This window comes from Hymenobacter siberiensis (genome assembly GCF_018967865.2).
GTDB classification, from domain to species: Bacteria; Bacteroidota; Bacteroidia; order Cytophagales; family Hymenobacteraceae; genus Hymenobacter; species Hymenobacter siberiensis.
The window spans coordinates 631,164-686,894 of sequence record NZ_JAHLZY020000001.1 but is presented as its reverse complement, the minus strand read 5'-3'; the positions used below and the strand labels follow the sequence as shown (position 1 = coordinate 686,894).

The 55,731-nt window shown below is 58.6% G+C and carries 58 protein-coding genes and 2 tRNA genes (2 of these 60 running past the window's edge); 29 read left to right on the top strand and 31 right to left on the bottom strand.

Features of this window, described 5'->3' with window-relative positions; translation table 11 throughout:
* Positions 1-885, bottom strand: partial view of a GTPase Era gene (era, locus tag KQ659_RS02930; protein WP_216678870.1) — the 5' portion only. Its footprint begins 12 nt before the window's first position; only the first 885 of its 897 coding nucleotides appear in the window; the start codon lies at positions 883-885; its stop codon lies beyond the left edge, outside the window.
* A 227-nt stretch (positions 886-1,112) separates the two neighbouring features.
* Between era and hemH the strand changes: the two genes are divergently transcribed.
* Positions 1,113-2,156, top strand: a complete 1,044-nt coding sequence (hemH, locus tag KQ659_RS02925) for a ferrochelatase (RefSeq protein ID WP_168671210.1) — start codon at positions 1,113-1,115, stop codon at positions 2,154-2,156.
* A gap of 134 nt (positions 2,157-2,290) precedes the next feature.
* Positions 2,291-3,484, top strand: a complete 1,194-nt coding sequence (locus tag KQ659_RS02920; RefSeq protein WP_216678871.1) for a T9SS type A sorting domain-containing protein — start codon at positions 2,291-2,293, stop codon at positions 3,482-3,484.
* A gap of 18 nt (positions 3,485-3,502) precedes the next feature.
* Here KQ659_RS02920 and KQ659_RS02915 read toward each other — a convergent pair whose 3' ends face one another.
* Together KQ659_RS02915 and KQ659_RS02910 are read right to left on the bottom strand one after the other, a co-directional pair.
* Positions 3,503-3,955 (bottom strand): PRC-barrel domain-containing protein, encoded by a 453-nt coding sequence (locus KQ659_RS02915; RefSeq protein WP_216678872.1) that lies wholly within the window; start codon positions 3,953-3,955, stop codon positions 3,503-3,505.
* Between the two features lie 83 nt (positions 3,956-4,038).
* Positions 4,039-4,704: a hypothetical protein gene (locus tag KQ659_RS02910; protein WP_216690316.1), complete on the bottom strand. Its 666-nt coding sequence runs from the start codon at positions 4,702-4,704 to the stop codon at positions 4,039-4,041.
* Positions 4,705-4,820: 116 nt separating this feature from the next.
* Between KQ659_RS02910 and KQ659_RS02905 the strand changes: the two genes are divergently transcribed.
* The 6 genes from KQ659_RS02905 to KQ659_RS02880 all read left to right on the top strand — a co-directional run bounded on the left by KQ659_RS02905 (position 4,821) and on the right by KQ659_RS02880 (position 8,261).
* Positions 4,821-5,342, top strand: a complete 522-nt coding sequence (locus KQ659_RS02905) for a DUF2157 domain-containing protein (protein WP_216690317.1) — start codon at positions 4,821-4,823, stop codon at positions 5,340-5,342.
* On the top strand, positions 5,300-5,797 hold the full coding sequence (locus KQ659_RS02900; protein WP_216685381.1) for a hypothetical protein: 498 nt from the start codon (positions 5,300-5,302) through the stop codon (positions 5,795-5,797). Before KQ659_RS02905 ends, KQ659_RS02900 begins: the two co-directional genes overlap by 43 nt.
* 56 nt (positions 5,798-5,853) lie before the next feature.
* Positions 5,854-6,003, top strand: a complete 150-nt coding sequence (locus KQ659_RS02895; protein WP_216678876.1) for a hypothetical protein — start codon at positions 5,854-5,856, stop codon at positions 6,001-6,003.
* A 198-nt stretch (positions 6,004-6,201) separates the two neighbouring features.
* The gene (locus KQ659_RS02890) at positions 6,202-6,450 is read left to right on the top strand and encodes a hypothetical protein (RefSeq protein WP_216690318.1); all 249 of its coding nucleotides are present in this window, start codon (positions 6,202-6,204) and stop codon (positions 6,448-6,450) included.
* The gene (locus tag KQ659_RS02885; RefSeq protein ID WP_216690319.1) at positions 6,423-7,769 is read left to right on the top strand and encodes an IS4 family transposase; all 1,347 of its coding nucleotides are present in this window, start codon (positions 6,423-6,425) and stop codon (positions 7,767-7,769) included. The genes KQ659_RS02890 and KQ659_RS02885 overlap by 28 nt, the downstream gene beginning before the upstream one ends.
* 84 nt (positions 7,770-7,853) lie before the next feature.
* On the top strand, positions 7,854-8,261 hold the full coding sequence (locus KQ659_RS02880) for a hypothetical protein (RefSeq protein WP_216690320.1): 408 nt from the start codon (positions 7,854-7,856) through the stop codon (positions 8,259-8,261).
* Here KQ659_RS02880 and KQ659_RS02875 read toward each other — a convergent pair.
* Both KQ659_RS02875 and glmM read right to left on the bottom strand, forming a co-directional pair.
* Positions 8,258-9,433 (bottom strand): cysteine desulfurase family protein, encoded by a 1,176-nt coding sequence (locus tag KQ659_RS02875; RefSeq protein ID WP_216690321.1) that lies wholly within the window; start codon positions 9,431-9,433, stop codon positions 8,258-8,260. The two genes, KQ659_RS02880 and KQ659_RS02875, sit on opposite strands and share 4 nt — an antisense overlap.
* Positions 9,434-9,574: 141 nt before the next feature.
* Positions 9,575-10,972 carry a phosphoglucosamine mutase gene (gene glmM / locus KQ659_RS02870; protein ID WP_216690322.1) on the bottom strand — a complete coding sequence of 466 codons (1,398 nt, stop codon included), beginning with the start codon at positions 10,970-10,972 and terminating at the stop codon, positions 9,575-9,577.
* Between the two features lie 75 nt (positions 10,973-11,047).
* Here glmM and mazG point away from each other — a divergent pair, with 75 nt between their 5' ends.
* The 8 genes from mazG (at position 11,048) to KQ659_RS02830 (ending at position 18,484) form a co-directional block, all read left to right on the top strand.
* Positions 11,048-11,905: a nucleoside triphosphate pyrophosphohydrolase gene (gene mazG / locus KQ659_RS02865; protein WP_216690323.1), complete on the top strand. Its 858-nt coding sequence runs from the start codon at positions 11,048-11,050 to the stop codon at positions 11,903-11,905.
* A gap of 270 nt (positions 11,906-12,175) precedes the next feature.
* Positions 12,176-13,057, top strand: a complete 882-nt coding sequence (locus tag KQ659_RS02860) for a MotA/TolQ/ExbB proton channel family protein (RefSeq protein WP_394369597.1) — start codon at positions 12,176-12,178, stop codon at positions 13,055-13,057.
* An 88-nt stretch (positions 13,058-13,145) separates the two neighbouring features.
* Positions 13,146-13,778: an ExbD/TolR family protein gene (locus KQ659_RS02855; RefSeq protein ID WP_168671220.1), complete on the top strand. Its 633-nt coding sequence runs from the start codon at positions 13,146-13,148 to the stop codon at positions 13,776-13,778.
* Between the two features lie 52 nt (positions 13,779-13,830).
* On the top strand, positions 13,831-14,367 hold the full coding sequence (locus KQ659_RS02850) for an ExbD/TolR family protein (protein ID WP_168671221.1): 537 nt from the start codon (positions 13,831-13,833) through the stop codon (positions 14,365-14,367).
* Complete coding sequence (locus KQ659_RS02845) at positions 14,364-15,191, top strand: energy transducer TonB (RefSeq protein WP_226929807.1); 828 nt, start codon at positions 14,364-14,366, stop codon at positions 15,189-15,191. Before KQ659_RS02850 ends, KQ659_RS02845 begins: the two co-directional genes overlap by 4 nt.
* Before the next feature lie 358 nt (positions 15,192-15,549).
* On the top strand, positions 15,550-15,822 hold the full coding sequence (locus KQ659_RS02840; RefSeq protein WP_216678882.1) for a hypothetical protein: 273 nt from the start codon (positions 15,550-15,552) through the stop codon (positions 15,820-15,822).
* Positions 15,749-16,807: a PstS family phosphate ABC transporter substrate-binding protein gene (locus KQ659_RS02835; protein ID WP_408610741.1), complete on the top strand. Its 1,059-nt coding sequence runs from the start codon at positions 15,749-15,751 to the stop codon at positions 16,805-16,807. The genes KQ659_RS02840 and KQ659_RS02835 overlap by 74 nt, the downstream gene beginning before the upstream one ends.
* Before the next feature lie 54 nt (positions 16,808-16,861).
* Positions 16,862-18,484, top strand: a complete 1,623-nt coding sequence (locus KQ659_RS02830; RefSeq protein ID WP_216690324.1) for a tetratricopeptide repeat protein — start codon at positions 16,862-16,864, stop codon at positions 18,482-18,484.
* A 78-nt stretch (positions 18,485-18,562) separates the two neighbouring features.
* On the opposite strand, the gene KQ659_RS02825 is transcribed toward KQ659_RS02830, so the two are convergent.
* From KQ659_RS02825 to KQ659_RS02755, 15 genes are all read right to left on the bottom strand, one after another.
* The gene (locus KQ659_RS02825) at positions 18,563-19,618 is read right to left on the bottom strand and encodes an RluA family pseudouridine synthase (protein WP_216685385.1); all 1,056 of its coding nucleotides are present in this window, start codon (positions 19,616-19,618) and stop codon (positions 18,563-18,565) included.
* A 73-nt stretch (positions 19,619-19,691) separates the two neighbouring features.
* Positions 19,692-20,330, bottom strand: coding sequence for an OmpH family outer membrane protein (locus tag KQ659_RS02820; protein WP_216678886.1), 639 nt, complete (start codon positions 20,328-20,330; stop codon positions 19,692-19,694).
* Positions 20,331-20,371: 41 nt separating this feature from the next.
* Entirely contained in the window at positions 20,372-21,049 is a 678-nt protein-coding gene (locus KQ659_RS02815; protein ID WP_216678887.1) for an OmpH family outer membrane protein, read from the bottom strand.
* Between the two features lie 38 nt (positions 21,050-21,087).
* Positions 21,088-23,610, bottom strand: a complete 2,523-nt coding sequence (gene bamA, locus KQ659_RS02810; RefSeq protein ID WP_226929806.1) for an outer membrane protein assembly factor BamA — start codon at positions 23,608-23,610, stop codon at positions 21,088-21,090.
* 18 nt (positions 23,611-23,628) lie between these two features.
* The gene (locus tag KQ659_RS02805) at positions 23,629-24,375 is read right to left on the bottom strand and encodes an isoprenyl transferase (protein ID WP_216678889.1); all 747 of its coding nucleotides are present in this window, start codon (positions 24,373-24,375) and stop codon (positions 23,629-23,631) included.
* A gap of 132 nt (positions 24,376-24,507) precedes the next feature.
* Entirely contained in the window at positions 24,508-25,263 is a 756-nt protein-coding gene (porG, locus tag KQ659_RS02800) for a type IX secretion system protein PorG (RefSeq protein ID WP_216678890.1), read from the bottom strand.
* Positions 25,264-25,311: 48 nt separating this feature from the next.
* Entirely contained in the window at positions 25,312-26,190 is an 879-nt protein-coding gene (locus tag KQ659_RS02795) for a DUF6089 family protein (RefSeq protein ID WP_216678891.1), read from the bottom strand.
* 138 nt (positions 26,191-26,328) lie between these two features.
* Positions 26,329-27,222 carry an NAD kinase gene (locus tag KQ659_RS02790; protein ID WP_216678892.1) on the bottom strand — a complete coding sequence of 298 codons (894 nt, stop codon included), beginning with the start codon at positions 27,220-27,222 and terminating at the stop codon, positions 26,329-26,331.
* Between the two features lie 233 nt (positions 27,223-27,455).
* The gene (locus tag KQ659_RS02785; protein ID WP_216685390.1) at positions 27,456-28,880 is read right to left on the bottom strand and encodes a BamA/TamA family outer membrane protein; all 1,425 of its coding nucleotides are present in this window, start codon (positions 28,878-28,880) and stop codon (positions 27,456-27,458) included.
* A gap of 36 nt (positions 28,881-28,916) precedes the next feature.
* The gene (locus KQ659_RS02780; protein WP_216678894.1) at positions 28,917-29,594 is read right to left on the bottom strand and encodes a CBS domain-containing protein; all 678 of its coding nucleotides are present in this window, start codon (positions 29,592-29,594) and stop codon (positions 28,917-28,919) included.
* 147 nt (positions 29,595-29,741) lie between these two features.
* Positions 29,742-30,524: an alpha/beta fold hydrolase gene (locus KQ659_RS02775; RefSeq protein ID WP_216690771.1), complete on the bottom strand. Its 783-nt coding sequence runs from the start codon at positions 30,522-30,524 to the stop codon at positions 29,742-29,744.
* A 26-nt stretch (positions 30,525-30,550) separates the two neighbouring features.
* Positions 30,551-31,132, bottom strand: a complete 582-nt coding sequence (locus tag KQ659_RS02770; RefSeq protein ID WP_216678895.1) for an anthranilate synthase component II — start codon at positions 31,130-31,132, stop codon at positions 30,551-30,553.
* Positions 31,133-31,212: 80 nt separating this feature from the next.
* A complete protein-coding gene (locus KQ659_RS02765) occupies positions 31,213-31,743 on the bottom strand; it encodes a CvpA family protein (RefSeq protein ID WP_216678896.1) in 531 nt (176 codons plus the stop codon).
* A gap of 123 nt (positions 31,744-31,866) precedes the next feature.
* Complete coding sequence (locus tag KQ659_RS02760) at positions 31,867-32,328, bottom strand: GatB/YqeY domain-containing protein (protein WP_216678897.1); 462 nt, start codon at positions 32,326-32,328, stop codon at positions 31,867-31,869.
* 38 nt (positions 32,329-32,366) lie between these two features.
* The gene (locus KQ659_RS02755) at positions 32,367-33,356 is read right to left on the bottom strand and encodes a hypothetical protein (protein ID WP_226929805.1); all 990 of its coding nucleotides are present in this window, start codon (positions 33,354-33,356) and stop codon (positions 32,367-32,369) included.
* A 285-nt stretch (positions 33,357-33,641) separates the two neighbouring features.
* Here KQ659_RS02755 and KQ659_RS02750 point away from each other — a divergent pair, with 285 nt between their 5' ends.
* The 3 genes from KQ659_RS02750 to KQ659_RS02740 all read left to right on the top strand — a co-directional run bounded on the left by KQ659_RS02750 (position 33,642) and on the right by KQ659_RS02740 (position 37,539).
* Positions 33,642-34,358 (top strand): pyridoxine 5'-phosphate synthase, encoded by a 717-nt coding sequence (locus KQ659_RS02750; RefSeq protein ID WP_216690326.1) that lies wholly within the window; start codon positions 33,642-33,644, stop codon positions 34,356-34,358.
* Between the two features lie 82 nt (positions 34,359-34,440).
* A complete protein-coding gene (mnmH, locus tag KQ659_RS02745) occupies positions 34,441-35,463 on the top strand; it encodes a tRNA 2-selenouridine(34) synthase MnmH (protein WP_216690327.1) in 1,023 nt (340 codons plus the stop codon).
* A gap of 177 nt (positions 35,464-35,640) precedes the next feature.
* Positions 35,641-37,539, top strand: a complete 1,899-nt coding sequence (locus KQ659_RS02740; RefSeq protein ID WP_216690328.1) for a T9SS type A sorting domain-containing protein — start codon at positions 35,641-35,643, stop codon at positions 37,537-37,539.
* Between the two features lie 73 nt (positions 37,540-37,612).
* On the opposite strand, the gene KQ659_RS02735 is transcribed toward KQ659_RS02740, so the two are convergent.
* The gene (locus KQ659_RS02735) at positions 37,613-38,608 is read right to left on the bottom strand and encodes an AAA family ATPase (RefSeq protein WP_168671242.1); all 996 of its coding nucleotides are present in this window, start codon (positions 38,606-38,608) and stop codon (positions 37,613-37,615) included.
* Between the two features lie 135 nt (positions 38,609-38,743).
* Between KQ659_RS02735 and KQ659_RS02730 the strand changes: the two genes are divergently transcribed.
* A complete protein-coding gene (locus tag KQ659_RS02730; protein WP_216685393.1) occupies positions 38,744-39,142 on the top strand; it encodes a hypothetical protein in 399 nt (132 codons plus the stop codon).
* Positions 39,096-39,353: a hypothetical protein gene (locus tag KQ659_RS02725; protein WP_226929804.1), complete on the top strand. Its 258-nt coding sequence runs from the start codon at positions 39,096-39,098 to the stop codon at positions 39,351-39,353. Before KQ659_RS02730 ends, KQ659_RS02725 begins: the two co-directional genes overlap by 47 nt.
* A gap of 26 nt (positions 39,354-39,379) precedes the next feature.
* On the opposite strand, the gene KQ659_RS02720 is transcribed toward KQ659_RS02725, so the two are convergent.
* The 4 genes from KQ659_RS02720 to mutS all read right to left on the bottom strand — a co-directional run bounded on the left by KQ659_RS02720 (position 39,380) and on the right by mutS (position 42,924).
* Positions 39,380-39,462: transfer RNA gene (locus tag KQ659_RS02720), tRNA-Leu, on the bottom strand.
* 4 nt (positions 39,463-39,466) lie between these two features.
* A complete protein-coding gene (locus tag KQ659_RS02715; protein ID WP_216690329.1) occupies positions 39,467-39,961 on the bottom strand; it encodes an HNH endonuclease in 495 nt (164 codons plus the stop codon).
* 62 nt (positions 39,962-40,023) lie between these two features.
* Positions 40,024-40,099: transfer RNA gene (locus KQ659_RS02710), tRNA-Gly, on the bottom strand.
* A 131-nt stretch (positions 40,100-40,230) separates the two neighbouring features.
* Positions 40,231-42,924, bottom strand: a complete 2,694-nt coding sequence (mutS, locus tag KQ659_RS02705) for a DNA mismatch repair protein MutS (protein ID WP_216690772.1) — start codon at positions 42,922-42,924, stop codon at positions 40,231-40,233.
* A gap of 260 nt (positions 42,925-43,184) precedes the next feature.
* On the opposite strand from mutS, the gene KQ659_RS02700 reads away from it, so the two are divergent.
* Positions 43,185-43,718: an RNA methyltransferase gene (locus tag KQ659_RS02700; protein WP_216678904.1), complete on the top strand. Its 534-nt coding sequence runs from the start codon at positions 43,185-43,187 to the stop codon at positions 43,716-43,718.
* A 54-nt stretch (positions 43,719-43,772) separates the two neighbouring features.
* Positions 43,773-44,174: a hypothetical protein gene (locus tag KQ659_RS02695; RefSeq protein ID WP_216678905.1), complete on the top strand. Its 402-nt coding sequence runs from the start codon at positions 43,773-43,775 to the stop codon at positions 44,172-44,174.
* Between the two features lie 305 nt (positions 44,175-44,479).
* Here the strand turns inward: KQ659_RS02695 and KQ659_RS02690 are convergent, their stop codons facing one another.
* Entirely contained in the window at positions 44,480-45,247 is a 768-nt protein-coding gene (locus KQ659_RS02690) for a TerC family protein (protein ID WP_216678906.1), read from the bottom strand.
* Positions 45,248-45,380: 133 nt separating this feature from the next.
* Positions 45,381-45,872 (bottom strand): YajQ family cyclic di-GMP-binding protein, encoded by a 492-nt coding sequence (locus KQ659_RS02685; protein ID WP_168671249.1) that lies wholly within the window; start codon positions 45,870-45,872, stop codon positions 45,381-45,383.
* A 104-nt stretch (positions 45,873-45,976) separates the two neighbouring features.
* On the opposite strand from KQ659_RS02685, the gene KQ659_RS02680 reads away from it, so the two are divergent.
* The gene (locus tag KQ659_RS02680; RefSeq protein WP_216678907.1) at positions 45,977-46,435 is read left to right on the top strand and encodes a GNAT family N-acetyltransferase; all 459 of its coding nucleotides are present in this window, start codon (positions 45,977-45,979) and stop codon (positions 46,433-46,435) included.
* A 72-nt stretch (positions 46,436-46,507) separates the two neighbouring features.
* On the opposite strand, the gene KQ659_RS02675 is transcribed toward KQ659_RS02680, so the two are convergent.
* Positions 46,508-46,816: a DUF962 domain-containing protein gene (locus KQ659_RS02675; protein WP_216685395.1), complete on the bottom strand. Its 309-nt coding sequence runs from the start codon at positions 46,814-46,816 to the stop codon at positions 46,508-46,510.
* A gap of 110 nt (positions 46,817-46,926) precedes the next feature.
* Between KQ659_RS02675 and KQ659_RS02670 the strand changes: the two genes are divergently transcribed.
* A complete protein-coding gene (locus KQ659_RS02670) occupies positions 46,927-47,406 on the top strand; it encodes a PaaI family thioesterase (protein WP_216678909.1) in 480 nt (159 codons plus the stop codon).
* A 102-nt stretch (positions 47,407-47,508) separates the two neighbouring features.
* On the opposite strand, the gene KQ659_RS02665 is transcribed toward KQ659_RS02670, so the two are convergent.
* Both KQ659_RS02665 and KQ659_RS02660 read right to left on the bottom strand, forming a co-directional pair.
* Positions 47,509-48,516, bottom strand: a complete 1,008-nt coding sequence (locus KQ659_RS02665; RefSeq protein WP_216678910.1) for an NYN domain-containing protein — start codon at positions 48,514-48,516, stop codon at positions 47,509-47,511.
* A 383-nt stretch (positions 48,517-48,899) separates the two neighbouring features.
* Positions 48,900-49,640 (bottom strand): metal-dependent hydrolase, encoded by a 741-nt coding sequence (locus KQ659_RS02660; protein WP_216678911.1) that lies wholly within the window; start codon positions 49,638-49,640, stop codon positions 48,900-48,902.
* A gap of 193 nt (positions 49,641-49,833) precedes the next feature.
* Here KQ659_RS02660 and mfd point away from each other — a divergent pair, with 193 nt between their 5' ends.
* From mfd to KQ659_RS02645, 3 genes are all read left to right on the top strand, one after another.
* The gene (mfd, locus tag KQ659_RS02655) at positions 49,834-53,253 is read left to right on the top strand and encodes a transcription-repair coupling factor (RefSeq protein WP_216678912.1); all 3,420 of its coding nucleotides are present in this window, start codon (positions 49,834-49,836) and stop codon (positions 53,251-53,253) included.
* 100 nt (positions 53,254-53,353) lie between these two features.
* Complete coding sequence (locus KQ659_RS02650; protein WP_216690330.1) at positions 53,354-54,037, top strand: DUF6624 domain-containing protein; 684 nt, start codon at positions 53,354-53,356, stop codon at positions 54,035-54,037.
* 9 nt (positions 54,038-54,046) lie between these two features.
* Positions 54,047-54,496, top strand: coding sequence for a GNAT family N-acetyltransferase (locus KQ659_RS02645; RefSeq protein ID WP_216678914.1), 450 nt, complete (start codon positions 54,047-54,049; stop codon positions 54,494-54,496).
* 187 nt (positions 54,497-54,683) lie between these two features.
* Here KQ659_RS02645 and KQ659_RS02640 read toward each other — a convergent pair whose 3' ends face one another.
* Entirely contained in the window at positions 54,684-55,388 is a 705-nt protein-coding gene (locus KQ659_RS02640; protein WP_216678915.1) for a DsbA family oxidoreductase, read from the bottom strand.
* A gap of 183 nt (positions 55,389-55,571) precedes the next feature.
* Between KQ659_RS02640 and KQ659_RS02635 the strand changes: the two genes are divergently transcribed.
* Positions 55,572-55,731, top strand: the 5' portion of a protein-coding gene (locus KQ659_RS02635; protein ID WP_216678916.1) for an aldo/keto reductase. 839 nt of this gene lie beyond the right edge of the window; only the first 160 of its 999 coding nucleotides appear in the window; it begins with the start codon at positions 55,572-55,574; the stop codon falls past the right edge of the window.

Sequence of the window (55,731 nt, the reverse complement as noted above, 5' to 3'; positions counted from 1 at the left end):
AAACCGGCTCAGCGCTTTCGCGTCGGTGCGCCAGTTCTCGTTCACTTTTACATACATTTCCAGGAAGACTTTCTTTTGGAAGAACTTCTCCATTTCCTCGCGGGCCCAAGTGCCTACTTTCTTCAGCGCCACGCCGCCCTGGCCGATGACGATGCCTTTCTGGGAGTTGCGCTCGACGTAGATAATGCCGCGAATGCGGATGATATCTTCCTCTTCCTTAAACTCTTCGATAACAACCTCGCAGCTGTACGGAATCTCCTTTTTATAAAGCTTGAAGATTTTTTCGCGCACCATTTCGGCGGCAAAAAAACGCTCCGGCTTGTCGGTTAGCTCATCCTTGGGGTAATAGGGCGGGTGCACGGGCAGGCGCTCCATCACCAGCTGCAACACACCGTCGGTGCCGAAATGGTTGAGGGCCGAAATGGGCAGCACTTCAGCGGCGTTGGGCAGTTGCTCTTTCCAGTAGGCCAGCTTGGACTCCACTTCCTCCTGGTTGGCCTGGTCAATTTTGTTGACAAGCAGGATGATGGGCGTGTCCGTCATTTTGCGCAGGCGCTCCACTACGGGCTCTTCGTCGTGCTTCTCGTAGATGTCGGTTACGAAGAGCACCACGTCGGCATCTTCGAGCGACGAGTACACGAACGACATCATGGCGTTGTGCAGCTCGTATTTGGGCTGAATAATGCCGGGCGTGTCGGAATAAATCAGCTGAAAATCATCGCCGTTGAGGATACCCAGAATGCGGTGGCGCGTGGTCTGGGCCTTGCTCGTGACGATGCTGAGCCGCTCGCCCACCAGCGCATTCATGAGCGTGGACTTGCCCACATTGGGTTTGCCAATGATGCTCACAAAGCCGGCGCGATGGGGTTTAGTTTCGGGGTTCACGATGGATGGGTTTGATAATCAGGGCCGCAAAGGTACGGCTTGCGGGGCGGAAAAGCTAGAAAAGGGCTGAAATCGGGCTTATGCTGCTGTGACCAAAACCATGTTTGGAGTGAGCCGGTTGCTGAACGAATGAATGTAGTGCGGACTTTTAGTCCGCGAGTTGAGCAGTTCACTCGCGGACTAAAAGTCCGCGCTACATCCACGGTACAACCCCGAACTTTGCCCCAATGAATTCCACTACTTCCCCCAACGCCCGCATCGGCGTGCTGCTCGTCAACCTCGGCACGCCCGACTCGCCCAACACGCCCGACGTGCGCCGCTACCTCAACGAATTTCTGACCGATGGCCGCGTGGTTGACATGCCGGCGGCCATTCGCTACCCGCTGTTTCAGGGGCTGGTGGTGCCGTTGCGGGCCCCCAAATCGGCCAAGATTTACAAGGAGCTGTGGACGGAGCGCGGCTCGCCCCTGCTCTTCCACGGGCTTGATTTGCAGGAGAAAGTGCAGGCTGCCCTGGGCGAGCACTACGTGGTAGCCTTCGGCATGCGCTACCAAAAGCCCAGCGTGGAGAAGGCGCTGGAAGAGCTGCGTGCGGCCAACGTGGAGCGCATCATCGTGCTGCCGCTGTTTCCGCAGTATGCGTCGGCCAGCACGGGCTCGGTGCAGGAGAAGGTGATGGACATTGTGAAAGACTGGTGGGTGGTGCCCAGCATCAGCTTTATCAGCCAGTTTGCTACCGACCCGGGCTTTATTGCCACCATCGTGGCGCGGGGCCGGGCTGAGATGGACAAGCAGCACTACGACCACGTGGTGTTCAGCTACCACGGCATTCCGGAACGCCACGTAAAAAAGGGCGACCCCACCAACTACTGCCGCTTCGGCAGCTGCTGCGATACCCTCACGCCCGCTAACCAATATTGCTACCGCGCTCAGTGCTTTGCCACGTCGCGCCTAGTGGCGGCCGGCCTGGGCCTCGCGCCCGAGCAATACACGGTAGCCTTCCAGAGCCGCCTACAAAGCCGCCTGCGCGACCCCTGGCTGCAGCCCTACACCGATGAGGCGCTGAAGCCGATGCCCGCCAAAGGCATCAAGCATGTGCTGGCTTTCAGCCCCGCCTTCGTGGCCGACTGCCTCGAAACGACCATCGAGGTGGGCGAGGAGTTCAAGGAGCTGTTCGAGGAAGCCGGCGGCGTGCACTGGCAGCTGGTGCCCTCGCTGAACTCGGAGCCGCAGTGGGTGGAGGCCGTGGCCGATATGCTTCGGCGCAATTAGAACCAGCGTTTGAAACCGCGAATAGCCCGTGATGCTGCGTGCAGCATCACGGGCTATTCGCGGTTTCGGCGCCAGCCAAATTAAGCGCAGCTATAGTAGCTTTAAGATTTATTAATCAGCAAATTCCCACGTAAATGCGCTTTCGCTACACACTAGCACTTGCTTTCGGCCTGTTGGCCGACACCCGGGCCCAAGCTCAACAAGCCGTCAAAATCTTATTCGACGCCACCAAGGCCGAAACGGCCGGCAATGCCGACTGGGTGATTGACGCCGACGTGTCGGGTAGTCCGCAGCGCCTGCCCACGCCGCTGCAAAGCACCGTTACGGCCAGCACGCCCGAAGGCTACTGGACCGGCGCACTCTCCTCCTGGGGCATTGCGCTGGTGAAACGCGGCTATCAGGTTGAGACGCTGCCGGGCAGCGGCCGCATCACCTACAACGATGCCACCAATGCCCAGGACCTGCATTACTACGCCGCCTACATCGTGGACGAGCCGAATATTCGCTATACCACGGCCGAAAAAACGGCCATCCTGAACTATGTGCGCAGCGGCGGCGGCCTGTTCATGATTTCGGACCACACCATTTCGGACCGCAACGGCGACGGCTGGGACTCGCCCGCCATCTGGAACGACCTCATGGCCTCGGCCAGTCCCGTCAATCCCTTCGGCATCACCTTCGACCTCAATAACCTCTCCTTCACGACCGGCGTGGGCGCGGCCGTAGCTCCCGCCGACTCGCTGCTGCACGGCCCCGCCGGCAACCCGGTGGCCATGGAATACCACAACGGGGCCAGCATCACCCTCGCTCCCACCGCCAATGCCAGCGTGCGCGGCGTGTTGTTTCGGCCCAGCGTGGCTACTACCGGTACCACGGGGGCCATTGTGGCGCGGGCCCGCTACGGCCAGGGCCGGGTAGCTGCTCTGGGCGATTCTTCGCCGCCCGACGATGGCACCGGTGCGCCCGGCAATAACCTGTACGACGGCTGGGCAGCCGAAGCCAACGGCGACCATGCCCGCCTGCTGCTCAATGCCACCATCTGGCTGGCTACGCCCACCCGCACCGCTATGGCCACCCGCCACGCCACGGAAGCCGACTTCAGTATTTACCCCAATCCCAGTGCCGATGCTTTTTTCATCAGCGGCAACGTGCTGCCGGTTGAAATCCGCTGCCACGACATGCTGGGCAAGGCAGTTGCTATTACCAGTGCGGCGGCTGGCGTGGGCGCCGTGCGCGTCGATGCTGCCGGGCTGGCGCCGGGCCTCTACGTGCTGCGCCTGCGCCTACCCGATGGACAGGTGCTCACCCGCCAGATTGCCCGGCAATAAAGCCCGTCCGGCTCCGGATCAGGAAGCCCGGCGGCGGTTATAGAAGCTGCCCGTATCGAACGAGTCCTGCTCGTAGAAGCGCGGGTTGGCAGGGGCAGCCTCTTTTCCCAGCGCCCGCAACATGGCCTCTTCGTACTCGCGGGTAATCTGCACCTCGATGTAAGGCGGGTAGTTCAGGACCGACGCTTCATTGAGCGCGGGCACGAACACGTTGTCGCCATCCTCATCCAGCGAAGCGGCCCCAATGGGCAGCAAAATGTGGTTTTCGTGTTCGTTGGTTTGGAAGCGACCATCCAGCGCTACGTCCAGGTAGCGCACTTTCATAGCTTCGGGCTCCACAATCAATTCGAACACCGTGCCCAGGGCCTGGCCATCGCTACCCCGCACGGTCCAGCCGCGCACGTCGGGGTTGTCGTCGGCCACTTCAAAATCGGTGAGGTCGCGCAAGCGGCGCAGAACGGGAGTTTCCATAGCAAATACGTTTCTGGTTTGTTGTTGCTGGCTTCTGGTTCAAATCGTTAGCCGCACAAAGTCAGCAACGAGAAACCAGAAACCTAACGCTGGGCTGGCTCGCTAAGTACGCGCACGGCGGCGGCGGCCTGGGTTAGGAACTGTTGGTTCTGCTGCTGCTCGGGGGCCGTAGCGCTACGGCCAGATAGCTGCCCTGCGAGGCTCACCAACGTATTGGCCTCATTTTCAAGCTCGGGATAGGCCTTTTGCTGCATGGCCCGGATGAGACCGGCCGCCGCCACGAAACCGGGGCGCAGGCTGGTATTGGGCTCGCCGAGGCGGGCGGTGGCACTGGTCAGGTTGTCGCGCTGCTCGGTGGTGGCAGGGGTGCGCAGGTCGTCGCGGTCGGTGAGGGAAACCAGCACGCCGGTCAGTTTTTGCAGGCCGTTGCGAGCGTAATCGGGCGCGGCCGGGTCGGAGGCGGCCTGTGTAGCCAGGGAGGCGGCCGTTTCGAAACTACCGGCGGCAGTCGCGGCATCCTGGGTAGTATCGCCCTGCGGAATGCCATCAACGGTCTCCCGGCGCGCAGCCTGGTCTACGGCCGCAGCGGCCCCCAGCGTATCCGAGGCGGCAACGGGCGGCGCGGGCTCATCGGCCGGGTCGGAACGCAGGAAGAAATAAGCAGCTACCGCCACTAATACGGCCGCCAGCAGCACCAGCAGCCACGGGCTGGGCGCCGATTTTTTACGTTGAATATTGATGTCAGCCATATCGGGAGTTGGGAGAATGGCTTGAATTTACGAGGTGCGGCGAAAAGTAGCCGATTTGTGCGGCCGGTGGCGTACTTGCGGATACGCCCGCCACCCAGGGTCGGCGCCCCCACCCAATGCCTTCACCACCACCATCCACCCTTTACCTGGCTGACTTACAGTCGCGGGGGCTGCTGCCACCGACCCAGACCACCCGCATTATCGCCAGCGAGCGCACCCAGCCATTTTCCCTGCACTACGAGTTGCGGGCGCTGCTTTACCTGGGCATTACGCTGCTGGCCGGCGGCCTGGACGTGCTGGTGTACCAGCATATCAACACCATTGGGCACGGCATTATCATCGCCCTCATTGCCGCCCTCATGGCCGCGTGCTTCACCTACACGGCGCCGCTCCCTTCACCTGGGGGGGTGGCTCCTAAAACCTCAGTGGGGGCCGACTACCTCCTGCTGCTCGGCTGCCTGCTGCTGGTGGTGCTGGAGGGTTACGTACAGTACCAATACCAGTTTTTCGGCAACCGCTACGGGCTGGCCACGGCGCTGCCGGCGCTGGTTTTCGTGCCGCTAGCCTATTGGTTCGACCACCGGGGAGGTGCTCCATGGGCCTTACCGCGCTGGCGTCGTGGGTGGGCCTCACGGTAGCGCCGCTGGCCGTGCTCACCGAAAACGAGTTCTGGAGCGACCATATTCGCGGGGCCGCCGTCGGCCTGGGCGGGCTGCTGATGCTGACGGGTTTTTACTCGGAGTACCGGGGGCGCAAGGCGCATTTCGCATTCACGTACCTGTTGCTGGGCAGCAACCTGGCGCTGGCCGCGCTGGCGACTTCACTGGTACGGGCGGCTTTTCACGAGCAGCCTTTGGTGGGCCAGGGCACGGTGGCACTCATGCTGGGGCTGTGCGCGGGTCTGTACTCATACGCCCGGCGCACGCAGTCGTATTGGTTTCTGGTGCTGGCGGCGGGCTACGCTTATTTCGGCGCCTGCTACCTACTGGTGCAGCTGGTGCTGCTGTTTCCCGATGACACCATCGTACTGATGGCCCCTTCCTGCTATTACCGCTGTCAGCCCTGCTGGTCGTGTTGTTCTTCCTCAATGTGAGGAAAATCCTGCACGGCCCGGCGGCGCCTGTTGCTCCCCTCCCCCCTACCTCAGCCATGAACAGGCAAGCCTACAACCCCAACTGGGCATTTCATACTGCCCTGCGCGCCCGGGCGGCACGCTGGCAGCGCCAGCAGCTGCTTGGTGAGGACCAGCTAAAGGCCATTGAAGCGGCATATCCGCTGGAGTACTACCGCCCGGCGTAGCCCCTGCGGGTGGGCCTGTTCCTGTTTGCATTGCTGGGAATAAGCATGGCATCCGGCTTCATTTTTTTGATTGGCCATAAGCTGCCAATCGCGAGCGGTATCATTAGCTGTGCGGCATGCTTTGGCATGCTGGAACTACTGATAAAAGACCGCCGCCTCTACCACTGCGGAGCCGATAACACCTTGCTATAGGTAGGCTTGGCTGCGGCGGGCAGCCTGATTCCCTACATTTTCAGCACCTATTTGTGGAGCGGTTACTACGCATCGTTTCGCGTCACCTATGGCCATTTGCTGGTTCCGCTCACCCTGATACTGGCGCTACTGGCAGCGGCGGTCCTGCGCTATGCCGATGCGCTGGTCACGGCAGCCGCTTTTGCTGCCCTGCTGCTCTTGGTGAGTGTTACGGCCCTGCAAAGTCCGTGGGGCAGGCCCTGCTGCCTTTCCTGATAATGGCCACGGCGGCCGGCGGGCTATTCCTCTACCGCATGCTGGCCCGGCGCGTGGCCGGCACGCCCCTGGCCGACTACTACGCCAGCTGCCTGCTCATGCTGAAGGTAATGACCCTGGCCGTACTCTACCCTACTATTTTTCAGGTACAAAAACGGGGCAGCCCGACCTTTGGGGTTCCAACCACCAAAAACCCGTTCTGCCCCGTGAAGCAACACTTCGCCGCTAAAATTACGACGCTTTTGCAACAGGCCCCGTTTGTGGGCCACTTATCTCGCCAAAAGTTTGTGGGCCAGTTCATTATTGACCTGATAAAGAGCCGCAACGTGCAATTTGGCGAAGTGGCCCAGCACCTCAACGACGCCGCTAAGCCCGCCTCGAACGAAACGCGCATTCAGGACTTTTTCCGCGAAGTCGACCTCAATTACATGCTGGTGGCCAGGCTTTTGCTTAGTTTATTGCCTGCGCAGGGCAAGCTGCGTTTGTGCCTGGACCGCACGGAGTGGGACTTCGGCCAGTGCCAGGTCAACGTGCTGCTCGTCACCGTCGGCACGGGCGAGGTCCACGTGCCGCTCTACTGGCAGCTGCTCGACAACCGCAGCGGCAACTCCAACGCCGCCGACCGCATCGCGGTGCTCGAAAAGTGCGTGGCTTTGCTGGGGAAAGACCGCATCGGCCTGGTCGTAGGCGACCGGGAATTTGTCGGCCATGCGTGGTTCAAGTGGCTCAAAGACAACGGACTGAATTTTGTCATGCGCGTGCCCAAGCACCACTGCCTGACCCACGCCGACGGCCGCCGGCAGGCCGTGGCCGACCTGGGCCTGGTGCCGGGGCAGGTGCGCCGCTTCGCCCACGTGCAGGTCGACGGGGTCTGGGGACAGGCCTGGGTCAAGGCCGTGGCGGCGGGCGAGTTCGTCTACCTGTTTGCCACGGCCGGTCTGAACCACCTCGCGCAACTCTACGCCAAGCGGTGGACGATTGAGCAGTGCTTCCAAAACCTGAAAGGCCGGGGTTTCAACCTGGAAGCCACCCACTTGCGCTGCTTGCAAAAGCTGCGCAAACTCGTGGCCCTCGTCAGCCTGGCCTACGCCTTCTGCCTGGGCGGGGGCGCAGCCGCCCACGGCGGCCGCCACCCCATTGCCCGCAAGAAGCACGGCTACCGGGCCGCGAGCCTGGCTCGTCACGGCCTCAACCTCCTCCGCCAACTCACCCGTCCGCTAACCTGGCCCGATGACCCGTTGGCCCGCCTGGTTGAAACGCTGCTAAACTGCACTACGAGACAACTTGCTCGAAATCAAATACTAAAAATAGTAGGGTAGAGTACCCTGGCCGTATTCTACCTCGGCGGCAACTACCTGATAGTGTGCGAAGGGAATACCGAGCTTCACAGCCTCAATGTATCTGTGCAAATACCGTTTGCGCCGCTCTTCTATCTATTCACGGCGGGCATTCCACTTCTGTATATCACGCTGGGCCTGCGCCGGGCCGACCGCCCCCTGCTCCTACTGAGCTTGTTGGCACTGGCATTCTCCATGTTCACTCTGCGGCACTACCGCTCGCTGCTACCGCCCGAAATAGCCGCCGTAGCGGCTGGCGCTCTGCTTACGGTGCTGCTGGCCGGCGCATTGCTCCGCGCCCTACGCCCCGCCCGCTTCGGCCTCACCTCGCTGCCCGACGATGAGCCACGCCACTTCAACCTCAAAAACCTGATTCAGGCCCAAACTGCCCACGCACTCGATGCGCCCGCCTTGGGTGGCTTCGAGTTCGGCGGTGGGCAATCGGGTGGCGGAGGGGCCACCGGGCAGTTTTAATCCTGCACTGCTACCGACCGGTATAGCTTGGCCAGCACGGCCACGGCGTAGTCCACTTCTGCTTCGGTGTTCATCTTGCTCATCGAAAAGCGGACGGTGGCACGGCCGGGGTCGCAGCCCAGGGCTTCGAGCACATGCGAGCCCGCCTGGGCCCCACTGGTGCAGGCCGAGCCCCCCGAAGCCGCCACCTTGCTGATATCGAGGTTGAACAACAGCATTTCGCTGATGGCCGACGGTGGCAGGCTCACGCTCAGCACCGTGTAAAGGCTCTTATCGGCGTGCTCCGACAGGCCGTTGAACTGCACATCCTCCACCTCGGCGCGGAGCTTTTCGATGAAGCGGGTCTTCAACGCCTGCACCTGCGCGTGGTGGGCGGCCAGGTCGCGCACCGCGATTTCCAGCGCCTTGACCAGGCCCACAATGCCGTATACGTTCTCCGTGCCCGAGCGCACATTGCGCTCCTGCGAGCCGCCGTGAATGAGCGGACTCACCCGCAAGCCACTGCGGGTGTAGATAAACCCCACCCCCTTCGGCCCATGAAATTTATGGGCCGAACCCACCAGAAAATGGTTTTTCAGCTGCTGCACGTCGTGCCGGTAATGCCCCATCGTCTGCACCGTATCGGTGTGAAACACGGCATCGTAGCGGGCACAGATATCACCAATGGCGGCAATGTCATTCAGGTTGCCAATTTCATTATTGGCGTGCATCAGGCTCACAAACGTGCGCGACTGCGTGGCCAGCAGCTCCTCCAGGTGACCCAAATCCAGGGTTCCCTGCGCGTCGTGTTTCACGTAGTGCAGCTCAATCTCGCCGCTTTTGGCCAGTACCTGCAACGGGTGCAGCACGGCATGGTGCTCCATCGGCGAGGTAATGGCGTGCTTTAGCCCCAGTGTGCGCACACTGCCAAAGGCGGCATAATTGTCGGCCTCGGTGCCACCGCTCGTGAAAATGATTTCGGCCGGAGCGGCATTCAGCAGGTGCGCCACCGTTTTGCGGGCGTTCTCGATGGCGGCGCGCACCTGCCGGCCCGGGCCGTGCAGGCTGCTCGGGTTGCCGTAGTGCTGGCTCAGAAAGGGCAGCATGGCCTCCAGCACCTCGGGGTCGAGGGGCGTGGTAGCGGCGTTGTCGAAATAAACGAAAGCGGGCGCGTTGGGGGAAATTGTGCTCATAGGAATCGTTTCAGCAGAAAAAGGCAGAAGCCGGGTGTGGGTGCACCCGGCTTCTTTCAAGCTATACACAAATACAAATTTGGGCTTTCGAATTGAAACTACCCCACAGCAGCCGCGCTAAATGCGCAACACCCCGACTAACTACGCCTTTGCGGCGATAATTTCCTTGATATCACCAATGATTTTCTGGGCCAGATAATCAGCCGTAGAGTTCGAATCCGACTCGGCATAGATGCGGATAACGGGTTCGGTATTAGACTTGCGCAGGTGCACCCACTCCTTATCGAACTCAATTTTCACGCCGTCAATCGTATTCACGGGCTGCTTGGCGTAGCGCTGCTCCATCTTGGCCAGCACGTCGTCGGTGTTGATGTCCGACGTCAGTTCAATCTTGTTTTTCGAGATGAAATAGCTCGGGTACGAGTTGCGCAGGCGGCTCACCGTGAGGCCGGTTTTGGCCAGGTGCGTCAGAAACAGCGCAATGCCAACCAGGGCGTCGCGGCCATAGTGCAGTTCGGGGTAAATGATGCCCCCGTTGCCTTCGCCACCGATTACGGCGTTGGTTTCCTTCATTTTCGTCACCACATTCACCTCGCCCACGGCGGCGGCCGAATAGTTGCCACCGGCCTTCTCGGTCACGTCGCGCAGGGCGCGGGTGCTGCTCAAGTTGCTCACGGTATTGCCGCCGCCCAAGCTTTGCAGCACGTAGTCGGCCACGGCCACCAGCGTGTATTCTTCGCCGAACATCTCGCCGTTTTCGCTCACCAGCGCCAGGCGGTCCACGTCGGGGTCTACCACGATGCCGAGGTCGAAGCCGCCTTTTTCCAGCACCTTGGCAATGTCGCGCAGGTGCTCGGGCAGCGGCTCGGGGTTGTGGGCAAAGTCGCCGGTGGGCTCGCAATGCAATTTTTCGATGGTCGTCACGCCCAGCGCTTCCAGCAGCTGCGGCACGGCAAAGCCCCCCGACGAGTTCACGGCATCCACCACCACCCGGAAGTTGCGGGCCTTAATGGCTTCCACGTCCACCAGCGGCAGCGCCAGAATAGCTTCAATGTGCTTTTCCAAGAAAGTGGTATCCGTGGTGTACTGGCCCAGCTTGGTCACGGGCGCAAAGTCAAAGTCCTCGTTTTCGGCCGAGGCCAGCACCTGCTGCCCATCGGCTTCCGAGATAAATTCGCCGATGGCGTTCAGCAGCTTCAGTGCGTTCCACTGCTTGGGGTTGTGCGAAGCCGTGAGGATAATGCCGCCGGCCGCCTTCATGGCGGGCACCGCCATTTCCACGGTGGGCGTGGTGCTCAGGCCGAGGTCGCACACATCGAGGCCGAGGCCCTGCAGCGTAGCGGCCACCAGGCGGCTCACCATATCGCCCGAAATCCGAGCATCGCGGCCGACAATAATCAGCTTGCTATCAGTATTTTGGGTTTTAACCCAGGTACCATACGCGGCGGCATACTTCACCACGTCGAGCGGCGTGAGGCCCTGGCCCACCGGCCCGCCAATAGTGCCACGGATACCGGAAATAGATTTGATTAAAGTCACGGAGGTAGTTAATTTGAAAGACCAAAATTAGGCATTAGCAACCGGTTGGCGGCACGGACTTTTATCTTTGGAACAATGGAAAACCCCACAAATTCGCCTAATGTTCTGCTTACCAGTGCTCGCCGGCCCGCGCAGCTCGAAGCATTCGGCCGCCTGCTCGACGTACTCGACCGCCTCCGCACTGAATGTCCCTGGGATAAAAAACAAACCCTGCAGACCCTGCGGCACCTCACCATCGAGGAAACCTACGAAATCAGCGATGCCATTCTGCGCGACGACCTGCCCGACCTGAAAAAGGAACTGGGCGATGTCATGCTTCACCTGATTTTTTACGCCCGCATCGCCGCCGAAAAAGATGCCTTCGACATTGCCGACGTGCTCAATGCCCAGTGCGAGAAGCTCATTTACCGCCACCCGCACATCTACGGCGATGTGCAGGCCCACGACGAGGAGACGGTAAAGCGCAATTGGGAGCAGCTCAAGCTCAAAGAAAAAGGCAATACCAACGGGGTGCTCGGCGGGGTACCCACTTCCCTGCCTGCGCTGGTAAAGGCCATGCGTATTCAGGAAAAAGCCCGGGGCGCGGGCTTCGACTGGGAGCAGCCCGAGCAGGTATGGGACAAAGTGCAGGAAGAATTAAACGAGTTTGGTACCGAGTACAGCCACGGCAATCCCGACCGGATGGACGCTGAAAAAGCGGCCGATGAATTTGGCGATTTACTCTTTTCGCTGGTCAATTTTGCCCGCTTCGCCGGCATCAATCCCGAAGAAGCACTGGAGCGCACCAACCGCAAGTTTATCAGCCGCTTTCAGTATCTGGAAACGGCCGCTGCCGCCAATAATCAGCACCTCGCCGACCTCTCGCTGGCCCAGATGGATGTGTACTGGGAAGAAGCCAAACGACGCCCTGCTCAACCCAAAGGCACGGTTTAGCATTGGGGAGGCTTCATCCAACTTTCATGGTAATTCTAGTGGGCGCTGGCAACTTTTCTTTGGTCAGGCCGCGCTTTTTGGTTAGGTTTGCTCAACTAAGTGGGCTCGGTGGGTAATTTAGACTTTGATAAGTGCTATTCGACTTCTCTCGGAACGGGATTATCGATTGTCTTTTTTGCTAACGCCTGCACTCCTAACCAACTTTTTGCATTTTCTTTACCCACTCAATTCAAATACTTCACACAACAACCCCCAAACAATCCGGAACAAATGGAACAGAAAAATGCCATGAATACGAGCCCCCGGCCCGCCGCAACGGCCGCCAAAGCCGAAGCCCAAAGCAGCGGTGGTGCCTCGCTGTTCTCCGTCCTGGTTATCATCCTTGCTTACGTTGTCAGCCTCCTCATTTATAAGTTCGTGCTAGGCGACTCAAGCCACTTTCAAGGCGGCAACAATGAGAATAACCCCAACCCCGGCGACTACCTCGGGGTAGTTTTTAAGGGTGGTTTTGTAGTGCCGATTCTGATGTCGATGCTGCTCATGGTTATCACCTTCTCGATTGAGCGGATGCTGACCATCAGCAAGGCCAAAGGCTCCAAGAGCATCGAGAGTTTTGTGCGCACCGTGCGTCAGAAGCTGAACAGCAATGACATCAACGGCGCCCTCGCTGCCTGCGACCAGCAGAAAGGCTCGGTAGCTAACGTGGTGAAAGCCGGCCTGATGAAATACAACGAGATGGGCCGTGACCGCTCGATGGCCACTGACCAGCAAATCCTCGCCATCCAGAAGGAAATCGAAGAAAGCACCGCCCTGGAGCTGCCCATGCTGGAGAAAAACCTGGTTATCATCTCGACGCTGGCTTCTATTGCCACGCTGACGGGTCTGCTGGGCACGGTATTCGGTATGATTCGTGCCTTCGCCGCTCTGGCGCAGGCCGGTACTCCCGATGCAGTAGCTCTGGCAAACGGTATCTCGGAAGCCCTGATTAACACGGCACTGGGTATCGGTACTTCGGCCCTGGCCATCGTAGCCTACAACTACTTCACCAGCAAGATTGACGAGCTGACTTACAGCATTGACGAGGCCGGTTTCAGCATCATCCAAACCTTTGCCGCTCAACACGGCAATAAGCAGAACGCCCAAACGGTTTAATTCCGTTTGTTAGCAAACTGCTGATGCACTAAAACGCGGGGCGGTTCGTTCTCCGGAATGAATCGCCCCCTTTTACCCCCACCTCGCAATGCCCAAAGTAAAACCGCACCGTACCTCACCGTCGCTCGATATGACGCCGATGGTGGACCTGGCTTTCTTGCTGGTGACATTCTTCATGCTCACCACCAAGTTTGCCCCCGAAGAGACTGTGGTAGTGGACACGCCCTCGTCGACTTCGGAGCTTAAATTGCCCGAGAACAACGTAATCACGCTCACCATCGACAACAAGAAGCGCGTCTTCTTTGGTGTCGATGCGCCGCAAACCAAGATTCAGGCCTTGCAGAAAGTAGGCGCCAAATACGGCGTAAACTTCACCGCAGCCCAAGCCAAGGAGTTCAGCAACCTACCCAACTTTGGCTTGCCTATCAGCCAGTTGGGTTCTTACCTGAACATGGAAAAGGAAGACCGCAAGCAGGTAAATGCCCAGCAGCCCGGTGTTCCGCTCGACTCGCTCAATAACCAGTTGATTGACTGGGTACTTGCAGCTCGTACAGCTAACCAGGCCATCTTCCACAAGCCTACTTACATCGCTATCAAAGGCGATGGCAATGCTGACATACCTACGGTAGAGCAGGTTATCAAAGTGTTGCAGGAAAGAGACATCAACCGCTTCAATCTCATCACGGATATGGAAAACAAGCCAGTAGCCGCCGCCAAATAATTTTGGTTGTTGCTACTGCTTCATTCCCAATCCTTTCACTTAACTAAATTCCATGGCAGAAATTCAAGGCAAAGCCGACTCCGGTGGAAAAGGTGGGAAGAAGCGGGCCAAGAAAATGTCGACCAAAATCGACATGACCCCAATGGTGGACTTGGCCTTCCTCCTGCTCACCTTCTTCATGCTGACCACCACCTTCGCCAAGCCCAACGTGATGCAGCTCACGATGCCGGTGAAGAAGACCGACGATGTCGAGGACACGAAAATCAAGGCCTCGCAGGCCATGACCATCATCCTTGGCAAAGACAACAAGGCGTATTACTACTTCGGGTTGAATACGCCCAACGACAAAACGGTACCCAAGCCTGAGTTGAAGGTGACGAACTTCTCCGCTTCCGGCATTCGGCAGGTATTGCTGGACCGCCAGCGCCAGAAGCCGGACCCCATCATCCTCATCAAAGCAAGTGAAGACGCCAAGTATAAAAACATGGTGGATATTCTGGACGAGATGAACATCACGAACCAGAAAAAATACGCGCTGGTGAAGGTACCCAAAGACGACCTGGACCTTATTAAAGACTCAGCCCTATGATGGACAATGCGCAAATTGCGAAAGCCAGCTTAAACGATATCGTTTTTGAGGGTCGCAACAAGGCCTACGGCGCTTATGTGCTCCGACGCCTGTATCAGCGCCACGTAACCCGGGCGCTGATTATTGCTACGGCGCTGTTTGTCCTTCTGATTGCTTTCCCGCTCATCGCTCAGTATCTGAAAGAAAAGATGCCGAAGGAGCCCGCGAAGAATCTGAAGGAGAACGTGCTGATGGACGCTCCTCCCCTGGACGAAACCAAGCCGCCGCCCCCCCCGCCGCCCCCCGAGGCGCCGCCACCCCCTCCGCCCAAGCTTACCACCATCAAATTCACTCCTCCGGTGGTGAAGAAGGATGAGGAAGTGAAGAAGGAAGAGGTTCCGGACCAGGAGGAGCTGAAGGATAAGACGGTGGCCACCGTAACCGTAAAAGGTAACACGGATGCTCCTGACCTGTCCGAACTTTCGGGTACCGGCGACAAAGTGGTTGAAGAAGTAGTTGAGAACAAAGTCTACACCTACGTAGAGCAAATGCCTCAGCTGCCCGGTGGTGGTGGAAACGGTGCTATCGTAAACGCCATCCAGAAGGCGGTGAAATACCCCCCGCTGGCACTTCGCAACCAAGTTGAAGGTCGCATCTTCGTTAGCTTTACGGTAAACCCGCAGGGCGACGTTTCAGATGTGAAAGTGGTAAAAGGCCTGGGTTCGGGTCTTGACGAGGAAACGATGCGGGCGGTGAAAACCCTGCCTAAATTCATCCCCGGCAAGCAGAACGGCCGTGCAGTAAGCGTTTCGTTTACGGTACCGATTACCTTCAAAATTCAATAGTTTCTTACTTCTGGTTTTTTCAGAAGTAGCGGAAACCCTGGATTGAGCTTCATGGCTCGGTCCAGGGTTTTTTATTACACACCACCTCAGGGCATGTACAAAAAGTTGCTCCACAGGTACCGATAGGCAGCAATAGTTCGTTGTAGGGCGCTAACTTCAATTAGAAAGCCGTCTGTTGACTAACTACCAAACTCATTTGCGAGCACATTACGAGACAAACCAAGTGAGTTGTCCGCTATGAAAAGCAGCTATTTTTTGGCTTTTTTGCAGGCTGGTATGGGAGCTCCAAGCTGATGCGCCGAACCTTTACCCGCGTTTTTCGGGTTTATTATATCTCCATTTCTGCATTTTCTTTTTTATGCTCAACTTACCTACTACTGAGGAGCGGCTTGGTAAGTCGCCCCAGCGGCTAGTGCGTTACTTTGTGCTCCTGATGGCCTCCATTTACATGGGCCTTGGGGTATGGCTGTGGTGGTCGGCCAATAGTCCTTCGGTTGGGGGACTGGTTCAGCTTGGCCCAATAACCCGCCGGATTTTGGGTTCTGTATTCATTCTCTATGGGCTGGTCCGTTTTGGCCGAGGCTACCAGGCCCATTTTCGCAAAAAAACCATTTCTGACGATAATGATTAAATGTGCCCACTTTTTGACTGCCGGAGCTACGGTATTGGCCGGAGCACTTGCCATTACCTCCTGCAATGGTCCAGGGTCGCCAGGAGCTCAGGATACCACTACCAGCGGCAATGTTGCGGTGAGCGTGGATGAAACGTTTGCGCCTATCCTGCAGGCGCAGATAGATACGTTTGCTAAGCTTTATCCGAATGCTCATGTCAAGATGAGCTTTCAGCCGGAGGAAAAGGTGATGCTGGACCTCATCAACGATAAGGTGAAGCTGGCGGTGGTGTCGCGCGAGCTGAACGCGGAAGAGCAGGCTGATTTAGCCAAGCAAACTATTGTGCCGCGCACTATCCGTATTGGCATCGATGGCCTGGCCATCGTACTTAATCGCAGCAATCCGGATTCGTTGCTGACGGTGGCGCAGCTGGCCGATATTTTCACGGGCAAAACCGGTAGCTGGAACCAGATTAGCGGCAAGAAGGGCCTGTCGTCCATCAATGTGGTATTCGATGCAAACCGGAGCAGCACGACGCGCTTCGTGCTCGATTCGGTGACGCATGGTGCCCCGCTCACCAGCCGGGTATTTGCCGCAACTTCGAACCCTGCCCTGCTTGATTATGTTGCAACGCATCCCAGCGCTATTGGGGTAGTGGGGGTAAACTGGATTTCAGACCGGGACGACCCGACTGCCATGACGTTTGCCAATAAGGTCCGGGTGGCCAGCATCACGTCCCGCCCCAACCCAAAGCCTAACGACTATATTCAGCCCTACCAGGCATACCTGGCCGAAAAGACGCCTGAGCAGCTGGCCCAGGACCCGGATTTGCAGAATTACCCGCTCCGGCGCAACCTTTACATCATCAGTCGGGAAGCGCGCGCAGGATTAGGCACAGGGTTTGCATCTTTCGTGGCAGGCAAGAACGGACAGCTGATTTTTCAAAAGTCGGGATTACTACCGGCTCAGATGCAGGCCCGAATTATTACCACGCCTAAACTGTAATTACGCTTTTCGCGTAAAAATTTTTCATTGCTTTTTCATTCTTTTTCTTCTCCTATGAGTTTCAAGCCCTGGAAACAGCCGCTGCTCGCTGCCGTTGCAATGGTAGCAGGTACTACGGCGGCCACCGCCCAAAACGTGCAAACCGCCCAACGCGATATTGAATTGGGTCGGTACAACGAAGCCCGCGCCATTTTGCGTCCCGGCTCCACTCCCGAAACTGCTTTCGAGCTGGGCCGCCTTTATCAGATGCGTGATATGGCCGATTCGGCTGCTTATTTCTTCAACAAAGCAGCGGGCTCCACTCCTTTCGGCCAAGTAGCTGCCGGCCGTGCGCTACTGGCCAAAGGCCAGATTGCTCCGGCTGAAGTTCAGTTTGATGCCGCTGCGAAGGCGACCAAGAACAAAGATGCCAAATTGCTCACCATGATAGCGCAGGCGTATGGGGAGATTGATGGTAAGAATACTGGCAAAGCCCAGACGTACATGGATGCGGCTCAGGCCGCCTATAAAAAGGATGACCCGGCCCTGATGGTTGCTCGTGGTGATGTGTTCCTGCACTCTGACCAGGGTGGTGGAGAGGCCATGACCAGCTTTGACCGTGCTATTGCGGCAAACCCCAGCTTCGCCCAGGCTTACTACAAGAAAGGTGTGTTGAGCGTGCGCTCGCGCAACTTCAACGCGGCCCGTGAGAGCCTGAGCAAGGCCATAGAGCTTGACCCCAGCTACGCACCGGCCTACCGGGAGCTGGCCGACATGTACTACTACGCCGGCCAGTATGACCTGGCCTTGAGCACATTCAAGAAATACACCGACCTGGCGGAAAATTCGTCTTCGACGAATGCTCAATACGCCTCGTTCCTGTATCTGACCAAGAAGTACCAGGAGGCGTTGACGGAGGTAAATAAGGTGCTGCAAAACGACCCGCAAAACCTTACCATGAACCGCCTGAAGCCTTATTTGCTGTATGAAACTGGTGACTTTGCAGGAGCGGCTACCGCCATTGACACCTATATGTCGGTAGTACCAGCCGATAAGATTATTTCCGAAGATTACATCTACAAGGCCAAAATCCTGAGCAAAACGGGTAAAGGCCCGGAAGCGGTAGCGCTTATCGGCAAGATTATCGCAAAGGACCCGTCTAAGGCCTGCGACTTTCAGAACGACCTGGCCAGCATTTATGCCAACCAGAAAAACTACAAAGGTGCCATCAGCGTGTATAAGTACAAGCTGAACAAATGCAGCGGCGACCTAACTGACCAGTTCCGTCTGGCTACGGCTTTCAGCAGCGACAAACAGTACGTTGAGGCTGACAGCGTGTACAACATCATCAACATCGCCAAGCCCACATATGCTCCGGCATACCTTTACCGGGCTTCGGTGAACGCTCAGCGCGACCCGGAAGGCAAGCAGGGCTTGGCCAAGCCGAACTACGAGAAGTACATCGAACTCTCGAAAGCAGCAGATGCCGAGCCGGCTAAATTCCGCGAAGGTTTGGTGCAGGCCTATGGCTACTTGGGTGTATATGCTTTCCAGCAGGGTGATAAAGCCGGAGCCAAGTCATACTTCGAGCAGGTATTGGTTCTGGACCCTGAGAACAAGGGTGCCAAGAGCAACCTGGACATCATCACTGCCAAGCCCAAGGCAGTAGTTAAGAAGGCTGCGCCGAAGAAGAAGTAATTCTTATCTGTCACTTATGCGAAAAGGTCCCAACGCAATGCGTTGGGACCTTTTCGTTTTTATAGGGTGGGCTCAGTTTCAGGTAGCAGCCCAGTTGCGCCATTTTTCGAGCACTGCCGCGAAATCTTCGGGCAACTCGGCTTCGAATAGCAGCTGCTCGCCGGAAGTTGGGTGCACAAAGCCGAGCGAGCGGGCGTGTAGCGCCTGACGCGGCATCAGCTGAAAAGCATTTTCGACAAATGCCCGGTACGTGCCATTATTCTGGCCCACGCGAATGCGGTCGCCCCCATAGGTCGCATCGGAGAACAGGGGGTGGCCGAGGTACTGCATGTGGGCGCGAATCTGGTGAGTCCGGCCGGTTTCGAGTACGCAGCGTACCAGCGTTACCGGGCCGAAGTTCTCCAACACCTCATAATGCGTCACAGCGGGCTTACCCTGCTCGCCGCCGGGATAAACGGCCTGCACCTTGCGGTCGCGCATGCTGCGGCCCAGGTGGCCGGTTATTGTGCCCGTGGGGCCGGGCGGAGTGCCCCACACCAATGCCAGGTAGCTGCGCTGAATGGTGTGATGGAAAAACTGCAACGACAGGTGCGTCATGGCAAACTCGGTTTTGCCAATGACCAGCAGGCCCGACGTATCCTTGTCGATGCGGTGCACCAGACCGGGGCGGATTTCCCCGTTGCGGCCCGTAGGTAGATTGGCGAGGTGATGCGCCAGGCCGTTTACCAGCGTGCCCTGCCAGTGGCCGTACGCCGGGTGCACCACAAGACCAGCGGGCTTATTCACGATAAGCAGCTCAGCATCCTCGTAGCGAATGTCGAGGGGCATCTCCTCCGGCACTACCCGGCCTTCACGCGGCGGCTCGGGTAGCGTGACGGTAATGACATCCTGCGGCTTGACCCGATAATTGGGCTTCACAGCCACTCCGTTCACCTCTACTGCTAATGCCCGAATGGCATCCTGCACCTTGTTGCGCGAAGTATTACGCAGCCGGCTATGCAGGAACTTATCAATCCGCAGCATCTCCTGGCCACGGTCTACTATGATGCGGTGATGCTCGTAAAGCTCATCGCCATTTTCCTCATCGGCTTCGCTGTCGAGCAGCTCATCCGCCTCAAATTCGTCGTCTATCATTTCCCAAATTGGTGGTATATGAAAAAAGCCGGAGCAAATGCTCCGGCTTTTTTAGGCAGGCGGCAGTTGCCGCTTACTTCTTGGTTTTAGTCTTGGTCTTGTTCACACCGGGTGTGACCGGCGCGCTAACAGGCGAGGCCGGGCCCGACTTGATGAGAGCGGCTGCACCGGGCGTAATGCCCATTTTCTTCAATACGAGGTCCGAAATGTCGCCATCCTTAGGAGCATGCAACAGCAGCGGGCTGCCGCCACCATCGGAGTTGAACACATAGGTGAAACCGTTCTCGTCAGCAACGAGGTCGATGTTTTTCTGCAGCTTATCCAGCGCCGGCTTCAGCAGCGTCTGCTGCTTCTGCTGGAGCGACTGTTCGGCAGTGCGCTGAAACTCCTGAATGGACTGCTGCAAACGCTGCAGCTCCTTTTCGGTATCCGCTTTCACTACGTCCGTCATGGTGCCGGATTTCTGCTGATAATCCTTCACTTTGGTTTCGAACTCGGAGCTTTTGCTTTTCAGCTGGGCCGCGAGTTGGTCGTTGTAGGTTTTGAGCTCCGACTCAATCTGTTTGCTTTCGGTCATCTGGGATAACACGTACTGAACATCGGTGTAGCCAATTTTCAGGGGGGCCTGGGCCTGCGCGGAAGTGGCAGCCAGGGTTCCGGCGGTCAGCAGAGCGGCGGCGAGCGTCAGACGAAAGATTTTCACGAGATTCATCAAAAAGAAAAAGGGTCAGAAAAATATTGGGGCAAAGGTAGTTACTTCTTTTTGGTCGGACGCGCTGGCTTGGCTGCCGGCTTGGTTGCCGGGGCAGCCTCGGGCGTGCCCGAGTCCGATTCAAAGTTAGGGTCAACCGGTGTTTTTGGTGGGGCCACCGTCTTCACCGCGCCTTTGGGGCCGGGCTGGTTGCGGTCTTCAGCACCCAGGCCCAACTCTTCGAGTACAAATTCGGTGTAATCGTGCGCAGGATTGGTGTAGAGCATGGTCAGGTCGCCGGATTTATCGAAAACCACTGCCAGCGTTTTCTTCTTGGCGACCTTTTCGACGGCTTCAAATACCTTGTCCTGCACGGGCTTGTTCAATTCCTGGCGCTTCTTGAATAGCTGCCCTTCGTAGCCAAACTGTTTGTTGCGATAAGCTTTCAACTCCTGCTCCTTGAGCAAAATTTCGTCCTGCCGCTTTTTCTTCATGGCCTCCGTCAGCACAACTTCTTCGTTCTGATAGTTCCGATGCAGCTTATCGAGGTCTTTTTGCAGCGTTTCAATTTCCTTCTGCCAGGTATCCGACAGCAGGGTCAGCTCCTGCTGGGCCTTAGCGTACTCCGGCATTTTAGCCATGATGAACTCCGAATCGACCCAACCAAATTTTTGGGCCTGGGCTTCTGGTGCAACAACTAGCAACAACAAGGCCAGTATCAGGCCGCCAAAATTCTTCATACGGGAGGAAACGTGAAACTCCGCTCGCTAGTGCCTTGCTAGCGAATTTGCTGGCCAATGATGAAGTGGAAGTGGTTGGGGTCTTGCTTGGTGCCGGCCGGAGTACCAATCGGCGGTATCACGGAGTCGAAGCCATGGCCGAAGTCGAAGCCCAGCAGACCAAAGGCCGACATGAAGATACGAGCGCCTACGCCAGCCGAGCGGTACAGCTTGTAGGGGTTATAGTTCTGGTAGGAGCCGAAGGCATTGCCCGCTTCGGCAAAGCCCAGCACGTACACCGTAGCGGCCGGGTTGAGGCTGACGGGGTAGCGCATCTCCAGCACGTACTTGTTGAATGCGATGCCACCGGCCTGGCCAGACTGCGCCGTCGGGATGGCGAAGGTCGCGTTGGGGTCGTCGTAGCCGCGCAGGCCCACGTAGTCGGTACCCACCAGGTAGTTGCCGCCGCCGTTGTAGCCCAGGCCCGCACCACCCATTTTAAATCGCTCAAATGGCCCCACGTCGCGCTTGGAATTATAGGTTCCCAGGTAGCCAAAGTGAGCGCGGGTGTTCAGTACCAGCTTGCCCACAATCGGGGTAAACCACGAAGCATCAAACATCCATTTGTGGAATTCAATCCACTGGTTGTTGCTTGGATGGTCGGGGTTCAGTAGCGAATAAGGCGGCGTCAGGTTCACGCTCAGGCTTAGCGATGAACCCCGGCGCGTATAGGTGGGATTGTCGATGCTGTTGCGGGCCAGCGTGGTATTCAGGGTAATATTGTTGAACGTACCCGAAGCAGCCCCGGCAATCACCGCATAATTTTGTGTCTGATACTGGCTGTACGACAGCGAGTTACTGAGCGTGAAGTAGTCATCTGGCACGCGAAGCTGGCGGCCCAGGCCCACGGTGGCACTGTTCACCTTAATGAACTGGTCTGAAGCTGCATCTAGTGCCGCACCCGTCCGCTGCACACTGTGATTCAGGCTGAATGAGAAGGAGTTCGGCCGACGGCCACCCAGCCAGGGCTCGGTAAATGACAAGGAGTAAGCCTGGTACTGCAAGCCATTGGCCTGTACGTTGAGCGACAGGCGCTGGCCATCGCCGGAGGGCACAGGCGTCCAGTTACGCAGCGTACCGGCTTTGCGAAGTGAGAAGTTGTTGAAAACAAGACCTACCGTACCAATAAAACCGGCATAACCGCCCCAGCCCCCCGACAGCGTTACCTGGTCCGAAGGCTTTTCTACCACCGTGTAGTTGATATCAACCGTGCCATCGGCTTGGTTGGGAATGGGGTTGATGCCAATTTTTTCCGGGTCGAAATAGCCGAGGGTAGCAATTTCGCGTTGTGAGCGGATGAGTAGCTCCCGGTTGAATTTATCGCCGGGCAGCGTGCGCAGCGTGCGGCGCAGCACGTGGTCGCTGGTTTTGGTATTGCCCGATATGTTGATGTCTTTGATGTGGGCCTGTACCCCTTCATTCAGGCGCATTTCAATATCAATTGAGTCGCCTTCAACCTTGGTTTCCACCGGGTCAATGGTGAAGAACAGGTAGCCGTCGTTGAGATACAGCGAAGAAATATCCTGCCCGGTCGGATTGTAGTTCAGGCGCTTATCCAGAATCTCCTTACTGTAAGTGCTACCGGACTTGATGCCCAGCACATTGGCCAGCGTCTTATCGTCATACAGGTAGTTGCCGTTCCAGGTAATGTGGCGGAAGTAGTACTTGGGGCCCTCGTCTACGGTGATGCGCAAGGCTAGGCCTTTATCGTCCCGCACAAGCGTATCGCTCACGATGGTTGCGTCGCGGTAGCCCTCGGAATTATAGAATTCCAGCAGCTTCTTCTTGTCCTCCTCGTAATCGCTACGCTGGAATTTGCCGGGGGTCAGGAATTTATACGGCTTACGCTCTTTGGTCTTCTTGAGCTTGCCCTTCAGCTTACGGTCCGTAAAGGCTTTGTTGCCTTCAAAGGCAATTTCATGGATGCGCACTTTCGAGCCTTTATCCACGTCAATGCGCAGGGCCACACTATTCGACAAGCTGGAATCGGCAACCTGCACAATGCCCACCTTGGTATCGAGGTAGCCTTTGTTTACGAAGAATTTGCGCACTTGCGTCCGCGCATTGTTCATCAGAGCATCCGTCACCACCTTGCCCCGAATCAGGGTGATTTTTTTCGTCAGGTCTTCGGTCTGTCCTTTTTTAATGCCCGTAAAAGTAAATTTTGACAAGCGCGGCCGCTCTTTCAGGTTGTAGTCGAGGAATATTTTATTGCCCTCGAATCGAGCCACCGTCACGCTCACATCGCCGAGGATGCCCTGGGCCCACAGCTTCCGGATGGATTTTCCAATCTCCTCGCCTGGAATGCTGATGGGGTCGCCCACGCGCAAACCAGTCAAGCCAATCAGGGTATTGGGGTCGAGGTAGCGGGCACCGCTAATGGTAATGCCCCCTAGCTCATATTTCTTGGGCTCATCGAGTCCGGCGGCTGCTTGCTGCTGCGCCTGTACGTGTATTGGCTGCGCTATCAAGCCGGCCAATACCACCATCAAAAGCGCACACTTGATAAAAAAATTACGCACAATAAACATTACAAAGATTTAAGATACAGTGATTTGCTCACTGGTTTTACCAAACCGCCGCTCCCGGCGCTGATAAGCCCGGATGGCCTCCTGAAAGTGCTGCTTCCGAAAGTCCGGCCACAGCAAATCGGTGATGTACAACTCAGTATAGGCCAGCTGCCACAGTAAAAAGTTGCTAATTCGCTGCTCGCCGCTGGTTCGGATAAGAAGCTCCGGATCGGGCATTTTGGCCGTTACCAAGTAGCTCGCCACCGTAGCTTCGGTCACCTGGCTGGGCTGGAGCCGGCCCGAAGCCACGTCATCGGCCATTCGTTTGGCCGCTTGAGTGAGGTCCCAACGGCCGCTGTAGCTCAGGGCCAGCACCAGCGTCATGCGCGTGCCATACTTGGTTAGCTCCATTGCCTCGGCCAGCTCCCGCTGGCAGCTTTTGGGCAAAGTAGCCAGGTCACCAATGGCTTCCAGGCGAATGCTGTTTTTGAGCAGCGTAGCCGTCTCCTTGCGGATGGTGTGCACCAGCAGCTGCATCAGAGCCATTACCTCCAACGCCGGACGATTCCAGTTTTCCGTTGAAAATGCGTACAGGGTCAGGAAGCGCACGCCTAATTCGGCGGCTTCCTCCACAGTTTCACGCACAGCCGTGATGGCGCTTTGGTGACCAAATACGCGCAAGCCCCCACGCTGCTTGGCCCAGCGCCCATTGCCATCCATGATGACGGCCACATGAGCGGGAATATTTTGAGTATCTATTTCGGCCTTGCCGGTCATCTTTGCGGTTTCGCTAAAAGAGCCAGCAAGTTACGGAAATGGTTGCATTTAGCAGCCGAATGCCAATATTAGCTTTTGGCTATATGCAGTTCACAATTATATATAAAGCATTCATCAGCTATCAGCTAACTACTACTTTAACAGCCCTTTATTCTTTTTATATTGGTCGGGGCAGCGGATTTTATAGAACGTATACGATAAGCTGACCCCACTATAATAATACCAATCCTGGTCATGAACATTTACCAGTAGGGGGTCTTGGGTGCTCAAATGGTCGAGTTGGTCAGTAAATGTTTTGCGGACACCTACTTCCAGTCCCAGATTAAGGTGTTCCGAAAGTGCGTACTTAATGCCTGCGCCAGCCGGAATAGCCAGCCCCAACATGCTGCCTTTCTGGTTGAAGGTTGGCTGTAGGAGGGGGTTATTGGATACCGTAGTAGTATTGGCATAAAACCCCGCCAAGCCGGCAAACAGATAGGGCGTAAAATGCACCTTATCTGTCCGGTAATGGTAATCCATGAAGTTGTACTCTACCACCGCCGATGCTTCGAGCACGCTGCCTTTGGTATTGGCCTGCCGGTAGCTCTGCAGCGGGGGCACTCCCCCATTCACGCCCGTCACGTTATCATCGGCACCGCGCAGGAAACCGGCGGTGAAGCCGCCCCGCAAGGTGATGGGCACCGATACGTCCTTACGATAGAAGGCGGTGAAGGCAGGCCGACTGTTTTGCAACTGGAAATCGGGCGATATTTCGCCCCGGTAATTGGTGGCTCCAATACCAATACCTACTTCGCTGGTGTTCTGCGCGTTGGCTGAAACACAAAAAAACGTACTCCCCGCCTGAACAAAGCAAGCGAGGAGTACGTTTTTGAAACCTGAATTCGTCATTTAGTAATTGCTGACTCGGAAAAAGAAACCTAAGCCAGCATTCGCTGGCTAGCGGAATTTGGGGTTCTTGATGCGGGGCGTCAAGATGTAGTTCAATGTTACACCTGTTACGATGTACCAGTCGGTTTTATTGCGCGAGTCACCACGCTGCTCACCAGCATTATCGAAACCGGGAAATTTTGCGCGGTCCTTGGTGATGTCATGTCCGAAATAGGTAGCGGCACCGGGAGCAAGCTGAGAGGTTGCAGCATACCGTCCACCCGTATCATCCAGGTAGTCGGTGAACGTCTTGCGCCAGCCGATTTCCAGGCTTGCATCGAAGTTACGGTTGATGCGGTAGCGGATACCACCACCGAAAGGAATCGAAAACTGGGTCTTGCTGTACGCAGTTGCCTGGCCTTCCGTTCTCAACGGCTGCAGGTCAACGTAGTTACCATTCTTATCGAGGCCCTGGGGGTTGTGGTAGAAACCAGCTACACCAGCGAAAACGTAGGGCACAAAGTCCGGACGCTTGAGGTAATTGTTGCGGTTTTCGATAAGGTCAACGATGGCAACGGCCGAAGCTTCCAGAATGTCATTCCGGAAATTCATATTGCGGTTGTTACGGAAACGAGCATCCGGGTCCTGGTCGCTGGCGAAGGAGTCATCGCCCGAGATACGGCCATACGACAAGCCAAGGCGGCCCGACACACGCGGATAGAAACGACGGGTAATAGAAATACCTGCACCAACCCGAGTAGCACCTAGGCGCAAGCTAGTGAAGCTAGTTACGGGCGTCAAATCCCCGAAGTAGTTCATAGCATTCAGGCTGAAGCCGATGGAGTTGTATTGCTTCCGCTTGCTAAACTGCTGGGCATCAGCCTCCGGTGTTGCCACCAAAGCCAGCCCGAGCACTACGGCCGTAGAATACGTGAAAATATTTTTCATAAGGCAACTAAAATGATGATACTAGGTTCGGCGAGCAAAAGCAATGCAGAGAGCGCACAGTTTCAGACGGTGACAAAAGTAGGCCTAATCGGGAACTAAAAAAAACTTCGACAATTTTTTCAGCAAAAAACTCTGTTTTCAGACCTGAATACCAGCGGGGTTGCGCCGGTCGAGGCCCCAATTCAGTTTGCTGCGTAAGGTACTGAGGAAGTTGACGTGGTTAAGTTTTACCAGCCGAGCGTTGAAAGCTTCTCGGCGAACGGCAATTTGAACGGACGCTTCGACGGGCAGGGAGCGGGAGTCGAGCGCCAGCATATAACTGGAGCTGCGGCCTTCAATTTCGAAGGAAATCACGCTCTGGTCGGACACCACCAAGGGGCGCACATTCAGGTTGTGGGGGCATACGGGAGCAATGATAAAATTGTTTGTTTGCGGCAGCATTACCGGGCCGCCGCAGCTCAGGGAATAGCCAGTTGAGCCGGTGGGCGTGGCCACGACGAGGCCATCGGCCCAGTAGGAATTGAGGTATTCACCGTCGATGTAGGTGTGCACGACAATCATAGACGAGGTGTCGCGCTTGAGGACGCTGAACTCGTTGAGGCCGAAATTGAGGCTGCCAAATACGTCGGGGTCGGTGTCGACGCGAATCAGGCTGCGCTCTTCGATGGTAAAATGACCTTTGAAAAGGGCATCAATGGCCTGGGCAATGCGGTCGGGGGTGATGGTGGCCAGGAAGCCCAGGCGGCCGGTGTGGATACCGAGGATGGGAATCTGGAGGCTGCCGACGTAGGTGACGGTATCGAGCAGGGTGCCGTCGCCGCCAATGCTGAGCACGAACTGGACGCCGCGCAGCGAGTCGCCGCGGTGGAACTCGGTGGTGCCTTCGGGCAGGCGCAGGCGGTTGTCGAGGAAGGTACGGAAGGCTTCGCCAATGCGGACTTCGGCCCGGCGGGCGGCCAAATCGTCGAGCAGGGCCTGAATGGCGGGGGCGGCTTCGTCGTCGAAAGGCTTACCAAAAATGGCGATTTTCATGCGGAGGGAAAAGCGGATTACGTAGAAGCTGTTTAGAAAGTCCCCGAACGGTCATGCAGCGCGCAGCAAAACATCTTGCTCGCATCGTCAGGCCCGTTCAACGATGCGAGCAAGATGCTTCGCTGCGCGCTGCATGACCGTTTGAGTACCTTTTGTGACTTTCTAAACAACTCCGTAATAATAGCGGGTACTTACGTAACAAATAAATAATATGGATGGCGAGAATGAAACGGCTAAATCGGGAATTCGGCCCGGAAAAAGTAGCCGGTTTGCCCTAAGCCATTGAGGGTGTATTCGGCCGTAAATACCCGGTCGTAATACGTGACGAGGTGCAGGCCGAGGCCAACGGCACTCAACAGCTGATTGGGCAGGCGATTTTGGGACAATGAATGCGGGGCGATAACGTAGCCGGCATCGGCAAAGATATTGAGGTAGAGGGCGAGCGGGATGGTATTGATTTTGGGATTGTCGATGGATTGCAGCCGGATGGGCTGGGGCCGCAGCAGCGGGTACGACAGGCCCTGCTGCACCAGTGCATAGTGGCGGCCGTCGATGACGTATTGGTCGTAGCCGCGCACCAAATCGTCGTAGCCGAAGGCGCGGCTATCGGCGTAGGCGAGCTGGCGGGTGAGACGGGCCTGTCCGCTGAGGCCGACACTGTAGTAGAATTGACGGCCCAGGGCCAGGTAACGGGTATAGTTCAGATGCAGGGTGGTGATGCTGGGGGTGGTACCGTCGAGAAAGATGCGGTGCGTGAGCGCAACCTGGGCATAGCGACCGGTGAGCGGGTAGGCGAAGGTGTTGCGCTGGTTGCGGGTGCTGATGAGATTCAGGTCGAGGTATTTGCGCTGAGTGAGGCCGAGGTAATAGGTGGGGTTGTAATGATTGACCGAGTCGCTGATTTGCTCGCGGTGGTAGGAAAAGTTGAGGGCCGTGAGAAACTGAACGGTGTGCCGGAAGCGCAGCCCGCCCGTGACGTAGAAGCGCTGGATGGGAAAGCCGTCATCGGCCCGGAACGGGGTGAGGCGGTCGGCCAGGGTGATGTAGTCGAGAGAATGGCTTTGGAAGTAGGACGCGCCTACGCCGAGGCCCAGCCGCCGGTAATGGCCCAGGCCGGGGGCTTCGTAGAACAGCTCGTACTTGCGGTTGAAGCCCAGCTGCAGGTTAGCGATGAGCTGCTCGTTGCGGCCGCGAAAGTTACTGCGCACGAGGTGCACGCCGTAGTCGACGCGTCGCCAGCGGTCGGCGCGGTCGAGCCAGGAACGCAGGTTGCGGTCGGCCAGCGAAAGGATGGGCACTGGGAAGGTATACCACCGCTCCTGCATCCCAAACACGATGAGCAGCCGGCTACCAGTGCAGCTAGACTGCACCACCACGGCGTGAAACAGCTGGAGGTTGAAGAGCCGGCGACGGTTGGCTTCGAGGCGGGCCGGCAGGTCGACCAGATTAAGGGTGTCGCCTTCGTGAAAATCGAGTTCGGCCCGTAGAATGCGGTCTTTGGTGACGGCATTGCCCGCAAAAATGATGGTACCCACCGGTGCCCGCACAATGCCGGGGCAAGGCAGTATCTGCACGAGGGTATCGGTGGGGGCCACCACGGGGCGCAGCGGGTGCGGCAGCGTATCGGCCTGAGCCGGCCCTAAGCCGGCCAGCAGCATCTGCAACGAGAGAAGGATTCCGAACAGCACCCGCCTCTACACGCTCAGGTAGCGCAGGAGGGCATCGTAGCGCTCCTGCTCGTCGTCGTCGACCACGGCGGTGCCGCTGAACTGCGCCGTCACGACGTAGCCGAACCGCTCCAGCGTGGCCGTGATGCGGGCCAGGTTGTCGGTATTCAGCTTCAGGGTGAGGCGGATGCGGTAGGGGTCGACTTCGTCCTGGGCTACCAGGGCACTGATGATTTTGGCGTTGTTTTCCTCGACGTAGCGGCTGATTTGGGTGAGCGAATAGTCGCGCTCCTCCATGGTGAGGACGATGATGCCGCCCTGGCCGCCGCCGGCAGGCTGCTGCCCGAAGGCCGCCAACGCATCGGCAATGGTGACGACGCCGGCGTACTCATGCCGCTCATCGACGACGGGTACGAGCTGGATTTTATTTTCAATGGCCAGCTCCATCACGCGGTAAAAATGCTGGTCGGGCCGCACGTAGGCATCGGCGTAGCCCAGGGGCATTGCGGAAAGAGGGGTTTCGGGGTCGTCAAAATCGGCGAGGTCGGCTTCGGTGACGAGGCCCCGGTAGTGGCGGTTATCGAGGACGGGCAGCTGGGCCACATGGAACTCATCGAGCCAGCGCGCTGCCTTGCCCACCGAATCGGTGCCCTTCAGAGGCGGAATCATTTCGTTGAGGAGGTCTTCGGCAAGCAGGGCGGGCATACTTTTAGTAATTATAAATTATGAATTAGATGCAGTCGAAAAGATAGGAGAAATTGAGAAAGCAGTACATTCATGATGGACTCTGGCCGGGACTAGCGGCCGGATAGTGGCTAACAACAATCGGGCCGGCAGAATGATAGATAACTTTTAGGCAGACAGCGCGTGGGCAGCTTCGGTGGTACGTAAGAACTGCCGCAGGTAGGCATTGAAACCGGCGGGGCGCTCCATCATGGGGGCGTGGCCGCAGTGGTCTAGGAAGCGCAGCTCGGTGTGGGGCAACAGGCGCTCGAACTCGTGGGCCACGGGCGGCGGGGTAATGGTATCGTTCAGGCCCCACACCAGCAGCGTGGGCACGGTGATGCGGGCCAGCTCCTTGCTCAGGTTGTGCCGCTGGGCCGAGCGCGCAATAGCAATGATGCGCAGGCACTTGGCATTGGAGTTGGTAACATTGAACACCTCATCGACCAGCTCCTGGGTGGCTACGTTGGGGTCGTAGAAGGTGTAGCCTACCCGTTCCTGCACATAGGCATAGTTGCCGCGCTTGGGGAATGAGCCGCCCATGCTGTCCTCGAACAGGCCGCTGCTGCCGGTGAGCACCAGCCGATTGACGCGGGCCGGGTTTTTCAGGGTGTAGACCAGGGCGATGTGGCCGCCGAGGGAGTTGCCGAGCACGGTGAAACTGGCCGGCAAATCCATTACTTTCACAAAACCCTCGACGTAGGCGACCAGGCCCGGCACGCCGGCCTGGGTGAGGGGCATGTCGTAGATGGGCAGCAGGGGGATGATGACGCGGTGGTCGGGCGCAAACTCCCGCACCACGTCCTGCCAGTTGCTGAGGGCCCCGAACAGGCCGTGCAGCAGTAGCAGCACCGGGCCCTGGCCTTCGTCCACAAATTCGTACCCATGCTGGTGCTGGCGGCGCAATTCCATCTCGTTTTTCGTCAATTACCGGCGGTTTAGGCAATGATACAACAGCGGAGCCAATTGCCCAAAATTGCCAGCCCGTGCGGGGTGAGCAGGGCTTCGGGATGAAACTGGACGCCGTAGAGCGGCAACGTGCGGTGGCGCAAGGCCATGAGCTCGGGAGCGGGGCCGGTGGTGTAGGCCAGGGGCTGGAGCACGGCCGGCAGCGGCTCGCTGAGAATGAGCGAGTGGTAGCGCGTGATGGACTGCACGACTGGCAGGCCGGCAAAGAGCGGCGCGGCGGTATCACAGCGCATATCGGTGACTTTGCCATGCATGGGCCGGGCGGCCCGTACCACCGCACCCCCAAAAAACTCGCCCAGCGCCTGGTGGCCCAGACAGACGCCTAGCATGGGGATGTGGCGATGAAAGGTCTGGATGACGGCCGGCATCACGCCGGCTGCGGCCGGCGTGCCGGGGCCGGGCGACAGGACGAGGCCGTCGAAATCGGGCACGTTTAATTCGACCAGGGGCACATCGTTGCGTCGCACCACCACTTCGGCTCCCAGCTGGCGCAGATAATCGGCCAGCGTAAAGGTGAAGGAGTCGAAGTTATCGAGCAGTAGGAGACGCATTTGAAGGGATGAGTTTTAAGGGTTGAAGGCGGAGTTAAAAGAGGACTATTTGAGAAAACTCAACCTTCAACCCTCAAAACTCAACTCTTCACAAAAGCTGCCCGCATTCGGCTTAGTAAATCCTGGGCGAAGGGCAGCACATAGCCCGTGATTTGCAGGGCCAGCGGCGTGGCTTGCTTCACGATGGGCAGGATTTGCGAGCCCACCACGAGGTTGGGCGAGAGCAGCATCAGGCCCGATAGGCGGGTACCGTAGAGCAGCAGGCTCAGCCCCAACAGCCACTTGATGACGCCGGCGGCCCCGCCCAAAAGATTATCCAGCACGCCCAGCGGGGTGAGGTGCACGGCCGTTTTGAGCAGGCCGCCCAGCAGGTGCACGCCCCACATAATGGCCACGAACACCAGCGCGAAGGACAGCAGCGGCAGCATCCCGAAGGCATCGCCCACGTACTGCCGCACCAGCGGCACAGCGGCCGAAAGCAGCAGCAGCCCGCCCACCACGCCCAGCACGAAGGCCAGCAGCGACACCACTTCCAGCACCAGCCCGCGCCGGTAGCCCTTCACGGCCCCGATACCGAGCGGGAGGAGCAGGAGGATGTCGAGGGCAGTCATGCGGCAAGGGGATAAGTGAGTAAATGAGTAACGGGAAGTCGGGCCTACTAAGCGGCATAGCGCATAGCCATTGTTTCGTTCAGCAGGCCCGACTTCCCGTTACTCATTTACTCACTTACTCAACTACAGATTCGTGTTGTTCAGCAAATGGCCGAGCACGTCGGAGATGCGCTTGCCGTCGGCCTGGCCGGAGAGCTCGCGGGCAGCTACGCCCATCACCTTTCCCAGGTCGGAAGGGCCGGTAGCGCCCACGCGCTGAATGATGTGCACGAGGCGCTCTACCAAAGCAGCCTCGGAGAGCTGGGCGGGTAGGTATTCTTCAATGATGGCCAACTCGGCGAGCTCGGTTTCTTCGAGGTCGGAGCGGAACTGCTCCTTGTAGATGGCGGCGGCGTCGCGGCGCTGCTTAGCGGCTTTGTTTAGGAGCTTGAGCTCGGCTTCGGGCGTGAGGCCGTCGACGCTGGCGCCGTCGGCGGTTTCGGCCAGCATAATTTGCGATTTGATGCTGCGCAGGGCGGTAAGGCGCACTTTGTCTTTGGCGAGCATGGCCTGCTTGATGGCGGCGTCGATGGTGGTTTTGAGCATGGAGAAAATGGATGGGCGCGTTGGCGCGGGTAAAAGTTTCAGTGACGAGGGGCAGCGAGGGCGTCCAGCAAGGCCATGGGCTGATCGAGATACAGGGCCAGCCGGCGGGCCGGGCGGCAGATGCCATACGGCCCGGTTACGGATATCGGGGCCGCAAAGGTCAGCATTACATTCGGAGCCGTCAGCAGGGGGCGCGCCAGGTTCAGGGTTTCGGCATCGGCCGCGAAGTCTCCCCGCAGCAGCTCGGCGGTGGGCCAGCTGCCGCGCGGCACCGCGACGTGCCAAAAAAACCCAACCCGCACCAGCAGCTCATCGGCGGTGAGCAGCGTGGGCTGCAACCGGACGGCGTGGCCGTGGGCAATGAATAGCAGCAGCGCATAGGCATCGGCCACGAGCAGCCAGCCGGCGGCCACCGGGCTCCACATCCGCACCAGCAGGTGCAAGGCAGCACTTTCGATTAAAAGGCCGAAGCAGACGATTCCCAGCAAAGCTCCCAGGCCCGACTCGCGGTGGCTGGCGAAGGCGGCCACCCCCGACCGCGTGGCTGGTATAGGTTCCCACCAGCCCAACAGGGCGTAGCGCAGCATATCGAGCTCAGCTACCAGCAGCCCACCGGCCATGCCCAACTCCTGCGCGGCGGCCAGCCGCAGGCGAAGGAGTAGTCGGGTTTCATGCGCCCCGGCGGCCCGGTAGGCGCGCAGCAGTGCCCGCCCCCGGGCAGCCAGGGCAAGCAGCGTCACGGCTTCGAGCGCCATAGGCAGCAGCCGCAGCAGCGCCTGCGAGGGCCATTGTGGTACGGGCAGCAGCCAGCACGCAAGCGCCAGGCAGGCACTGACCACGCCACCCAACACCAGGGGCGAAAGCCGGTATCGGCGCAGCAGCAATACGTAAAACAATAGCGGCAGCCCCACCAGCACATCGAACAACACGGCCCACGACAAGGCCAGATGCTGCGGAAACGAGGGCAGTCGCACAACGGTATGTTCGATGCCCACAACCAGGAAAGCCAGCGCGGCAAATGCCAGCACCGGCCGTAGCCGAACAGATAGGGAGGACGGATGCGTCATGACAGGCCCCCGGCCCGGGGCGGGGCCGTGTGTGGTGTAAATTCGCCCCGAAGCTACGGCTCTGGTTGGTATCCTTTATTTATTATCCGTGCAGCGAAGGACCTTATTACGGTGCCGCCGGTTGAGTTACGGCAAACTTTTCAGCGGGAATGAGGTCCTTCACAAGCTCAGGATGACAACCGGTTTTCCTATTCTCTCCAACAACTCCTACCCGCCCACCCCCATCCCCTCCTACCCTAATAAAAGATGACCAAGCTCAGCGTCAATATCAACAAACTGGCTACCCTGCGCAATGCCCGGGGCCACAACCGCCCCGACATCCTGCTGGTCGCGCGCGACATCGAGCGCTTCGGGGCTGAAGGCATTACGGTGCACCCGCGCCCCGACGAGCGCCACATCCGCTACCAGGACGTGCGCGACCTCAAGCACATTGTGACCACCGAGCTGAACGTGGAGGGCAACCCCACGCCCGATTTCCTGGCCCTGTGCCGCGAGGTGCACCCCGAGCAAGTGACGCTGGTGCCCGACGCCCCCGACGCCATTACCTCCAACGCAGGCTGGGACGTGGTGGCGCACCAGCAGTTTCTGCGCGAAGTGGTGGCCGAGCTGAAGTCGTTTGGAGCCCGCGTGAGCATTTTCCTCGACCCCGACGTGCGCCTGGTGGAAGCCGCCGCCAGCACCGGCACCGACCGCATCGAGCTCTACACCGAAGCCTATGCCGTGCACTACCTCGCCGACCGCGAAGCCGCCGTGGCCCCCTACCGCGCCACGGCGGCCCGCGCCGGCCAGCTGGGCTTGGGCGTGAACGCCGGCCACGACCTCGACCTCAATAATTTGGCCTGGCTGCACCAGCAGCTGCCCGAACTGGCCGAGGTGAGCATCGGCCACGCTCTGGTGTGCGACGCGTTGTACCTGGGCCTCGAAAACACGGTACAGCTGTATAAACGCCAGCTGAAGTCGTAGTCAGACGTTTTTTTCAGAGAACGTCATGTTTCGACTTCGCTCAGCATGACGTTCATTTTTTTATTTTCAATTATTGCCCCGCATGCCCCGTCACTCCCTAGCCGAATTCGAAGCACTCCCCTACCCCGTGCTCGATGTGCGGGCTCCCATCGAGTTTGCGCAGGGCCACATGCCGGGCGCGCTCAACCTGCCTTTGTTTACGGATGAGGAGCGGGCCAGCATCGGCACTACCTATAAGCAGATGAGCCAGGAGCGAGCCGTGCACCTGGGCCTGGAGTTTTTCGGGCCGAAGATGTCGGCCATGGTGAAGCAGGCCAAAAAGCTGGTGCCCGGCAAGGAAGTGCGCCTGCACTGCTGGCGCGGCGGCATGCGCAGCGGGGCCGTGATGTGGCTGCTGGAGCTGGCCAGCTTCAAAGTGCACCTGCTCGACCATGGGTATAAGGACTACCGCCGCGATGTGCTGGCCTCGTTTGCGCAGCCCCGGCAGTGGCGCGTGCTGGGCGGCCTCACCGGCAGCGGCAAAACCGATGTGCTGCACCAGCTAACCGCCATGCACGGCCAGCTGGTGCTCGACCTAGAGGGCCTGGCCAGTCACAAGGGTTCGGCCTTTGGGGCCATTGGGCAGCCGGTGCAGCCCACCCAGGAGCAGTTTGAGAACAACCTGGCGGCGGCAATGGCCGCCCTGCCCACCGATACCCCGATTTGGGTGGAGGATGAGAGCCGCCAGATTGGCCGGCTCACCATTCCGCCCGGGCTGTTTGCCCAGCTCCAGGCCTCCCCGCGCTTCGTACTGGAGGTGCCCCGCCCCGCCCGCGTGGCCAAGCTGGCCGCCGAGTACGGGGCCGAAGACCCAACCCTGCTGGCCGAATCCATCGGGCGTCTGCAAAAGCGCCTTGGCGGCCTGGCCACCCAGCAAGCGCTGGCCGCCGTGGCCGCCCGCGACTTCCCGCTGATGGTGGAGCTGGTGCTCGATTACTACGACAAGACCTACACCTACGGCCTGGCTCCCCGCCCCGAAGAGCCGCCCCGCACCCTGGTGCCCGTGGCCGACTGCGATGCCGCCGCAAATGCGGCGCAGCTGTTACAGGCCACTGCGACCATCTAAAAGGCTTGAGCATCATGACAAATGTGCCGCCAGTCGATAATTCGGCCGGGTATCGGTGGTATATTGTAATTTGTCGGCTGAAATAGCAATTCAGCTTTTCACTTATCCCCCTCCTTTTCCTTTCTCTGTCTTCGCTCACTTAAGTATTTTCTATTCCCCACTTTTCCTCTTTTTTCCATGTTAACAAACCTACAAACCCGGCTAAAAAAAGCCAGTCGTTTGCTACCGGTAGCTTTGCTGCCATTCGCGGCGCACGCACAGTTCAATTATGGTGCTGCAAATGCCGTAACCGTTGCCGGTACGTATACCGATTTAGGCACGGGTGGAACGGCTATTGCTACCACCAACCCTGACGATGCCAACTCTACGGCACAGCCTATTGGCTTCACTTTCAATTACAACGGCACGGCTTTTACACAGTTTATCTTAAACACCAACGGCCTCATCAAGCTTGGCTCGGTTGCGCCTTCGACCGCAGCCCTGTACTATGAGAATTTCGCCGGTGGCGTTGGTATCGACCCGCTTTCATCGGCCGCAGCAGCCGAAACAAACCTGATTATGCCCTTCAACTTCGACCTGGAGGAAGGCATTAGCGGTACGGCTGATTTTCGGGTGCAAACCACCGGCACAGCGCCTAACCGCGTCTGCACAATTCAGTGGAAAAACGTAAAAGACAAGTCAGAGCCCGGCACCGGTGCTCCTGCCCAGTACAGCAACTTCAGCTTCCAGGCGAAGCTGTACGAAAGCGGTAACATTGAATTTATTTACAATACTGCACTTGCCTCGGCGAATGCCACAGCCACTCGTTTTCCAAACGTGGGCCTGAAAGGAAGCAGTACCGCAACCAACCAGGTAGCGCTGGCGCTCAAAGGAGTACCCAGCGACCCTTGGAGCGCGACTACTTTCATTAGCCAGAACTACGGCACTTCGGCTCACAACATAAACAAGGTAGGTTTGCCGGATGCTGGCCGTACCTACCGCTTTGTACCCACCGTGCAGCTGAGCAACGATGCCGCTGTTACGGCTATCTATACCTTGGGTACAGTATCGAGCGCCTACGGTTCGCCAGTAACGGCCCAGGCCCTGGTAACTAATACTGGCTCTGCTGCTCAAACCAACCTTGCCGTGACCCTCGCGGTAAGTGGTGCCACTACCTACACGAACACGCAAACGGTAGCAACCCTGGCCCCAGGTGCTTCCACTATGGTTACCTTCACCTACCCCGTGGCGGGCACCACCGGCACCAATACCCTGACCGTGACCATTCCTGCGGATGGCTTAGCTAGCAACAACATCCAAACCTTCACCCAAACCATTTCGACTGGCACCCTGAGCTACGTTTCGGGCACCACCATCAACGGTGGCGCTGGTGTGGGTGCGGCTGGCAGCGTCTTGGCCGTTGGGTACCGCACCGTGGGTGCCGCCGCTGTAACGTCGGTAAGCCCTTCTTTTACCGGCACCACCACGGCTACAGCTACTTATCAAGTATTGGTATATAGCGCCGCTGCCAATGGTCAGCCCGGCACCGTGCTCTACACCTCGCCTGCGCGCCCCCGGCCCGCCGGTACTGCTAACGTGGTTACCACAGAAACGGTAGCTATTCCGAATATCGCCGTAAATGGCGGCTTTTTTGTCGGCCTCAAAACCGTTGCCGCCGACAACCTGAGTGTTGCTTACCAGACCGAAGTGCCACTGCGCAGCGGCACGTTCTTCTACACCACCACCAACGGTACCACCTGGATAGACATCAACACTTCCACGCTCAATTCGCGCTTGGCTGTCAATGTTGGCCTGTCCACTTTCACGGCCGTTCGCAACGAGGCCCTGGCCGCTACCGTGAGCCTGTACCCCAACCCCGCGCACCAGAGCTTCCAGCTCACGGTGCCTACTGGCCTGCGTACTGCTTCGGCCACGCTGAGCAACACCCTGGGCCAAGTGGTGCAGTCGCGCCAGTTGAACCTGCCCGCCGCCGGCGGCACCGCCGACTTCAACGTGAGCAGCCTGGCTCCCGGCGTGTACACGCTGACGTTGAAATCGGGGACTGACCTCGTGGTGAAGCGCGTGGTAGTGGAATAACCATTCCCGCCCCGCACCCATAAAAAAAGGGCTGACCGCATGGTCAGCCCTTTTTTTATGCACAGCATCAAGCTTAGCTGATGGGCACCTTGCGCAGAATGGCCTCAATCAAATCCTGGGTGCGGATGCCGTCGGCTTCGGCCTCGTAGGTGAGCAGGATGCGGTGGTTGAGCACATCGGCCGCCACTTCCTTGATGTCTTCGGGCAGCACGTAGTCGCGGCCTTCGAGGTAGGCCACGGCTTTGGAGGCGCGGTGCAGGGCAATGCTGGCCCGGGGGCTGGCCCCAAACTGCACGGCCTGGGCAAATTCGGGCAGGTCGTAGTCGGCCGGCCGGCGGGTGGCAAACACCAGCTCAATCAGGTAATTTTCCAGGGTGTCAGAAATCTGCACCTGATTGATTTGCTGGCGAATACCGAAAATATCTTCTTTAGTCAGAATGGGCTGCACATCTTCCACAAAGCTGAGGTTGGCCATGCGGCGCATCACCTCCAGCTCGTCGGCCTTCTTGAGGTAGTCAACGTGCACCTTCAACATAAAGCGGTCGACCTGGGCCTCGGGCAGCGGGTAGGTGCCTTCCTGCTCCACGGGATTTTGGGTGGCCAGCACCAGAAACGGCAGGTCGAGCGGATACGTGGTATCGCCGATGGTGACCTGCTTTTCCTGCATGGCTTCGAGCAGGGCGCTCTGCACCTTGGCCGGCGAGCGGTTGATTTCGTCGGCCAGCACGAGGTTGGCAAAAATCGGCCCCTTCTTTACTTCAAAAACCGACTGGTTCTGGTTGTAAATCATGGTGCCCACCAGGTCCGATGGCAGCAAATCGGGCGTGAACTGCACCCGCTGAAAATGCAGGTGCAGCACCTTAGCCAGCGTCGAGATGGTGAGGGTTTTGGCCAGGCCCGGCACCCCTTCCAGCAGGATGTGCCCACCGGTGAACAGGCCAATCAGCAGGCGGGTGAGCAGCGGCTGCTGCCCCACCACCACCTTGCCCATCTCCGCGAATACCTGGCGGATAAGCGGATGATAGTCGATGGGTGCCGCCGGCACAGGAGTATCAGAAACAGGGTTCATACGTGGGAGCGTGGACAAAACAGCAGCTGCAAGGTAGGCACAAGGCCGGTGCCGGCCGATACCGGGACATTATATTCCTTCGGCCCTGTCACGAGCCTTGCCTCATGGCCCGGGCCCGTAGCACGCTCCCGGCAAATGGGGCGTTGGGCCTTGCTGGCGCTGCTGCTGCTGCTGCTGGCCCTGCTACTCATTGGCGCCTACGATGAGCAAACTTTCTCGTTTCTCACGGTGCTGTGGCAGCGACTGCTGGCTGCCAGTAGCCTGCACCACTTAGCGGCGGCGATGCAGCAGGACATCAACGGCGGCATTACCAAGCGCCTGCTGCCGGCCGTAGTCCCCTACGCGGCCCTCTGCATCGGCATTTGCCTGCTGCAGCTGGTGCTCGCCCCGGCCCAGTGGCGCATGGCGGTGAAGCTGTACACCGGTACGCTGGCCAGTAAGCTGGCCGGCGATGCGATGCCGGCGATGCGATGCCGGCCGCCTCAGCGTGCTCCTCAGCGGCTACCGCCAGCCCGTCGAGCTAACGGTGTTTGATGCCCTGGGGCGCATGGTGGCGCACAAATCGGTAGCAGCGCCCAACCCCCAGGGCACCACCCAGCCGCTGGACCTCACCAGCGTGGGGGGCCGGCGTGTATGTGCTGCAGGTACGCACCGCCGCCAGCCTGGAAACGCGCCGCGTGGTACACGAATAGCCCAAGTAACTGCTGAAGGCAAAGCCAAAAAAGCCCGCCACCTGAAAAGGTGAGCGGGCTTTTTTGGCTTTGCAAATAGTACCAGAGACGGGACTCGAACCCGTACGTCCGCGAAGACAAGGGATTTTAAGTCCCTCGTGGCTACCATTACACCACTCTGGCTCAGCTACTTAGCTATGATATTAACTCTGTTTTTGCCCCGATAGTTTTCCGTCAGGGCATGGCAGTTTGGACAAAGTAACTGCAAGTTTTCCAAACGGTGGGCATTATTTATCCCATTCCGATGATGTAATTCCAGCGGAATAGGCTGATGCTTCCATTCTACTAGTCCACAATCCTCACAATGTCTGGCCTTCACGCTTTCTTCCAGCAGCCTTTTCCGTAAACCATGAGTGAAATTATACGGCGAATTTTCTACCAGAATTTCTTCAAGGGTGGCTTTGCGTCCGAAACTCTTGTAGCGGCCCCCTTGGTTCCAGGCCGCGCCCGTCCAGTGGCTAGTATCCAAGCCTAGCTTCGCGATGCGGGCATATACGGTTTTGTAGTTGCCCCCGGCCGGCACCAGCCCGATGCGCCCCAATACCTGCGCCACCGATAGGCTTTCGCTAACCGCCTGCCGGAATTCATCATCTGTACTGAGGCATTTGCGGGTAGCAGCCATACGGATGACATGAGTTAAAACAAAAAAGACGCTGCTGTAAAGCAACGTCTTTTTTCGAACTATGGAGCGGGAGACGAGGTTCGAACTCGCGACCTCGACCTTGGCAAGGTCGCGCTCTACCAACTGAGCTACTCTCGCAGGAGGTTCAGAACAAGTTTCGTTGTGCTGAATGGTGCGACAAAGGTAAGGGGCTTTTTTGAGGAAGCAAGTACCAGGTGTGGAAATTATCATCCCAGAGGCCTTTCTCCTTCATTTTCAGGCTGAAAAAATTAACCTTTCCCTAATGTGAGCTTCAATTCGTTCAGTTTCATCAGCGCTTCGATAGGCGTGAGGGTGTTCACATCAAGGTGCTGGAGCAGCTCGCGGATGCGTTCGAGGGCCGGGTCGCTGGGCTCGAAGATGCTGAGCTGGGCGCGCGGCGCGGTTGCCACGGCCGAAGTGGCGCGGGGCTTGGGCTGGGCAGGCTCGCGGGGTGGCGGCACAGCAACCCCGGCCCGCATAGAACTGCCGTTGGGCTCGATGCCCGCCAGCACGTCGTCGAATTCGGTGGGTATATCACTTTCGGCCCCGGTGCCGGTGCGCTCCACTTCGAGGTGGTGCATGATTTCATTTGCCCGCAGCACTACGCTGGTGGGCATGCCGGCCAGCCGTGCCACGTGGATGCCGAAGCTGTGCTCGGAGCCGCCGGGCTGCAGCTTGCGCAGGAAGAGGATGCGGCCGTCGGCCTCCTTCACGGCCACGTTGTAGTTGCGCACGCGGGGGCAGTCGTCGGCCAGTTGGTTGAGCTCGTGGTAGTGGGTGGCGAACAGGGTTTTGGCCTTGGCTTTGGGGTTGTTGTGCAGGTGCTCGACGATGGCCCAGGCGATACTGATGCCGTCGTAGGTGCTGGTACCGCGCCCGATTTCGTCCATCAGCACCAGGCTGCGGTCGGAGAGGTTGTTGAGGATGGAGGCAGTTTCGGTCATCTCCACCATAAAGGTGCTTTCGCCCTTGCTCAGGTTGTCGGAGGCCCCTACGCGGGTAAAAATCTTATCGATGATGCCTACTGTGGCGGCATCGGCGGGCACGAAGGAGCCGATTTGAGCCAGCAGCACGATGAGGGCCGTCTGGCGCAGCAGGGCCGACTTGCCGGCCATGTTGGGGCCGGTTATCACCACAATCTGCTGGTCGTCCTGGTCAAGGCAGATGTCGTTGGGGATATAGCTTTCGCCGGGGGGGAGTTGGCGCTCGATGACGGGGTGGCGGCCGGCTTTGATGTCGAGCACGGTGCCGTCGTTCACCAGTGGCTGCACGTAGCGCTGCTGCCGGGCCGTGAGGGCAAAGCTGGCCAGGCAGTCCATCACGCCAATGGCGCGAGCGTTTTGCTGAATCTGGGGCACGAAATCGAGGGCCGCCAGCACCAGGTCGTTGTAGATGCGCTGCTCAATCACAAACAGCTTTTCCTCGGCGTTGAGGATTTTTTCCTCGTAGGTTTTCAGCTCCTCGGTTACGTAGCGCTCGGCGTTCACCAGGGTCTGCTTGCGAATCCACTCGGCGGGCACCTTATCCTTGTGGGCATTGGTGACTTCGAGGTAGTAGCCGAATACCCGGTTGTAAGCCACTTTCAGCGACGAAATACCGGTATTGCGCTGCTCGCGCTGCTGAAGCTGCAACAGGTAGTCCTTGCCCGAGAAGGCCAGGGCCCGCAGCTCGTCCAGCTCGGCATCGACGCCCATGTTCAGCACGCCGCCCTGGTTGGTGAGGATGGGCGCGTCGGGCTTGATTTTGGTTAGGATTTCATGGCGCAGGTTGGCGCAGGGGTTCAGCTGCTCCGAGAGCTTCACCAGCGCCTTCACGCCGGACACGGCCAGCCGCTCGCGCATGGGGGCAATGGCTTCGAGGGCGCGGGCCAGCTGCAGCAGCTCGCGGGGGTTCACACGGCGCACGGCCACTTTGCTTATCAGGCGCTCCAAGTCGTTTATCTGACGCAGATGCTGGGTAAGGTCGCTGAGCAATTCCTCATCGGCCACCAGCGCGGCTACCGTATCGAGGCGGCGCTGAATCTGGCTTACTTCCTTGAGCGGCAGCACTATCCACTTGCGCAGCAGACGGGCCCCCATGGGCGTCAGGGTCTGGTCGAGCACGTCGATGAGGGGCACGCCGCCGGGGTGTTGGGCGTGCACCAGCTCCAAGTTGCGCACCGTGAAGCGGTCGAGCCACACGTACTTATCCTCCTCCAAACGGCCCAGACTGGCGATGTGCTGGACGTCGTTGTGCTTGGTTTCGGCGAGGTAGTGCAGGATGCAGCCGGCCGCAATCACGCCTTCCTTCAGGTTATCGACGCCAAAACCCTTGAGCGAGGTGGTGCGGAAGTGGCGGGTGAGGGTATCGTGGGCGTAGTCGGCCCCGAAAACCCAGTCGTCCAGCGCGTAGGTGCAGTAGTCGGGGCCGAAGTTCTGCTCAAACTCAGCGCGACTCTTCTTGCAGAACAGCACCTCGGCGGGGCTGAAATTCTGCATCAGCTTGCCCAGATAGTCGAGGGTACCTTGGGCGGCCAGGAACTCGCCGGTGCTGATGTCGAGGAAGGAAATGCCGGCCTCGGTCTTGCCGAAGTGAATGGCGCAGAGGTAGTTGTTACTGCGCCGCTCCAGCACGTTATCGTGCATGCTCACGCCGGGCGTCACGAGCTCCGTGATGCCGCGCTTCACGAGGCCTTTGGCTTCCTTGGGGTTTTCGAGCTGGTCGCAGATGGCCACACGCTGGCCGGCGCGCACCAGCTTGGGCAGGTAGTTGTCGAGGGAGTGGTGCGGGAAGCCGGCCAGGGCCACTTCGCTGCTGCTGCCCGCACCGCGCTTGGTGAGGGTGATGTCGAGAATGCGGCTGGCCGTGACGGCGTCCTCGCCGAAGGTTTCGTAAAAGTCGCCCACCCGGAATAGCAGCACCGCGCCCGGATGCTGCTGCTTGAGCTGGTAATACTGCTTCATCAGCGGCGTTTCACTCACAGCCGGGATGGGCACGGTGAAGTGGTCGGGGCCGACGGATTTAATGACGAATTCTTTTTTAGGTGCGGGCAAAATCGTGCGGTAAGCTTTAGCTTGCCGGAAAATCAGCCGGCAGCAAACAAGTCAATTAGTTAAAAACGCCCGGCGCAGGCAACGCGTTCCGTGGCCGGCTCGCGGCGATTTCGTGGCGTTGGCCCTCCCCTTTTCCTTCACGGCAAGCTAAAGCTTACCGCACAAGCACCATGCGAAAACTCACAATGGCCGAGCTGAACCGGGCCTCGGTTGATGACTTCAAAAGTACACCCAAAAGCCCCGTGGTTTTGGTGCTCGACAACGTGCGCAGCATGCACAACGTGGGCGCCATCTTCCGCACGGCCGACGCCTTTGCGCTCGAAAAAATTTACCTCTGCGGCATCACGCCGCGCCCGCCGCACCGCGAAATCACCAAAACGGCGCTGGGCAGCGAGGAGTCGATGGCCTGGGAATACGCCGCCGAAACCGTGACGGCCGTGGCCGCCCTCAAGGCGGCCGGCTACCACATTGCCGCCGTGGAGCAAACCACGGGCAGCGTCGCGCTACCGCAGTTTCGGCCCGAAACAGGTCGGCCGCTGGCACTAGTGCTGGGCAACGAAGTTTTTGGCGTTGAGGATGCCGTGCTAGCGCTGTGCGACCTGGCCGTGGAAATTCCGCAGTTCGGCACCAAGCACTCGCTAAACGTGGGCGTGGCGGCCGGCGTAGTGCTCTGGGATGCGCTGGTGAAGCTGGGCGTGGTGTAAGGGTCTAAGGGTAGAAATCCGGCAACCATTGGCCCGGCCGGCGGTTGGGTTCTCATGCTCCCCTCCCCTACCGCCGCCACCCGGCCCGATGCCGCCCTGCTGGCCCTGCGCCCAACTATCAACGCGGCAGCGACCGATGCCGAAGGCACCGTGGGCCACTTCCTGCACGCCACCCTGCGCCCGGTCCTCAAGCTGCAAAACGACCTGCTGCTGGCCGTGGTGACCGATTTCGTGCACGAACACCACATCGCCCTGCGCCCCACCGACCAGCACCACCAGCTCACGGAATTGCTGACCCGCAATACCAAGCTGCGCTATACCATCGTGGGCCTGATAACCGGCCAGTTCACCGCCGCCGAATATGCTTTTTATCGCCCGCAGCGCGCCGAGCTGAACCGCCGGATGCTGGAAATGACCCTGCGCCGCGTACTCGACCAGGTAGCGCTAATAAATTAGCCCGCAGAGGGCGCAGAGGGAAGGCGCAGAAGGCGCAGAACGTTCTGCGCCTTCTGCGCCTTCTGCGCCTTCTGCGCCTTCTGCGCCTTCTGCGCCTTCTGCGCCTTCTGCGCCTTCTGCGCCTTCTGCGCCTTCTGCGCCTTCTGCGCCTTCTGCGCCTTCTGCGCCTTCCCTCTGCGCCTTCCCTCTGCGCCTTCCCTCTGCGCCTTCCCTCTGCGCCTTCCCTCTGCGCCTTCCCTCTGCGCCTTCCCTCTGCGCCTTCCCTCTGCGCCTTCCCTCTGCGCCTTCCCTCTGCGGGCTAAAATTTAGTCGAACTGCGAGTCGCGCAGCTGCACGGGCTTGGTTTTCTTGCGCAGGCGCAGGTTCAGCACTTCTACCGTGAGCGAGAAGGCCATGGCGAAGTAGAGGTAGCCTTTTTCAATGTCTTTGTGGGCCGCTTCCATCACCAGCATGAAGCCAATCATGATGAGGAACGAAAGGGCCAGCATCTTGATGGTGGGGTTATCGTTCACAAAATTGGCCACTACCCCACTGAAGGCCAGCATGATGCCCATAGCGCAAATCACGGCCGCAATCATCACCAGCACGTTATCGACCAAGCCCACGGCAGTGAGGATGGAGTCGAAGCTGAATACGATGTCGATAACCACGATTTGCAGGATGATGCTCATCATCGAAACGCCCTTGCCGCCCACGGTTTCCTCTTCTTCCTCGCCTTGCAGCTTGGTATGAATTTCGGTGGTGCTCTTGTACATCAGGAACAGGCCGCCGGCCAGCAGAATCAGGTCGCGCCCCGTCACGCCAAACGGCTGCGCCAGCCACGGAAACGGCAGGTCGAACAGCGGCGTGCGCAGGCCCACAATCCAGGAAATACTCAGCAGCAGACCAATGCGAAACAGCAGCGCCAGCAGCAGGCCAATGGTACGGCCACGCGCCTGCTGCTCGCGGGGCAGCCGGTTCACCACAATGGAAATGAAGATGATGTTGTCAATCCCCAGCACGATTTCCATGAACGTGAGGGTGAGCAGGCTAACCCAGGTAGCGGGGTGGACAAAGGCCGAAAAATCGTACATTAAATTGATTGTGGGAATGTGCGAATGTGAAAATGATTGAAAGCGAGTAATTGGGCAGGGTTAATAGCGGAGGTCACTCCTGCATTACGAAAGCCCATTCTCACATTTCCACATCTCTCTCATCATCATATTTTTATGACTTCATGTTCACGAACTGCAGCGGCAGGCCGATATCAGTACGGCGCAGTACGGCGATGGCAGCTTGCAAATCGTCGATTTTCTTGGCCGTCACGCGCACCTGGTCGTCCTGCATCTGGGCTTCTACCTTCACCTTAGCATCCTTGATGGCCTTGATGATTTTGCGGCCGAACTCCTTGTCCACCCCGGCGCGCACCTTGATGGTTTTCTTAATGAGCTGGCCGCTGGGCTGCTCATCGGCCGAAAAGTCGAGGCTGGTGCCGTCGATGCCCTGCTTCACCACGCGGCCGAGCAGGATGTCCTCCAGCGCCTTTACGCGCATCGAGTTTTCCGACGACAGGAGAATGGTGTTGTCCTTTTTGTTGAGCTCGATGCCGCCCTTGGTGTCGCGCAAGTCGTAGCGGGTCTGAAGTTCTTTTTGGGCTGTGTTTACCGCGTTTTCGAGGGTTTGCGGGTCAACTTTGCTCACGATGTCGAAGGATGCCATGGCGGGTGGGGCGTAGTTTTGAGAGATTTAAACCGGGATTCACCGGGCCGTAAAGGTAACAACCCGCACCGGCCCTGGTTACGCCCCCGCTTCACGTTTCGCTCATGAATCCAGCCGCCGCCATCCAGCCGCCCCGCACGCCCGCCGAGTGGGCCGCCTACTACCAGTTGCGCTACGCCGTGCTGCGCCAGCCCTGGCAGCAGCCCCCCGGCTCGGAGCGCGTACCGGCCGACGATGAGGCCGGTACCATTCACGCCCTGCTACTGGCCGCTGCCTCAGCGGCTCCCGAGGCCCTGGCCGTGGGCATGCTGCAACCCACCGGCACCCGCCAGGGCCAGATTCGCTTCATGGCCGTAGCCCCGGACGCCGCCGGGCAGGGCCTGGGCCAGCGCGTGACAGCGTATCTGGAAGAGCAGGCGCGGGCGGCGGGCCTGGGCGAAATCGTGCTACACGCGCGGCAGGCCGCCGTTGGTTTTTATGAGAAGCTGGGCTACGCGGTAGTAGAGCCTTCGCACCTGTTGTTTAGTGAAATTCAGCATTTTTTGATGCGTAAGCAGCTGTAAGATGTACCGTGGACGCTGTGAGTCCGCGCGAGTGAATGTTCAACCGCACGGACTCACAGCGTCCACGGTACATCAGCCGAACTTCTCGCGGCCGCGCCAGAGGTCGAAATACATGCGGAAGTCGCCCAGCAGCGAGTACCGCGGGTGCTGAAACGTGGCCGGCCGGTTGTGCTCGACGAAGAAATGGCCCACCCAGGCAAAGCCGTAGGCCGCCACCACGCCGGCCGCCAGCCAGTTCCAATTGTCGGTGCGCAACAGCATACCCAGGCAGATAATAAACAGCGTGGTGCCCACAAAATGCAGCACCCGCGTGCCCCGCCGGCTGTGTTCGCGCAAGTAGCGCGGATAAAACTCGGCGAACGTGAGCGGCTGCGTGGACATGGCAGAAGTGCGAAAAAGGTAAAACCACGGCTTTTCAGACCTGAAAGCACCGCTCTCAGCAAATGAAGCAAATTTTCCGGCAATCTTGCCGGCGCAATTCCCCTTCGCTCATGTCCGACCAAAATCCGTTCCTCCCCGACCTCGCCACCATGGTGACTGCCTACAACCAGATGAACCACTATGGCCGCACCAACGGCATGGAGCTGACGGTGAGCACCCCCGGCCAAATCGAATACCGCATGCGCATCCGCGAAGAGCACCTTTCCTCGCCCAACACCTGCCACGGCGGCGTAATTGCCGGCCTGATGGATGCGGCCCTGGGCGCGGCCGCCCTCTCGTTGGCCTTCACCAAGCTCGAATTAGTGTCCACCGTCGAATTCAAGATGAATTACCTGCACGCCGTGCACCTGCACGATGAGCTGGTGGCGCGTGGCGTAGTCGACCACAGCGGCAACTCCCTAGTAGTGAGTAGTTGCGTAGTCTACCGCCTAAAGGACGGCCACGACGATGTGGCCGTAGCACGCGGTCTGGGCACCTTCAACCGCTACCCGGCCTCTAAGCGTGATTTCGCCCAGCTGTTGATGGGGTGAAATTGGGTTAAGAGTTGAGCGTTAAAAGTTAAAAAGGCCCGTCTGACAATTCAGACGGGCCTTTTTAACTTTTAACGCTCAACTCTTAACTTTTACCTACTGCTAGAGCTCGGCCGTGGCGTGCACACCTACGGGCTCGTACTCGTCTTCGCCGTCGGTCATTTGCGGGGCGGTGACTTTGCGCACGTTGCGGGCGCAGTCCTCGTCGCGGTGGTTGCGGCCCACGGTGAACTCCACCCAGTCGCCTTCGCGCAGGTCGTTGAAGTCACCTTCAGTAAGGTCGGCGTAGCTGAAGAACAGGTTGTTGGGGGGCATTACCACGAAGCCAAAACCGTTTTTCAGGTTCTTGATGGTGCTCATGCCGAGTGTGCCCACGGGGCCGGCGGCGGTTGGGCCGGTGGGCCGGGCCAGCTTGGGCGCGGCCGCCGTGTTGGGCGCAAAAGCAGCGGGCTCCGACTGGCTCACAAACATGGCTTCCACCACCTCATCCTGCTGGGCGAGGCCACGGTCAATCACGTCGTGCATGGCCACCGGATAGGTCACCTGCTCCAGCAGCTGCTGCGAGGCGCGCGTAACCCGGGTTTCGCCCTTGAAATCTTCGTATTTGAAATCCCAGTTCAGCAGCATTACGCGGGTGCCCACGGTGTTGAGCTTGCGGATGAGGGGCACGTAATCGCTGTCGCCGGCGATGAGCACCACAACATCGAGGGTTTTGTGCAGGGCGAGCTCAAGGGCTTCGAGGCTGAGCCACACGTCGATGCCTTTTTCCTGGAGGCGGCCGTCGCGGGTTTTCAGGGCCATGTAGTGCGTTTGCACGCCCAGGTTCATCAGGATATCGTCGAGCAGGCGGTCGTGGAACAGGCGGTCCTTGTCGCGGGCTTCGGTAGCCGAGAGGCGGCCCCGGAAAAAGTGCGCGTCGGTAATCTGTGCCAAGCGCACGTCTACATCCTCTTCTTCGGCCACCTGGTGGCGAATGTACTCGTGCAGGCCTTCGAGGCTGATACGGGCCTTACGCTCGTGTTGAAAATAATAATAGTCGCTAATTTTTAAGAAATAGTTGCCGTCATAAAAGACACCAACCCGAATCAAGGGGCTGTTCATCTGGTTCATGGGATGCGTTAAGTAAAGTTAGAGAAGTGTTTTGAGTGGGCTAGGAGAGTGAATCAAGTAGAAATGCCGGAACAACACGCGACAAAATACTCGTCACCTGTCCCGGCTCTCAGTATAATTAGCAAGAAAACTCCGGCGCGACAGCTCGCTAAAAAGCGGTGGCTGACGGGATTAAAATGTAGCTTAATTGATTTTTGAGGATACCGGCTGGCGAAAACGATTGAAAACGCAGAATAATAACACGATTCAATGCCAAATCGACCCTAATTTACCAGCATATCTGCTGCGAAGCTAACGGTCTTAGCTGACTTATGCAATAGTGCCCACAATCAAGCGGATGGCGCTTCTAGCGCCGCCAAGTCAATCGGCGGGAGGCGGCCCGGCTAAAAGCGCATGTGCCCCAGCACCAGCCCCAGCACCAGCAGCGCGTAGCCCACGCAAATGCCCACTTCCATGGCGTTGCCGCTGGCCGAGCCGGTGCTGATAAGTGGCACTTTAAACGAGAACCCTGAAATGGGCAAAAGCCACCGCACGCCCGATTTGGTGAGCGTATCGGCCAGCAAGTGGGAGGCGTAGCCACTGCCCGCATACAGAGCCACGCCGCGCCAGCCCAGGTGCTGGTCGGCGAGGTAGCCGATGTAAGTCCAGAGCGCGGTGGCCCAAATAGTGTGCGTCCAGGAGCGGTGGGTGGTGAAGGGGGCCAGCGCCACGAACGTGCCCAGCAGACTTAGCCAAAGCTGCTCGGTATAGAGGCCGGCCACCACCGTGCCCAAGCCCGTGAACAGCAGCGCCAGCCGCCGGGCCGAGCCGCCCTGCATGCCCACGCCAATAAGCCCGAAGGCCAGCGCCGCCGTGTAGTACAGCCGCTGCTCGGCCCCGGGGGCCCGCTGAAAGTAGGCGTAGGCGGCCAGGGCCAGCGCCCCGGCGGCAAAGGCCCAGCGCACATAATTTTGGGTGAAGCCGAGACGCTTGCTAAGGCGGCTTTCGGGATGGTCGAGGTCGGGGGCGAGGCTGGAGAAGCCGGCCAGGGCAATGCCGGCCAGCGAAAACGGAATGCCCGGCACCAGCCCGGCTACGGCCACGCCGGTAATGAAGCCAATGGCCAGGTGGGAAGAGCCGCGCATTAATTGTTGTTTCTGGTTATTTGTTCCTGGTTTCGCCGGTCATGCTTCGCTGCGCTCTACATGACCGGCGGGCCGCGAAGCTACGGGCAGCCCCGGAAACCTTCGCTGCCCCTGCTGTGTATTTACCCCGCTGCCCGACCGGAGAAATCTCCGGCCGGGCTACTTCATTTGCCCCGCCCTAGCCTGATTACTTGTGCAAGTAGCTGATTTTCTTCGCCTATACCGTTTATCCCCCGAATTGCAGGTGCTGGCCGCGCGCCTGCGCGACGCCGTGAAGCCCGACGCCGACCGGCCGCGCCTGCACCTGCGCGGGCTGGTGGGCAGCCAAGATGCCGTGGTGGTGGCCGCCGTGGCCCAGCCGCAGCATCCGCACGTATTCATTCTGCACGACAAGGACGAGGCGGCGTATTTCCTGGCCGACCTGCAGCACCTGCTGCCCGAGGGGCCGGAAGTGCTGCTGTTTCCGAGCTCCTACAAGCGGCCGTATCAGTTCGACGAAACGGAGAATGCCAACGTGCTGATGCGCGCCGAGGCCCTGAACCGCATCAACACGACGCGGGCGGCCGGCACCGGCAACAGTGTATTCATCGTGACCTACCCGGAAGCGCTGACGGAGAAGGTGATAAACCGGCAAAGTCTGGTGAAGAACACCTTCAACGCCAAGGTGGGCGACAAGCTGGACGTGAATTTTCTGGGTGAATTGCTGGGTGAATACGATTTTGAGAAAACGGATTTCGTGTACGAAGCGGGGCAGTACGCGGTGCGCGGCGGCATTGTGGACGTGTTCAGCTACGCGAATGAATTGCCGTTTCGCCTCGAATTATTCGGCGATGAAATAGAGAGCATTCGCACGTTTAATCCGGAAACGCAGCTGTCGGTTGACACGAAGGCCACCATCAGCATTATCCCGAATGTGCAGACCAAGATGCTGACCGAAACGCGGGAAGCTTTCCTTGAATTTCTGCCCCGCACGGCCTGTATCTGGGCCAAAGACGTGCGCCAGACACTGGACGTGGTGACGGAATTATTTGAAAAAGCCGAAGCTAATTTTCAGCAGATGCTGAGCGAGAGCGGCGGGATGCAAATAGTGAGCAAGCCCGGCGATTTATTCGAATCGGGTAAAAGCTTTAAAAAACTGTTTGATGAATTCGCGGTGGTGGAATTCGGCAAGCGCTTTCACTTCAAAAACGCCGATACGTTTCAATTCACCGCCAAGCCGCAGCCGAGTTTCAACAAGGAATTCGAGCGCATGGTGAAGAATATCAAGGAGAACCAGCACCGGAATTTCACTACGATAATTACCGCCGATACCGTGCGCCAGGCCGACCGGCTGCGGACGATTTTTGACGAATTAGATAACAACGTGCAATTTCAGCACTTGCTGCTGGCGCTGCGCGAAGGCTTTATTGATGAGCAGCTTGAGTTAGCCGTTTATACCGACCACCAATTATTCGAGCGGTATTACCGGGCGCAGGAAGCGCGCAAATTCTCGAAGAAAAAAGCCCTGACCCTGCGCGAATTAAAAACGCTGCAACCCGGTGATTATGTGACGCACCAAGACTACGGCATTGCGCGCTTTGCGGGCCTCACGCAGGTGGAGATAAACGGGCAGATTCAGGAGGCCATTCGGCTGGTTTATCGGGATGATGACTTGCTGACGGTGAGCATTCACTCGCTGCATAAGATTGCAAAATACAGCGGCGCGGAGGGTTCGCCGCCCACCATGAGCAAGCTGGGCTCGCCGGAGTGGGAGAACAAGAAGAAGTCGGTGAAGAAGAAGGTGAAGGACATTGCGGCCGACCTTATCCGGCTGTATGCCAAGCGCAAAACCGCGCCGGGCTTTGCCTTTTCCATTGACGGATTTTTGCAGGCCGAGCTGGAATCGAGCTTCATTTACGAGGACACGCCCGACCAGGCCAAGGCTACCGAGGACGTGAAAAATGACATGCAGCAGCCCCACCCAATGGACCGGCTGATTTGCGGCGACGTGGGCTTTGGCAAAACGGAAATAGCCATTCGGGCGGCGTTCAAGGCCGTGGCCGATGGCAAGCAGGCGGCCGTGCTGGTGCCCACCACCATTCTGGCCATGCAGCACTATAAGACTTTCCGCGACCGGCTGGCCACGCTGCCCGTGACGGTGGAATACATCAACCGGTTTAAGTCGACGAAGCAGATTAAGGAAACCCTGGGGCGCGTGGCCGAGGGCAAAACCGACATTCTCATCGGCACGCACCGGCTTACGAATAAGGATATTAAATTTAAAGACCTCGGAATTTTAATTATTGACGAAGAGCAGAAATTCGGCGTCAAGACCAAGGATAAACTCAAGGAATTGAAGGTGAACGTGGATACGCTCACGCTTTCGGCCACGCCCATTCCGCGCACGCTGCACTTCTCGCTGATGGGGGCGCGCGATTTGAGCGTGATTGCCACGCCCCCGCCCAACCGGCAGCCGGTGAATACGGAGCTGCACGTGTATGACGAGATATTGATTCGTGACGCGGTGGCGCGGGAATTGAAGCGCGGCGGCCAGGTGTTTTTTGTGCATAACCGGGTGAAGGATATTGAGGAAATGGCCGCTACGATTCTGCGGTTGGTGCCGGATGCAAAAATCACCTTCGCCCATGGGCAGATGGACGGCGAAATGCTGGAAAAGCGCATGATGAAGTTCGTGGAGGGCGAGTACGACGTGCTGGTTTCAACCAACATCATCGAATCGGGCCTCGACATTCCCAATGCTAATACCATCATCATCAACCGCGCCCACCTGGCCGGCCTGAGCGACCTGCACCAGATGCGCGGCCGCGTGGGCCGCTCCAACCGCAAGGCCTACTGCTACTTACTCACGCCGCCGGTGGCCCTGCTGCCAGCCGATGCCCGCAAGCGGCTGAGCACGCTGGAGGAGTTTTCGGACCTCGGCGCAGGCTTTAACGTGGCCATGCGCGACCTCGACATTCGCGGCGCGGGCAACCTGCTGGGCGGCGAGCAATCGGGCTTTATCAATGATTTGGGCTACGAAACCTACCACCAGATTCTGGACGAGGCCGTGCAGGAATTGAAGGAAACCGAATTCCGTGACCTGTTCCTGGGCGATGCCAACTCGCAGCAGCGCCTGCAGCTGGCGGCCGGCGCGGGCCGCAGCCACGAGTGCAACGTGGAGACCGACCAGCAGGTGCTCATTCCCGAAAAGTACGTGAGCAATGTGTCGGAGCGCCTGCAGCTTTACGCCAAGCTCGACCGTGCCCAGAAGCCGGAGGAGCTGCGCAAGCTGCTGGCCAGCATGGTGGACCGCTTCGGCCCGCTGCCCCCCGAGGTGGAGCAGCTGGCCGACATTGTGCGCCTGCGCTGGCAGGCCTGCAAAGTGGGCTTCCACAAAATCACGCTCAAGCGCGACACGCTGAAAGGCTACCTGCCCGCCGACGACGACCACAAGGCCTATTTCCAGGGCGAGCAGTTCGGCACCATCCTCAACTACGTGCAAACGCACCCGCGCACTGCCAAGCTCAAGGAGCACAAGGCGCAACTGATTGTGACGTTTGAGGAAGTACGCTCCATTCAGGAGGCCAAGCGTGTGCTGAGCGAGCTGGGCAGCGAGGAGGCGGTGGCGGCGTAGCGGTTAACCTGACCCCCTGCCCCCCTCTCCAAAAAAGAGGGGGGCAGGGGGTCAGGTGCACGCGGAGGGCGAAAACCGCCACGCTATACTATTCTAACCCATGAAATCCCTATTCTTCGCTGTTCTGCTACTGCCGCTACTCGCCACCGCCCAAACACCCAAAAACCCGCGCCTGAAGCACGAGCTCGATAGCATCTACACCGTGGACCAGCGCTGGCGGAGCATGCTGTTTGACCCGCGCATCAACCAGCGGTCCGACTCGCTGGCCCGGGCGCTGAGCGTGACGCGCGAAAGCCTGCCGACTTACATTCCGGGCCAGATGCTGCGCACCGACTCGACCAATCTGGGGCGAATGAAGGCAATTTTGAAGCAGTACGGCTACCCCGGCAAAACGCTGGTGGGCACGCCCGCCAACGAGGCCGCGTGGTACGTCATCCAGCACTCGCCCGACATAGCCCACTACCTGCCGCTCATCCAAAAAGCGGCCGACAAAGGCGAATTGCCCTTCTACCTCTACGCCCAGATGCTGGACCGCCAGCTCATGCGCGCCGGCAAGGAACAGCAGTACGGTACCCAGGCGATGGGCTACACCGTGCTGAACCCCGCCACCGGCCGGCGCGAGGCCCAACGGCCCTTCGTATGGCCCATCCGGGATGCGGCGGGCGTGAACGAGCGCCGAAAAAAAGCCGGCTTCCCCACCACCGTTGAGCAGAATGCCGCTAATTTGGGCATTCCGTACCGGGTGCTGACGTTGCCGGACGTGGAGAAAATGCCCAAAAACTAACGTTGCCTTATGACCATTCGCTGGCATTGCCTACCCTTCGAATCATTACCCTCCCTCATTCTCTACGACCTGCTGCGCCTGCGCTCGGAGGTGTTTGTGGTAGAGCAAAACTGTGTTTTTCAGGATATTGACCGCCAGGACATGGATGCCCACCACCTGCTGGGCTACAACGAAGCCGGCGAGCTGGCCGCCTACGCTCGCCTATTCGACGCTGGCAAGTGCTACGAGGAAGCCAGCATCGGGCGCGTCATCGTGGCCCAGCCGTTTCGGCGCTACAGCCTGGGCCGCGAGTTGATGCGGCAGGCCCTGGCGCATTCCGATGCACTCTTCGGGCCTCAACCCAATAAAATTGGCGCGCAGCAGCACCTCGAGCGGTTTTATAATGAGTTCGGCTACGAGCAGTGCGGGCCGATGTACGTGGAAGACGGCATTCCGCACATCCCCATGCGGCGGAGTTGAGCTAACCTTTAAGGTTATAAAAAAAAGAACGTCATGCTGAGCGGAGTCGAAGCATGACGTTGGAGTTGTTTAGAAAGTCATAAAAGGTACTCAAACGGTCACGCTTCGACTCCGCTCTGCATGACCGTTCGGGGACTTTCTAAACAGCTTCGTTCTTTAACGTCCTCTCTTCTGTGCTAAAACGCGCTTATATCTCGCAGCCCTCGGGGCCGCAGGTGTCGCCGTCGGCCACCATGGTCAGGGCGGGTTTGGCGGGCTTGAACTCGTCGTACACCTTTGCCAGCACCTCGCCGAACAACTCGCTGGGCTGGGCTCCTGACACGGCGTATTTATCCTCGAACACGAAGAATGGCACGCCGCGCACGCCAATTTGCTGGGCGTGGTACTCGTCGAGGCGCACGGCTTCGGCGTAGGTGCCGGCCGTGAGGGCGGCGCGGCTTTCGGTGGCATCGAGGCCCACTTCGGTGCCAAGCTTCACCAGGTTGTCGAGGTCGCCGATGTTCTGGCCTTCGAGGTAGTAGGCAGCCATGAGACGCTCCTTGGTGGCATCCTGCCGGCCATGGTGCGCGCCGAGATGAATGAGCTGGTGGGCCAGGAACGTATTGGCCGGAATGGTTTTTTCGAACTGATAATTGAGGCCGACTTCCTTGGCGGCCTCCGCCATATAGTCGTTCATTTTACGGCCTTCCTCCACCGAAACACCCTTTTTCTTAGCCAATGACTCGTGGATGCTTTCGCCGGGAATAGGCTGAAAATCGGGCGTGAGCTGGAAGCTATGCCACACCACTTCCACTTCGTCGCGGTGCGCGAAGTCTTTTAGGGCATTCTCAAACTTGCGCTTGCCGATGTAGCAGAACGGGCAAACGACGTCGGACCAGATTTCAACTTTCATATCTTAGGGTTTTTCTGATGGCAATGGAAGAAACTACAAGAAACGGGAGCGGCGAAAAGTTTCGGAGGAAAGGCTGGAGCCAATAAGCAGCCTTTCCTCCTCACATAACCTTCCGCCCAAAACCCCGGTTAACAACCCCGGCCCCAACGCGGCCTTTTCCCTTTCAACAAACTTCAATTGCTCATGGAATATCAAAAATTAGGCTCCTCCGACGTTTCCGTTTCGCGCATCACCTTTGGCAGCTGGGCGGCCGGTGGCTGGATGTGGGGCGGTACCGAGCAGAACGACGCCGTGGGTGCCATCCACGCCAGCTACGAGCTGGGCGTGACCAGCATCGACACCG

Bases quoted from the DNA above. Each gene is read 5' to 3' on its own strand.
- KQ659_RS02900 (WP_216685381.1), top strand. From the start codon at position 5,300: ATGGGCCTTACCGCGCTGGCGTCGTGGGTGGGCCTCACGGTAGCGCCG.
- KQ659_RS02855 (WP_168671220.1), top strand. From the start codon at position 13,146: ATGCCCAAAGTAAAACCGCACCGTACCTCACCGTCGCTCGATATGACG.
- KQ659_RS02785 (WP_216685390.1), bottom strand. From the start codon at position 28,880: ATGCTGCTGGCCGGCTTAGGGCCGGCTCAGGCCGATACGCTGCCGCAC.
- KQ659_RS02820 (WP_216678886.1), bottom strand. From the start codon at position 20,330: ATGAATCTCGTGAAAATCTTTCGTCTGACGCTCGCCGCCGCTCTGCTG.
- KQ659_RS02715 (WP_216690329.1), bottom strand. From the start codon at position 39,961: ATGGCTGCTACCCGCAAATGCCTCAGTACAGATGATGAATTCCGGCAG.
- hemH (WP_168671210.1), top strand. From the start codon at position 1,113: ATGAATTCCACTACTTCCCCCAACGCCCGCATCGGCGTGCTGCTCGTC.
- KQ659_RS02750 (WP_216690326.1), top strand. From the start codon at position 33,642: ATGACCAAGCTCAGCGTCAATATCAACAAACTGGCTACCCTGCGCAAT.
- KQ659_RS02805 (WP_216678889.1), bottom strand. From the start codon at position 24,375: ATGACCGGCAAGGCCGAAATAGATACTCAAAATATTCCCGCTCATGTG.
- KQ659_RS02915 (WP_216678872.1), bottom strand. From the start codon at position 3,955: ATGGAAACTCCCGTTCTGCGCCGCTTGCGCGACCTCACCGATTTTGAA.
- mazG (WP_216690323.1), top strand. From the start codon at position 11,048: ATGGAAAACCCCACAAATTCGCCTAATGTTCTGCTTACCAGTGCTCGC.
- KQ659_RS02735 (WP_168671242.1), bottom strand. From the start codon at position 38,608: ATGAACCCTGTTTCTGATACTCCTGTGCCGGCGGCACCCATCGACTAT.
- KQ659_RS02795 (WP_216678891.1), bottom strand. From the start codon at position 26,190: ATGAAAAATATTTTCACGTATTCTACGGCCGTAGTGCTCGGGCTGGCT.
- porG (WP_216678890.1), bottom strand. From the start codon at position 25,263: ATGACGAATTCAGGTTTCAAAAACGTACTCCTCGCTTGCTTTGTTCAG.
- KQ659_RS02875 (WP_216690321.1), bottom strand. From the start codon at position 9,433: ATGAGCACAATTTCCCCCAACGCGCCCGCTTTCGTTTATTTCGACAAC.
- KQ659_RS02670 (WP_216678909.1), top strand. From the start codon at position 46,927: ATGTCCGACCAAAATCCGTTCCTCCCCGACCTCGCCACCATGGTGACT.
- mnmH (WP_216690327.1), top strand. From the start codon at position 34,441: ATGCCCCGTCACTCCCTAGCCGAATTCGAAGCACTCCCCTACCCCGTG.
- KQ659_RS02845 (WP_226929807.1), top strand. From the start codon at position 14,364: ATGATGGACAATGCGCAAATTGCGAAAGCCAGCTTAAACGATATCGTT.
- KQ659_RS02760 (WP_216678897.1), bottom strand. From the start codon at position 32,328: ATGCTCAAAACCACCATCGACGCCGCCATCAAGCAGGCCATGCTCGCC.
- KQ659_RS02790 (WP_216678892.1), bottom strand. From the start codon at position 27,222: ATGAAAATCGCCATTTTTGGTAAGCCTTTCGACGACGAAGCCGCCCCC.
- KQ659_RS02850 (WP_168671221.1), top strand. From the start codon at position 13,831: ATGGCAGAAATTCAAGGCAAAGCCGACTCCGGTGGAAAAGGTGGGAAG.
- KQ659_RS02650 (WP_216690330.1), top strand. From the start codon at position 53,354: ATGAAATCCCTATTCTTCGCTGTTCTGCTACTGCCGCTACTCGCCACC.
- KQ659_RS02690 (WP_216678906.1), bottom strand. From the start codon at position 45,247: ATGTACGATTTTTCGGCCTTTGTCCACCCCGCTACCTGGGTTAGCCTG.
- KQ659_RS02765 (WP_216678896.1), bottom strand. From the start codon at position 31,743: ATGACTGCCCTCGACATCCTCCTGCTCCTCCCGCTCGGTATCGGGGCC.
- KQ659_RS02685 (WP_168671249.1), bottom strand. From the start codon at position 45,872: ATGGCATCCTTCGACATCGTGAGCAAAGTTGACCCGCAAACCCTCGAA.
- KQ659_RS02895 (WP_216678876.1), top strand. From the start codon at position 5,854: ATGAACAGGCAAGCCTACAACCCCAACTGGGCATTTCATACTGCCCTG.
- KQ659_RS02640 (WP_216678915.1), bottom strand. From the start codon at position 55,388: ATGAAAGTTGAAATCTGGTCCGACGTCGTTTGCCCGTTCTGCTACATC.
- KQ659_RS02775 (WP_216690771.1), bottom strand. From the start codon at position 30,524: ATGGAATTGCGCCGCCAGCACCAGCATGGGTACGAATTTGTGGACGAA.
- KQ659_RS02825 (WP_216685385.1), bottom strand. From the start codon at position 19,618: ATGATAGACGACGAATTTGAGGCGGATGAGCTGCTCGACAGCGAAGCC.
- KQ659_RS02835 (WP_408610741.1), top strand. From the start codon at position 15,749: ATGGGCTGGTCCGTTTTGGCCGAGGCTACCAGGCCCATTTTCGCAAAA.
- KQ659_RS02830 (WP_216690324.1), top strand. From the start codon at position 16,862: ATGAGTTTCAAGCCCTGGAAACAGCCGCTGCTCGCTGCCGTTGCAATG.
- KQ659_RS02840 (WP_216678882.1), top strand. From the start codon at position 15,550: ATGCTCAACTTACCTACTACTGAGGAGCGGCTTGGTAAGTCGCCCCAG.
- KQ659_RS02815 (WP_216678887.1), bottom strand. From the start codon at position 21,049: ATGAAGAATTTTGGCGGCCTGATACTGGCCTTGTTGTTGCTAGTTGTT.
- KQ659_RS02665 (WP_216678910.1), bottom strand. From the start codon at position 48,516: ATGAACCAGATGAACAGCCCCTTGATTCGGGTTGGTGTCTTTTATGAC.
- KQ659_RS02700 (WP_216678904.1), top strand. From the start codon at position 43,185: ATGCGAAAACTCACAATGGCCGAGCTGAACCGGGCCTCGGTTGATGAC.
- KQ659_RS02920 (WP_216678871.1), top strand. From the start codon at position 2,291: ATGCGCTTTCGCTACACACTAGCACTTGCTTTCGGCCTGTTGGCCGAC.
- KQ659_RS02645 (WP_216678914.1), top strand. From the start codon at position 54,047: ATGACCATTCGCTGGCATTGCCTACCCTTCGAATCATTACCCTCCCTC.
- KQ659_RS02660 (WP_216678911.1), bottom strand. From the start codon at position 49,640: ATGCGCGGCTCTTCCCACCTGGCCATTGGCTTCATTACCGGCGTGGCC.
- KQ659_RS02910 (WP_216690316.1), bottom strand. From the start codon at position 4,704: ATGGCTGACATCAATATTCAACGTAAAAAATCGGCGCCCAGCCCGTGG.
- KQ659_RS02860 (WP_394369597.1), top strand. From the start codon at position 12,176: ATGGAACAGAAAAATGCCATGAATACGAGCCCCCGGCCCGCCGCAACG.
- KQ659_RS02780 (WP_216678894.1), bottom strand. From the start codon at position 29,594: ATGCCCGCCCTGCTTGCCGAAGACCTCCTCAACGAAATGATTCCGCCT.
- KQ659_RS02680 (WP_216678907.1), top strand. From the start codon at position 45,977: ATGAATCCAGCCGCCGCCATCCAGCCGCCCCGCACGCCCGCCGAGTGG.
- KQ659_RS02770 (WP_216678895.1), bottom strand. From the start codon at position 31,132: ATGCGTCTCCTACTGCTCGATAACTTCGACTCCTTCACCTTTACGCTG.
- KQ659_RS02675 (WP_216685395.1), bottom strand. From the start codon at position 46,816: ATGTCCACGCAGCCGCTCACGTTCGCCGAGTTTTATCCGCGCTACTTG.
- mutS (WP_216690772.1), bottom strand. From the start codon at position 42,924: ATGAAGCAGTATTACCAGCTCAAGCAGCAGCATCCGGGCGCGGTGCTG.
- KQ659_RS02740 (WP_216690328.1), top strand. From the start codon at position 35,641: ATGTTAACAAACCTACAAACCCGGCTAAAAAAAGCCAGTCGTTTGCTA.
- KQ659_RS02905 (WP_216690317.1), top strand. From the start codon at position 4,821: ATGCCTTCACCACCACCATCCACCCTTTACCTGGCTGACTTACAGTCG.
- KQ659_RS02730 (WP_216685393.1), top strand. From the start codon at position 38,744: ATGGGGCGTTGGGCCTTGCTGGCGCTGCTGCTGCTGCTGCTGGCCCTG.
- KQ659_RS02695 (WP_216678905.1), top strand. From the start codon at position 43,773: ATGCTCCCCTCCCCTACCGCCGCCACCCGGCCCGATGCCGCCCTGCTG.